The following is a 57144-nucleotide window of genomic DNA, read 5'->3' as shown; positions in this document are numbered from 1 at the left end:
ACCTGGCCCGGCTGAGCGCGGAGCAGTCCTATCACGATCCTTCGGAAGTCGCCCATCTGATCCGCGACCTGCTGTTTCTCGTGCGGCGGGAGCAGGCTTCCGCCGTCGCCTCGCGGCGTGAGACGACCGAGCCGCTCATGCATCACGCCGCCGCGCTGATGGAGCGCGGCGCCTGCGAGCGGGACTTCTCGCTGCAGGACATCGCCGGGCAATGCGGACTGCGTGCTTCGCAGCTCAGCACGCGGTTCCAGGCCGCCTACGGCATGTCTCCGATCCGTTTCGCCACCTCCGTCCGCCTGGCCCGGGCCGCCAAGCTGCTCGTCGAGACCGACCTGACGCTGGACGACGTCGCCGAGCGCTGCGGCTACCAGAACGCGTTTTACTTTAGCCGCGTCTTCTCCAAACAAATGAAAATAAGCCCTTCCTTGTTCAGAAGGGCCAATCGGGTGTGAGCTTGGGCGTTTTTAGGGCTCAACCATAAATAGGTGTCAGAAGACAGTTATTTGGGCGATTTTTTGCAATAGCAAACAAATAGCTGTTAAAAGGCAGTTAATCGGCTTTATTTCTTGCAATTCCGGCCCGGAACCTGCAAATAGATGCCTATTGACACTTATTCAAAGAACTTGTCCGTGTGTCGGGCAAAATAGTTGCCTTTTAGCAGTTATTCGCGCATGGGGTGAGATGAGCAAGAGAGCTTGGCGAGCCCGTACGGAGATCCGCGGCGGCACTAATATGCTCGCGCCGCCGCCGGGCCCGTCGTCTCTCGCACGATGAGCTGCGTCGGCATAATGACCGCCGGCGGCGGCGCCTCGGGCTCGACGATCAGCCGGTCGAGCAGCTCGATCGCGCGGCGGCCGAGCGTCGGCATGTCCTGCCGCACCGTCGTCAGCGACGGGTGCACGACCCGCGCCTCGTCGATATCGTCGAAACCGACGATCGACAGCTCGGCCGGCACCTCGACACCAGCCTCGCGGGCTGCCTGGAGGGCGCCGATTGCCCCCTTGTCGGAGCCGCAGACGACGGCGGTCGGCCGCCGCGGCAGCGCAAGCAGCTGCTGCATCCCGCGATAGCCCGTCTCCTGCGCGAAGTCGCCGACAACGACATCGTCCTGCCCCACAGTTAAGCCCGCTGCACGCATCGCCTCATGGTAACCCGCGAGCCGCCGCTCGCCGACATACGAACCCGGCAGGCCGGCAATATAAGCGATACGGCGATGCCCGAGCTCGTGCAGGTAACGCACGGTGCCCTCCACCGCCGCCTTGTTGTCCGAGGAGATATAGCCGGCCCGCTTGCCCGTCAGGTTCAGGTCGATGAACAACGTCGGGATGCCCGACGCTACCAGCTTGTCCGCATCCAGCTCGCCCAGCTGGAAGCCGAAGGCGAGCACGCCTTCGACGTTGCGGCTGCGGCAGTGCTGCACGAAGTTGTACTCGGGATGCGCGGACAGCTGCGCGAGATAGATCAGATCGTAGCCCCGCTCCTTGAGCGCCTCGTCGATGCCGCCGAGCAGATGCACGAAAAAGGGATTGGACAAGCCGGCCGTCAGCAGGATGCCGATCGTCATCGACCGCCTGCCGACGAGCGAGCGGGCCGCCTCGTTCGGGCGAAACTGCATCTCTGCGACGAGCGCGAGCACCTTTTCCCGCGTCGCACGGCTGACCGTCGTGTAGCCGTTGAGCACCTTGGACACGGTTGCGACCGACACGCCGGCCGCCTTTGCGATATCGCGTATTGTAGCTGTCATCGCGTGTTCCCGCCTCCGTCTGCCCGGACTTGGATTCCGGTGCTATGTTGTTCCTACCATAACGCGAAGCGAGGCCGGAATGCAATCCGAGAGAAGAAGGACCACCGCAGGAGCCTTTCTTCGCATCGCCCTGATTGATGCCCTACACCAAGAAACTTTATATTCGTCCGTCCCCTTTTTCGCCGCCCGCGTTGCTCCCTCGCCGTAATAACCGCAAAATCAGTCTGTTAAGAAAATTCCATTTTCTGAGCGTGATTTGTTTTAAAGGTTGCCTAATCTGATAAAATGCCGTTTAGTCGGACCCCTCACAACCTGAAAGCTCCGACTCTCCGAACGCGCGTGCTTACCTCTCGTGAATTGCCTCGCGAATCGCCGCCGCAAGAGCGAATAGCCGAAACCTAATTTGTGCGAAACCGCCTAACGATGTTCATCCGACATCCGTTCCAATGAGCCTGCCTGTCGTCGCCGCGTCGTTTTTTCGCCGCAATGCCTGCAAATATACATCTAATTTCGCCGATGTCTATCCTTTCGAGAAGAAAAGATGCAGATGCGCAGGTATTTTCCTCCATCAGCCCCATTTCCGGCTTGTGTTTTGAATTTACCTGCACATTTGCAGGTATTTCATCAAACGCCGCGCGTCGGCAGAAAATACATGTACAAATGCAGGCTTTTCAGCCCGCCAACCCTCCGAAAAGCGTCCGCACGCCGAAAGCGCGCTTGCCTGTCACGAGTCGCCCCCAAATTGATGCTGCCTGCCCTGCACAAAAAGGCACAGACCGCGGCGTCCGCGTTCTATGCCTCTTGTGACATCTCTATCAACCCTTCAGCGCGCCATCCGCAAGCCCCTGCAAAATAAAGCGCTGGAATGCGATGAAGAAGGCGACGACCGGCAGGGCCGTCAGGACGAGCGAGGCGAGGATGCTGCCCCAGTCCTTGGTGTACTGGCCGAAAAAGCTGTTGGTCGTCAGGATCAGCGTGTACTTTTTCACGTCCGTCAGCACGAGGAGCGGCAGCAGGAAATCGTTCCACATCCACAGGATATTAATGATGGCGAGCGTGACCGTGATCGGCTTGAGCAGCGGCAGAATGATGCGGAAGAACGTATGCATCTCCCCCGCTCCGTCGATCGTCGCAGCCTCCTCCATCTCTCTCGGAATGCCTTTGACGAAGCCGTGGTAGAAAAAGACGACCATGTTCAGCCCCATGCCGACGTAAATCAGGCCGAGACCCAGCGTCGAGCCCTGCAGCGACAGATGCTTGACCAGCTGCGTCAAGGTGATCATGATGACGTTGAACGGAATCATCATCGAAGCGAGGAACAAGAAGAACAGACCCCCGCTGAGCTTGCCCGGCGTCCTCGACAGCTTGTAGCCGGCCATGGCGCCGAGCAGCAGCATCCCCGCCAGCCCTACGGCCGTCACGACAAGCGAGTTGAAGAAGCTCTGGACGATGTCGACGTTGTGGATCACGTAGTCGTAGTTCTTGAAGCTGAAGCTCGTCGGCCACGAAAGCACGGAGTGGAAGATTTCCTTCTGGCTTTTGAACGAGTTGACGACGGCCATATAGATCGGCAGGGCGAAAAAAACCGCCATGACGAGCAGGACGAGATTGGACAGGACGGTCCGGGGAACGGATCTGCGCGCGATCATGCTTCGATCTCCCTCCTCTTCATGACCTTGACCTGAATCAGCGTGAAGATCAGCACGATCAGGAACAGGATCATGGCCTTCGCGTTGGCGAAGCCGAAGCGGTAGTTATAGTTGAACGCTTCCTGGAAAATATGCATCGCCACGACCTCGGTCTTGCGTCCCGGGCCGCCGCCGGTGAGTCCGTAGACGACGTCGAACGTGTTAAACGCCGCATTCAGCGTCAGGAAAATGCAAATCGTCAGCGCTTGCGTGATCATCGGCAGCGTGATCGAGCGGAACATCTGCCAGCCGTTCGCCCCGTCGATGCGGGCGGCTTCCTTCAGATCCTGGGGGACGCCCTGGAGAGCGGCGACATAGATGATCATCATGTAGCCGGCGCCCTGCCAGAGCGAGACAATGACGATGGAGAAAAAGGAGATCTTCGGATCGCTCGTCCATGCCTGGTCGAGGAAGGGCAGCGAGACCTTCTCGGCGAGCTCCGGGAGCAGCTTCGTGAAGATAAACGTCCACATGAAGGCGCCGATGATCATGCTCATAAGATTGGGCATGAAGAAGACCGTCCGGTAGGCGCCCTTCGCCCGTCTGCGCGACTCGATGAGCAGCGCCAGCCCGAGGGCGATGGCGTTCTGGATCACGACCATGATTATCACGTACTTGAGCGTGAACAATATGGCCTGCATGAACGCATGGTCCCGGAAAGCTTCCGTATAGTTGGAGAAGCCGATAAACGAATAGGTGCGGGCGAGCCCGTTCCAGTTCGTGAAGCTGTAAGCCGCGCCCCCGACCATCGGCAGCAGGGTGAACACGGCGAAGAACAGCAGCGCCGGGGCGACGAAGATCGTGAACATGGTGTAACGGCGAAGCGCGCGCGGCATCTGAATCACCCTCCCTTCCATTCGAAGGCAGCTTCGGATCGAAGCTGCCTCCTGTCGTGCTGCGGACTATTGCTTGTTGAGCGCGTTCGCGTCGGTCCAAGCCTTGTCCATCGCTTTGATGACGTCTTCCTTGGACGAGTCCTTGGCATAGTAGCCCTGGAACAGCGTCTCGGATACGTTCTTGACGCCCGAAGGGATGCGGGGATCGTCGTAAGCCTTGCCCGCCTTCACGTATTCCGTCACGTCCGAGACCCACGGATAGGGGGTGAAGGTATGGCTTTTGGCGACGGGGTTAAACATCATGCTTTCGTAAAATGCGCTCGAATCCTTGGCGTCCAGCATATAGTTGACGAGATCGAGGGACACTTCCTTCTGCTTGGAATCCGGAGAGACCGCGATCGACGTCGAGGTCGACAGATTGAGCAGCGTAGAAGCCGGGTCGTCGTTGATCGGCATGGCCGCGACGCCGAGCTCGAATTCCGGGTCGTTCTTCAGGATCGCCTCCGCGAACCACGGGCCCTGAGCCGGCCACATGGCGATATTGCCCTCCGCGAACTGCGCGGTCGACTGATCGCCATCCAGCTCGAACACCTTCTTGTCCCCGAACTCGCGCAGCATGTCCATCGCGTCCGTCAGGCCGTTCAGCTCCGCGTAGGAAGCCTTGCCTTCGTCCATTCTTTCGACGAAGCCTTTGTTGGCCGAGCTGTTCAGGGCGCCCACGGCGAGCGTCGGGAAGCTCTCGGCCATCCACGATTCCTTGAGCGCGATCATGAACGGCTGGATGTTTTTCGCCTTCAGCGTTTCTCCCAGCTGCTTCATTTCCGACACCGTCTCCGGCAGCTTCAGGTTGTTTTCGCGGAAAATCTTCTTGTTGTACAGCATGCCCCACCCGAGGCTCTCGAGCGGCACCGCGAGAATCTTGTCGTCGTAGGTAACGCCCGACTTGACGCCGTCCAGCAGCTCCGAGACGAACGGCTGGTCGCTGAGATCAGTCAAGTAGCCGGCGCGGTAAAAGCTCGGGATGTCGTTGACGGCATGCAGCGTGAAGACATCGGGGCTGTCTCCGCTGGCCATGCGCGACTTGAGAATCTGATCGGCCGTATCGGAGCTCGGCATCTCCAGACTGATGTTCACCTTGATGTTTTTTTCCGCCAGCTCTTTCTTTTTGAACTGCTCGAAGTAGCTCTCGAACTGGGTCTTGAAGCGGGGCAGGCTGACGAACACTTTGAGGTTGACGGTTCTCGCGGCCGCGCCGGAGGCGTTCCCGTTCCCGGTCGCGCCGGATGTATCGTTATCGGACCCGCAGGCGGCGAGCGTGCCGCCCAGCAGCGTCAAGGTCAACAATGCAGGAATTTTCTTATTCATAAGGGCCAATCCTCTCCTGGTGGATGTCGATCGATCGTCTGCAATCAGTATAGCAAGCGCTGTCGCGACCGGGATCAGACGATATTGGCTCCACGAATAGGACAATATTAAGGTGCCCGGCCCTCCCGCATTCGCCCGGGCGTCTCGCCGAACTGGCTCTTGAACAGGCGGTTGAAGTACGTCACGTCCTCGTACCCGACGGACAAAGCGATATCCTTGATCTTCAGCTCGCTGTCGCACACCAGGCTTCGGGCTTTGTCCATACGCAGCCGGATGACGTATTCGGTCAGATTGACGCCGGTCTGCGCCTTGAACGCCTTGCTGAGGTATTCCTTGGTTACGTAAAAAGCTTCCGCCACGGATTCCAGGCTGATCTGGCGCTCGTAGTTGCGGCCGATATAGCTTTTGATCTCGCCCATGTCGAGCCTGTCCTTTTTCTTGCGCTTGGCGGCGATATGGCCGATGGCCGCCCCGTAAAGCCCGGACAGGCCTTCGACCAGCGCTTCTGGAGATGCCGTCCCGCGCGGACGCGGGGACGGCTCGGGGAGGTCGCCGCGCGCCGCAATCTCCTGCATGGAACCGTCCGACCGGACGACGAAGTCCTCAAGCAGCAGATATAACTCCATGTACAATTTACGCAGGCCCGCTTCGTTCGCATATGCCCGCTTCGCCAGTTCCGCGTCCAGGCGGCCGAATGCCTGCCGGGTCCCCTGAAGGTCAAGACCGTTCAAGTACCGGGCCAGCTCGCGCTTGGTCTCCGACGTCAGCGCCTGCAGCGCCTCGTCCGTGTAATGGACGGAGCTGAGCTCCCGTTCGCGCTGCGCCTCCGCCTGACGGAGCTCGCGCACGCATTTCCCCAGCGCGCCGTTCAGCTCGTCCTCGTCGATCGGCTTCAAAATGTAAGCCGACGCCTTGTAGTCGATCGCATGCTTCGTATATTGAAAGTCCGCGTGCCCGCTGATGACGATAACCTTGGCCTCGTTGCCCTGCTCGTTCAGCTTGCGGATGAGCTCGGTCCCTTCCATCCCCGGCATCCGCATATCGAGCAATACGATATCCGGATGCGTCTTGGCGATCAGCGACAGGCCATCGTAGCCATTCTCCGCTTCCCCCGCGACTTCGATGCCAAGAGATTCCCAGCGGCCCAGGCTTCGGATCATCCGCCGGCTCCAGACTTCATCGTCGATGATGACAGCCTTCATCCGTCTTTCTCCTCCCTCTCTCCCGCCATCCCCGGATCGGCCGGGAGATGAATCTCGATCGCGGTGCCGGCCCCTTCCACGCTGTCGATGCGAAGGCCGTATGCCGCGCCGAAGCGCAGCTTGATCCGCGCGTCTACATTGCGCAGGCCCAGGCTCTCCGATTCTCTGTATAGCGCCCCATTGGCATCCAGCGCCCGGCGAAGCTCGGCCAGCCGCTGCGGCTCGATGCCCTCCCCGTTGTCCGCGATGCGGATGACGGCGACGTCGCCCTGCAGCTCGGCGCCGATCGCGATCTGCCAGTCGTCCAGCTTGCGCCGGAAGCCGTGCTCGAAGGCATTCTCCACGATAGGCTGCAGTGTCAGCAGCGGGATCGGCAGCTTCTCGAATGCCTCCGGCAGCCGCTCGTCCACTTTCACCTTGTTCGGGAATCGCATTTCCTGGATATACAGGTAGTTCCGCATATGCTGCCAATCCTCGCGGAGCGTCGCGGCGTCGGGCAGGCTGCGGATGCTGTAGCGGAACATGCCTCCGATCGCCTTGACGATCTTGTGGATCTCCGGCACGTTCTTCTCCAACGCCATGCCGCTGATGAGCTGCAGCGTATTATGAAGGAAATGCGGGTTAATCTGTGCCTGCAGCGCCTTGACCTCCGCGGTGCGCTTCGCGATCGTCGCCTCGTACTCGAACTGGATCAAGCCTTTAATATTGTTCACCATGAGTTCGAAGCTGTTCTCCAGCAGCCCGATCTCATCCTGGCGGTTGCGGCTCGCGACAAAGTCCGTCTTGATCCAATCGAGCTTGCGCATGTAGCGCACCAGATTGGTGATCGGCTTGGTCATCATGTAGGCAAACAGGACGGACAGCGCGATGCAGACACAGACGACGCCCGCCCCGATCCAGAAGCTGCTGCGGATGATGTCCTCGCTGCTGCGTGCGATCAGGTCGCCCGGCACGAGCTTCACGACGGAGAAGAACGTATAAGGCACCTCGCTGCGAAAAAGGTACGTGTCCCCGATCTTTTCGAAAGAAGCCAGGCTGCCAGGTTGCGACTTCAAAGCGAGCAAGAGCCCTTCCGACTCGGACGCCGGCGCTTCGGCCTGCGGCGAATACAGGATGTTGCCGTCGCCATCCACGAGATAGACGCGGGCGCCCTCGTCCTTGCGCAGCGCGCTCAGCATGCGATCCATCAGGCTCCACTTCACGTCGAGCGCCGCCGCGCCGAGCGGCTTGCGATCCTCGAAGCGGTTGATGGGACGCATGAGCATGAAGCTTTTCTTGTCCGTATCGTTCGCGTAGTTCAGCTTGCTATGTTCCAGGTCGAAGGCCATCCAGCGAACCGAGGCCAGCGGTGAGGCGTTCCTGATGCTCTCCTCGTAGCCGCTGACGACATAGGTCTTGCCGATATTGTCCACGTCGAGCATGACCCTGTTCAGCACGCTCTGATTGGCATAGTAGATCGAGGAGAGCTTGTTGTTGATATAATCGTTGGCCCGGTAAAATTGCGTGATGTCGTCGTTGTCCAGCTTGCCCATACGATCCGAGATCTTGTCGTCGATAATGATGGCGTTCAGCAGCTCGTCGAGCTGGCTGAGCTTCTCCGACATGTACTCGCTGACGGTAGAGAGCTGGGAGCCATTGAATTGGATCATCTCCCGCTCCATCGCATGAGACGACCTCGCGATCGCCATCGCGGTGACCGCAGTAATGGGCAGGATCGAGAGCAGCAGCATGAACAGAAGCAGCTTGTTGCGGAGCCGGCTGCGAAACGGATCGAATACGCGGGAACGCCAGCCGCCGCGGCCGACCGGCGGACGGTTCTCCGGGGGCTGACGGCGGCGCGCGCCGGCAGCGGAAGATGAGGCAGCCATACGGCGATCAAGCCTCCTTGTCGTCGAGAATGACGAGAGGCATCCCCCGGTCTCGCGATCGGAGGATGCCTGTCGAACTTAATATAAGTGCGCGAGTGGAATTCTCTTGTTAGCTCTCGTCCCCCGGCCATGCCGCCTTGTCGGCGATGACCGTCACATCGGCGTGCTCCTGGAGATAGCTTGACGGCACGAGCGCCGTCACCTCGCCGCGGAGCGTCCGGCGCAGGATGTCGCGCTTGCCTTCGCCGGAGGCGAGCAGCAGCACTTTTTTGGAGCCGAGCAGCACGTCCATGCCTGCCGTGAGGCTGTGGCGCGGGACCCGGTCGAGACCGCCCCAGTAGACGGCGTTGCTGTGCAGGCTCTTTTCGGTCAGCGGCACGGCGCGGGTCGGCGCGTCCGCCGGCGATGGCGGCTCGTTGAAGCCGAGGTGCCCGTTCGGTCCTAGACCCAGAATCGTTGCGTCGAAGCCGCCCGCCTCGCGTACCTTGGCGTCGTATTCCCTCGCGGTCGCCTCCGGATCGGACGTATTCTCGTCGAGCAGCACGAGCTGGTCCTCGCGCAGCGCCCACGGCTCGGCGACCGAGCGGCGCAGCCAGCCTTCGAGGGAGCGGGGATCCTCGCGGGTAATGCCGAGGTAGCCGTCCAACTGGAACGCCCGGATATCGGAGAAGCCGACTTCGCCCCGCTCCTGCATCGCCGACAGCTCCTCGTACATGCCCATGGGCGTATTGCCCATGGCCAGCACGACGGCGGCGTCGGGCTTGTCCTTCACGATGGCCTGCAGCCACTTGGCCGCTTCGCGGCTCATCTCTTCATAGTTTTCGGCAACGATTAAGTTTATCATGAACGCGCCCTCCTTATTTCAGCAGGCGCTCGGGCAGGTAAGCCCGGTGCGCATGCGCCATTTCGTCGTACAGCTTTTCCGCGCGGTCGATCGAATAGACGAGCGGATGGCTCGCCAGCGCCCGGATGCCGTCGATCCGCGAGCCGCTCCAGCCGGCTTCGGCCGTCAGCGCCTGGTATTCGCCGAGCATCTTCACGAGGCCGGATACTTGCTTCGGCATGAAGCCCTGCGCGATCGGGGCGATGCCGTTGCGGTCGACGAAGCAAGGTACCTCGACGACGCGGTCCGCCGGGAAATCGGAGATGGCGCCGTTGTTGCGAACGTTGCAATGCCATACTTCCTTGCGGTCGTTGAAGACGGCGTCCATGACGTCGAAGGCCAGCTCCAGCTCGTGGATGCCCCCGCGGCTGCGGTTCGGATCGAGCACGGGGTCGGCGCTCTCGGCTTGCTCCGTATAATGTTTCCAATAATCCGGCACCTTAGCAAGAATATCCTGCGCGCGGGTCGTCGACTTCGCCTGCAGCTGCTCCAGCACTTCTTCCTTGTAGTAGAAGTATTGGAAGTAATCCGCCGGGAGGGCGCCCATCGTCACCGCGAGCTTCAGCATGCGAAGCTGGTGGCGGCTGACGGAAGGGTCGTCCTTCAGGCGCTCGTAAGCTTCCGCGAGCAGCGGCATCATGTCCTGCCCTTTGTACAGATGGCGGTTGGACCAGCAGTTGTGGTTAAGTCCGATCATCGTGACGTCGATCTCGCTCGGGTCGAGCCCTGCTGTCTCTGCAATCCACTGCGGGAAAATGATCGGACCTTCGCACAGCGACACGACCTTGATCGGGCTGTGATGCGTGATCGCTTCGGATACGATGTTGACAGGGTTCGTGTAATTGAACAGCCACGCGTTCGGGCAGATCTCCTCCATGTCGCGCACGATCTCTTTGATGACATGAAGGGAGCGCATCGCCATGAAGAAACCGCCGGGCCCTTGCGTCTCCTGTCCGATGAAGCCGTGCTTCAGCGGGATGCTCTCGTCGAGGTAACGAGCCTCGAAGCCGCCCGGACGGAAGCTCGTCAGCACGGCGTCCGCCCCTTGCAGCGCGGCACGGCGGTCCGTCGTCGTCGTAACCTTGATGTCGGCACCGAGGTTGTCCGACATCTGCTGCGACATCTTGCGCACGATCTCGAGCCGCTCCTCGTTCAGGTCGACGAGCACGACCTCCGAGCCTTTGAAGTTGGCGCCCTCGCCTTGATGAATGAAGCTCGCTACCGTTCCTGCGGCGCGAGTGCTGCCGCCGCCGATATATACCATTTTGATCGCTGCCATAGCTGATCTCTCCTTAGAGGTTGCGTGTTATTCGAGGCTGTGTATTATTCGAGGTTGCGTGCTATTCGGCCGTGCGAAATAAGCCCAGCTCGGCGACGGACGCCGTCAGCGTCGGCTCATCCATCGGGAAAGGCTGTGCCGAATCGCGGTCGAGCGCCATCAGCACCGCGCCGATGACCGGCTCGTATGCGGCTTCCGCGATGCGAAGGCCGGGATACGCAGCCGTCAGGCTGTCCGTCACCGCTTCGGTCAAGATCGCAGGACGCGCCTTGAACAAGCTGCCCGACAGAATGACGACCGCCTCGCTCGCCTGGATGCCGAACTTGGCGAGACCCGCCTCGACGTAGCGCGCGTTGCGCCGTCCGAACGCCCGGACGAGCTGAACGGCCGCATCGTCTCCAGCGCCTGCCGCTTCAAAGACAAGCGGCGCCAGGTACTTCTTGGAGCCGAGCTTGCCTTGGATCCAATGCTCCATCAGCGTATCCGCGTCCGCCAGCCCGTAGTGGGCGAGGATGCGCGGCTTCAGCTGCGTCGCCGGGCCGAGCCCGACGTCCGAATCGAGCGCCGCCCGCAGCGCGAGGCTGCCGAGCGACTCGCCGCCCGAATCGTCGTCGCGGACATGATAGCCGTATATGAACGGCGACTCGCCGGGTCGCAGGATGGCGGCGTTCGTACCGGTCCCGATGCAGAGCACCGCACCGGCGGACGACGACGTGCCGCCGCGGTAGGCGATGATGCAATCGTTCACGACCGTCACGTCCGCAACGCCCGTCGCGCCCTTGAGCGCTTCGCGCAGCAAGGCGTATTCATAGGGAAAATCCGCGCCCGTCATGCCGGCGTGAACGCTCTCAATGTCACAAGCCTCTGCCTCCGCCCGGCGCAGGGCGTCGGTCACGGCTTCTTTTACGCGATCCATGCTGTGATCCATGCCTTGTATGCTGTGACAGCTCCCGCCCGCGTACCCTGCGGCTACGATGCGTCCGGATCGGTCGGCGAGCGCGGCGATCGTCTTCGTGCCTCCTTGGTCGAGTCCCAGCTTGTATTTCATGTCTGACACCTACTAAGTCGTATTGGCTTGCCGTGTACCTATCGTACACCGCCCGCTTGCCGCGCTCTCCCTCAATACGACTGAGGACTAATGCAATCTTACTGCTGGCCGCGCACCTGACTCGGCGTCTTGCCGACGTGCTGAACGAATACGCGGTTAAAATTCGACAGGTTGCGGAACCCGCACTCCGCCGCGATATCGATAATCTTGCGGTCGGTCGTCTCCAGGAGATGGACGGCTTGTCCCAGCCGGATCTCAATGCAATAGTTCAGAGGCGACATGCCCACGATCTGCTTAAAAATTGCGCTGAAGCGCGAGGGGCTCAGATGAATGAGATCGGCCATCTCCCGCAGCGACCACGGCCGGGCCGGATCCTGGTGGACGGCCTCGAGCACGCTGCGCACGAGCGGCTGCTTGCTGCGGGTTTCGATCGAAGCCGGGGATGCCGATCGGGAAAAGTGACGGTTCACGTAAGCGAGGAAACGGGCCATCTGCGCCCGGATGATCGTTCGATAAGAGGAGGACTGCGTCTCATGCTCCTCCTGCATGTCCATCAGGATGGCGCGCAGCTCGTTCATCCTGGGATGGTCGCGATCGAGTACGTTGCCGAAGCGAAGGCCCATCTCCACAAACGGCGCTAGCAGCTCGGGATCGTACCGCTGATCCGCGGCCAGGAGCGCGGAGTCGAATACCGTCACCTGCAGGACCAAGTCCCGCGTCTCGAATGCCCGGTGCAGATCGCTCGGGCTGAGCAGGACGATATCGCCCTGCCGGATCGGGTAGGTCGTGCCGTTGATGAGATACATGCCCTCGCCGTGCTTCACATAGTTGATCTCCAGGCTATCGTGCCAATGCAGTCGGTTAAAGTCCGGGAAAACACCCTTCGTATCGCCGATGTCGAAGGGAAAGGCTTTGGCCAAATCCAGCAAGTCGCGGGCTACCGTCCCCATCGCGATGACCTCCGTATGCGTATGTGTTCGATCCGGGATCGTCTTTGGGATCATCATAGCACTATCGTTTCGCAAAATCGAAACTTCCTGAGGCCCGTGCGGACCCAATCGCCGCTTACCGCTTTTTTTTGCGAATCAATATGTGTTATACTATTGATCACTGTGGCCCCGTAGCTCAGCGGATAGAGCACACGTTTCCTAAACGTGGTGTCGGATGTTCGATTCATCTCGGGGCCGCCAGTTCCTACCTTCAATCGCCAAGAAGCCTCCTAAGTCGCATTGCGACGCATGGAATGGCTTCTTTTTTGTTATTGACGAACGTCCAATTTAAAAATATTATCCAGATATATGCACCAAAAGGAGACTCTGTATGTACGGAACGCGTATCGGCGCCGGAAGAACGGCCGAAATCTACGAGCATGGCGAGCAGCGCGTCCTCAAGCTGTATCTTCCGGGATTGGCCGAGGAGCAGGTTGAGGCGGAATATCACGTCAGTCAGGCCGCCTGCCGGGCAGGTATCCGGACGCCTAGGCCATTGGAGCGCGTACGGCATGCCGACCGGCATGGCATCGTCTTTGAGAAAGTCGCCGGCGTTACGATGCTCTCGTCGCTGGTGCGCCGCGAAGGTACGCTAGCGCGGGAAGCCGGGCGAATGGCACAACTTCACAGCCAGGTTCACCGCATATCGGTGCCGGGACTGCCCAGCCAGAGAAGCAGCCTCCAGGCGCGGATCGCTTGCGCCCCCCTGCTGACCGATGAGGAAAAGAAACGTCTGGGCCTGCTGCTGCGGGACCTGCCCGACGGCGATCGTCTCTGCCATGGAGATTTTCACCCGGACAACGTCATGCTGGGCGAACTAGAATGGATCATCGACTGGATGACGGGAACGAGCGGCCATCCGGCGGGCGATGCGGCCCGGACCGCGCTGCTGCTGCAATACGGCAGCGTCCCGGACGAGGCGCCGGACGAGGTGGTCGCATGGCTGGCCGACATGCGCGCCGAATTGCTCGACGGGTACCTGCTCGCTTATACGAAGCAGACCGGCACGACGCGCGAGCAGATCGAGCGCTGGATGCCTCCCGTCGCCGCGGCGCGTCTATGCGACTGGATCCCCGAGGCGGAGAAGGAAGCGTTGGCGGCATCTATCCGGCGGTCGATCGGACAGGAAGAGCTCGAATGACTCGACGCGCATGGCTCTTTGGCGCAGGAATGAGATTAAATCACACGACCCTATGGAGGGAAGCACTCTCTATGCCGAAGTCTTTAAGAGTTATCCTGTCCCTGACGCTCATGCTCCTCTTGCTCGCACAGCCCATGTATGCCGCGGAGAAGTCCGTCAAGATCAAGATTACGGTCACGAGCATCGAGCTGGTGGAAAACAATCACGTGGGAAACGAGTGGTATACGGAAGCTTCGGTCAACGGCAAGACGGTCACCGAAGGCTCGTCCGTAACGCTGACGCTCAAACCGTCCGCAGCGGTTAAATTACAGGCATATGCGCAAGAACAAGACAAAATCCCCGATGAAGGCGAGGCCACCGTCTCTGTCAAAGCCTCGTCGATCGCAAAGACGACGAACAAGGCGCTGAGCGTCACTGTCACGGAAAATAGGGGGCGCTACTCCGGCAATACGGCAACCTGGAAATTTACTTTCAAGATGCAGAAGGTTGCCTAGTATAGCTTGCACCAGAAAGGGAGATCCGGCATGACGACCGCAGCTACCGCGCTATACTTTGTCCGGCATGCGGATTCTCCCTACATCCCCGGCAAGGAACGCGCAAGAGGGCTGTCCGAACGCGGACAATCGGATGCGCTGCGTGTGAGCCTGACGCTAGAGGATATTCGGTTCGATGCCTTCCTATCCAGCCCTTATGAGAGAGCGATCCAGACCATCCGGCCGATCGCCGGGGGCCAGCCTATTTTGATGTTCGAAGATTTAAGGGAACGCGACATCGGCGAGATCGCCGGTACGCCGTTTTATGCGGCCAAACAGCAGGTTTATCAAGACTTCGGCCTGTCTTTTCCAAAAGGAGAGTCCTCGCAGGCGGCGCAGCAGCGGGCGGTCGCCGTCATTCTCGATATGCTTCGCGCCAGACAAGGCCAGAACCTGCTGATCGGCACCCACGGCGATATCATGACGCTCATTTTTAACTACTTCGACCCCGCTCATCGCTTTGAATTCTGGCAGTCCACGTCGATGCCCGATATTTACAGGCTTGCGTTCCAGGGCGAGCGTTTCATCCAAATAAACCGGCTTTGGCACGTCGAATAAGGGCGCGCAGCCCAGCCGGCCAGCAAGATTCAACGATTTATCACCATGCGAAGGTAGAGCCGTTCCGCTTGCTCGAATATGATTTTGCCCGCCGATATCGCGAGCCCGAACGCCAAGCCCCGCCATGCGCTGTCCCAACCATCCAATACTCCGTACAGCAATCCGAGGGCGACGGGCATTAGCGTCACTTCCAGCACCAGTCGTCTCTTCCAATAAGGACCGGAGATTTTTCGTGTGGCGAAGCCCTCTATTTTCATCTCCCGATTGTACCGGACCAGCGAACCGGCCATCGTCACGATGACCACGACGATCAAGTAGAGCTCGCCCCGGATCCCATACAGCGCACCCGACAAGACACCGACGAAGAATGCAACGAACAGCACGTTCAAGACGATTCGATCCAGGCGCCGCACCGTTTGCTTCTCTTCTTCATGCCCGCCAACCTCTCTCTGCATGCCGACACTCCCCTCTGCTTAGATCAGATACCGGAGATACACGTAAACGCTCGAGATGACGACGGACAGCAGCATCAGCGGCAAGCCGATCTTTAAGTATTGGACGAACCGGATCGGATGTCCCTCCTTGCCGGCCATGCCGGCGACGATCAGGTTGGCGCTCGCGCCGATGAGCGTGCCGTTGCCGCCGAGACACGCGCCAAGCGCCAAGCTCCACCAGAGCGGCTCAAGGTTGCTCACGCCCATGCTGCCCATCTCCTGAATCATCGGGATCATGGTAGCCACGAACGGGATGTTGTCGATAAAGGCGGACGCGATCGCGCTCAGCCACAGGATAAGCATCGAAGTCGCGACCAGGTCTCCCCCGGTGAGATCGATCGCCCGCTTCGCCAGCTCGGCGATGACGCCCGTCTCGACGAGCCCAGATACAAGCACGAACAAGCCGACGAAGAAGAAAATCGTCATCCACTCGACCTTGGTGAGGGCCTGCTCCAGCTTATGCTCGCCTGTTAACAGCAGCAGCAAGAAGGCGCCGGCCAAAGCGACGGTCGCGGACTCGAGATGAAGCATTTGATGGGTGAAAAAGCCCAGCAGCGTCAGCCCGAGGATGGCGAGGCATTTGCGCAGCAGCTTCGGGTCGGTCAGGAGCTCCTTCTCGCTCATCTCCATAATTCCCCGCTTCAGCTCGTCGGTCGTCCGGATCTTTTTGCGGAACATCCAAATGAAGAGCGGTACGTATGCGGCCATGACCAGGGTGGCGATCGGCGCCAGATTCGCGATAAAGGCCATGAACGTAAGCTCCGGCACTGCGCTGCCGATCATAATGTTCGGCGGGTCGCCGATCAGGGTCGCCGTCCCCCCGACGTTGGATGCGATAATCTGCGTGAGCAGGAACGGCACCGGATTGACGCGCAACTGCCGCGTGATGCTGAAGGTCACCGGCACGATGAGCAGCACCGTCGTCACGTTGTCCAGAAACGCCGAGCAGGCTGCCGTGATTAGAGACAGCAGGATCAAAATGCGGATCGGCTCGCCTTTCGCTTTTTTGGCAGCCAGCACGGCGATATATTTGAACATCCCCGTCTCGGCCGTCGTGCTCACGATGATCATCATGCCGATCAATAGGCCCAGCGTGTTGAAGTCGATATGATGGATCGCCGTCTCTTGGTCGACGATGCCGAGGACGACCATGAGCAGGCCCCCGATCATCGCGACAATGGTCCGGTGGATCTTCTCCGAGATAATAATGGCGTAGATGACTAGAAAAATGCCGATCGCCCAAATCGCTTGCTGTTCCATCCAGAACCTCCATTAATTATGCGGGGACTGTTCTCTTCACAAGAATAGCTTTGCAGTAAAATAAGGCTCCTGGCGCGGTTTTCCGCGCCATAGACCTGTAATATCTATTAGCCGCTCGTCCATGCCACGCTCTGCAGCAACCGCTGCTTCATGAGCTCAAGCACAAAATCCGTATAGTAATCCTTGCGAACGATGACCTTGTATTCGTGGTCCGGATAGTGGTAGAAGAGCACATCCGTGTACACGCGATTTTCGTCAAACGCTTGGCGCACCCGCTCTACGCCCGCCAGCACCGACGGTTCCTCGGTCGCGAGGATAATGCGGAACTCTACGTCGTTCTCGTTAGCGGATTCGCTTATGCGCAATATGGATTCATCGAATCGATAGCTGAGCATGCGGCTTCCTCCCTTGCATCAGATGAGATATCGAAAATAAACGTACACGCTGGACACGACGATGGACAGCAGCATGAGCGGAAAGCCGATCTTAAGGAATTGGACGAACCGTATCGGATATCCTTCCTTCCCCGACATGCCGGCGACGATGAGATTCGCGCTCGCGCCGATGAGCGATCCGTTGCCGCCCAGGCAAGCGCCCAGCGCAAGGCTCCACCAGAGCGGCTCAAGGTTGCTGACGCCCATATTGCCCATTTCTTGAATCATCGGAATCATCGTTGCGACGAACGGGATGTTATCGAGAAACGCGGAGGCAATCGCGCTCAGCCACAAAATAAGCAGGGAAGTCGCGACCAGATCGCCCCCTGTCAGGTCAATCGCTTTCTTCGCGAGCTCGGCGATGACGCCCGTCTCGATCAAGCCCGATACGAGGACGAACAGGCCGACGAAGAAGAAGATCGTCATCCATTCTACTTTTGTGAAGGCCTGCTCCATCATATGCTCGCCGGTGAGAAGCAGCAAGATGAAGGCGCCGGCCAGCGCGACTGTTGCCGATTCGAGATGGAGTAGCTGATGGGTGAAAAAACCGACCAGCGTCAGTCCCAAAACGGCCACACACTTGCGAAGCAGCTTCGGATCGGTGAGTAGCTCCTTCTCGTTCATCTCCATGATGCTGCGCTTCTGCTCTTCGCTCGTCTGGATTTTTTTGCGGAACATCCAAATAAAGAGCGGTACGTAGACGGCCATGACAATAATGGCGACGGGTGCCAGATTGTTGATGAACGCCATAAACGTCAGCTCCTTGACGGCGCTGCCGATCATGATATTCGGCGGATCGCCGATCAGGGTCGCCGTCCCCCCGACGTTGGAGGCGATAATCTGCGTGAGCAGGAAAGGCACCGGATTGACGCGCAGCTGCCGCGTGATGCTGAACGTCACGGGAACCATGAGCAATACCGTCGTCACATTGTCGAGGAAGGCGGAGCCGACCGCGGTTATGAGCGCCAACAGCACGAGGATGCGCACAGGCTCGCCCTTTGCCTTTTTCGCCGCCAGCACCGCAATATACTTGAATACCCCCGTCTCGGCCGTCGTGCTCACGATAATCATCATGCCGATCAATAGGCCCAGCGTGTTGAAGTCGATATGATGGATCGCCGTCTCCTGATCGACGATGCCAAGGGCGACCATGAGCAGTCCTCCGATCATGGCCACGATGGTCCGGTGTATCTTTTCCGAGATAATAAGTGCGTAGATGACCAGAAAAATGCCGATTGCCCAAATAGCTTGCTGCTCCATAAGGCCCTCCCTTATACAATTGATGGAAATAGGATGTCCGCAACCGTCCGGCATATGCCCTTTTATCCATTTGGAGAACCCGAAAAAAGCAAAGAGAAGCCCACCAAATGGCAGGCTCCTCCGGTAAATCCCGATATGCGGTTACTGTTTATGATATATGACGGAGCGGCGGTTGTAAACCTGATCGTCTAAGCCAGCCGGTTTACGCCTCCGGGTAAACGATCCTTGCGTCGCCCCAATCCGCGTGATCCCAGTCGCCGCCGGCGACGCCGTTCGTAACGACAAGCTTCAGCTCGCTTGCGCCGCCGATGTCGAGGTCGATCAGCTGCGTCTCGGAGGTCGCCGTCATGACGCCGCTGTCGAACGCCTTCACGCCGTCCAGCCAGACCTCGAAGCTGACGTCGCCGTTGCCGTAGGTCTCGTCGTCGACGCCGACTGCGACCTGGAACCGGGCGTAGGCACCGCCGAGCGTATAGACGATCTCGGAGGCAGCATGCGTGCCGAGTCCCTTGGCGTAGACGATGTCGTTCAGCGTGATCGGCTTGCCGTCCGAGGACTTGTCGCGCTGGATATTGCCCCAGCCCGCCGTGCCGGAATCCCAGGCGTAGTCGCTGAGATAGACGGTCGAAGACGCAGGCGGCGTCAGCGTGGCGACGACCGGATCGCTGGCGGCCGAGCGGTTGCCCGCCGCGTCCTTCGCCTTGACGGTGAAGGCTTGCGACGTCCCCGGGAGAAGGCCTTCGGCGTTGTATGAGGTAGCCGCCGCGCCCGTCGTCGTGCCGACCAGCGCGCTGCCGCGGTAGATCTCATAGCCCGTGACGGCTTTATTGTCCGTGGACGCGGTCCAGAAAAGGCTCGCGCTCGTGCCGGTGACCGCGGTCACCGCGAGGCTTGTCGGCGCCGTCGGCGGTTCGGCGTCCGGCAGCTCCGTCGTCACGGCGAGCGACGCACTCGCGTCGGAGACGTTGCCCGCGGCATCGCGCGCGCGGATCGTGAAGCTGTACGCCGTGGCCGGTGCTAGACCGGTCACGGTGTAGGCAATCTCGCCGGGCGCCGTCGAGCCGGCCAGCGTGCCGTCGCGGTAGACATCGTAAGCGACAACGCCGACATTGTCATAGGCGGCGCTCCAGGTCAGGCTGACCGCTTCATCGGTTTTGGATGCAACCGCCAGGTTGGCGGGTGCGTTAGGCCTCTTGGTATCGGGCAGGCCCGGCCGGACGAGGATGATTTTCTCCTTCAGGTTAGCGCGTCCTTCGTTGTCCCAGACGACGAGCGTCACCCGGTATGCGCCGGGCTGATCGTAGACGAAGGTCGGGCGGGTCGAGGCGCTCGGCAATCCCGTGCCGAAGTCCCACAGATAGGTCGCGATCGACCCGTTGTCGGTCGACCTGCTGACGAACGTCGCCGGCTCGCCTACCCGCACCAGAAGCGGGCTGTCAAAGTCGGCCGTCGGCTTGGGATTGGCAAACCCGCGCGAGGCCGGCTGCGCATTGCTCTTGTTGCCGTACACCACATTGCTCGTCCACTCCAGATGCTGGGCTGCCGCAGGATACGGATCGATCGCCACGTCTTTGTTGCCATAGATGATATTTTTCGTGAAGCTAAGGCGATCGACGCCGGGCGCGTCCGTGATCTCGATCGCTTTGCGACCGTTGTTCGCGATCAGATTGCTGTCGAACGTCAGATTTTGCGCATTGCCGTGAATCCGGACGCCGTTGCCCTCATAGCCGGGGTAGGCGGCCTTCGGATTGCCGAGCTGAGTGTCGATGAAGCTGTTGCGGTAAAAGTATTGATACTGCTCGGTCTCGCTCGAGCCCGCACCCTGCAGCTGCATGCCCCACATGACCATATTCTTGACCATGTTGTAGCCCCACAGCTGATGTCCCGTGCTTGGCGACTGCTGAATGCCGACCTGCTGGCCGCCTTCAACCACGTTGTCCGTCGTCACCGCGTTATCGGCCATGATCTCCAGGCCGATGGAGCCGACCCGACCGTCCGTCGGGTGCACGACGTTGCGCCGGACGGCGATCGTCTTGGAGCGGACGGCGCTGATCCAGAAGTCTACCTGGTTGTCCTCAATGATCGAATTGTCCACGTTCGTATGCAGCTCGATGGACAGGCCGTGCTCCTTGAGCCCCGATCCCGCGATCTTGTTGCCTCGGACGACCGCGCCAGGGCTGCCGTCGTTCACGAAGATGCCGCCGCGGCCGGTATTGGAGATTACGTTACGTTCGATGAGGGCGTCAGACGAACCCCAGCCCGCGCGCACGCCGGCGCCCCAGATGGAGCCGGTGCCGATGTTCGAGATCTTGTTGTCCGCGATGCGGACCTTCGGCGAGCCGACCGCATATAGCGCATGCGGCCCAAAGCCGTCGGTCGCCGCGAAGTCCTTGACGATCAGACCGCTCAGCTCGTTGCCGCTCCCCCCCTCGGACACCGCCGCCGACATCGCGACCGTGCTGCTATTGCCGTCGAGTGTCATATTTTTCACCGATGCGCCCGTCACATTGTTCAGATAAAACATATAAGTATCCGCGCTGTCCACGTACTTCACGACCGTGCCGCCCTGGGACTGGCCGCGGATCGTCACGCCAGACTTGCCCCGCACCGTGCCGCCGAGATAATAAGTCCCGTTCGGGATCAGCACCGTATCCCCGGGCGAGGCCGCGTCGACCGCCGCCTGAATGCCGGCACGGTCGTCAAGCGTGTCCACGCCGCTTGCCCCGTAGGTCGCGACGGACAGCGTCGCAGGACCTGCCGCGCTCGCAGACAGCGGTAACGCCGTCCATGCCAGTATCAACGACAAGCCGAGTCCGATTGCCGTTCTCTTGGATGTCTTTCTTGACGCGTATGTGGTTGAAGGATGAAGCTTCATTTCTTAATTCCTCTCCTTCGCGCGATATGTACGGCTCCACGGGAGCCGTCGTCTCTATCATGCGGGAAGGTCGCAAGCGCCGTTACTGCAAAATATTCGAAACACCCGCTCGTACGACTGTTTCTTTTGGGAATTGTTGTGATTTAATTGAATCCAATCCGTTCCCATGCGCAAGGTAATGCGATATGCTAGGTTTACATTTGTATAAAACAGGTAAATTTATGCTGACATAATTTATACCATGAGCGATTCCGTCGGCCGGCTGGCGATCGTCCGGAACGGGGATGACTTCATCGCCCTCGATTCTTTTGTGGACAAGGCAAGATACACCGCGGCGAATATGAAGAAGTTCGACAAGATTATGGACAGCTTCAATATCCAGTAGGCTGCTGAGAGGAGCTTGGATATGAAAAAGCGGTTGTATCTCCTGGTACTGGTGTTGGTGTCGGTGCTCACGGCGGCTGTTGGCGGGTGTACCTCGCCGCTATCCCTGAAGTCCTACGTGGCGGACGGCAACTCCATGTCCCCCACCGTAAACGATAGGGACAAGATGCTCGTCAGCACGGATATATCCAAGGAGATCCACGTGGACGATCTTCTCATTATCAATGTCAACGGGAAGGAATATTGCAAACGCGTAATCGGCGTGGCGGGCGACCGGATCGAAGCCAAAGAGGGCGGCGTATACGTCAACGATCGGTTGCTTTATAAAACGGAATTTATGCCGGACGATATCGTCAAGCCGGAGATCGCGCTCGGCGAGAACGAGTTGTACATGCTAGGCGATAATATCGACAACAGTCTGGATAGTAGAATGTACGGGCCGATCGAAAGAGATCAGGTCATCGGGCGCGTAACGAAGATTAAGCCGAAAAAATAACGGCGAGGAGCATTTGATGAAGCTACTGTTTGTATGCAGCCGCAACAAGTGGAGGAGCCTGACGGCCGAGCATATATTTAATGAGCTGGCGGACCATCAGGTTCGGTCGGCAGGTACGGAGGACGCCGCGCGGATTAAAGTGAACGAGGGCCACATCGGTTGGGCGGACCTGATCTTCGCGATGGAGAAGAAGCATGTACGGCGGCTGCAGGAAAAGTTTCCGCACATGCTTCAAGGCAAAAGGGTTGTCTGTCTCGGCATTCCCGACGATTACGGATATATGGATGAGGAACTGATCGAGACACTGCGGTCAAGCGTATCTGAATATATCGGGCTGCCTTGAAATCAATAAAAGTAGGAGGGCGTCCTGTGGCTCAGGAGATCAAAGATCTAACGGGATCAAACATAAAATAACGCGATTTTCGTCACGTCGACGGTACAATCAATCCCTTGCGGATCAGATTAGCCGACACCGGCGCGCGGCCGATCTCCCTGGCCCACACGGACAGTTGACCGATATGGTGAATCTCGTGTGCAATCACGTGGCGCATCACTTCGCCCCAGGCATGGACCTCCGACGTGCCGTCCGGACGTACGTCGCGCAGCGGCCGCGTCTCCATGGACGGCTCCCAAGCCGCTACGAACGCCTCGACTTCGGGCCGCAGCCTGCGGTCCAGCGCCCGGACTTGATCGAGCGAGTCGTACTTTTCAAACGGATCCTGGAAGTCCGGCCCGCCCAGCATGAGTTGAATCCAGCTGTATTCGACGTCCGCGATGTGGAACAAGGTCTTCAAAATGCTGCCGACGCCGCCCGTTCGTCCCTTCAACAGCTCCTCATGGAGCACGCCTTCGCACCATTGGTACCATTGCTCGCGAACGATCCAGTTGTATCGGAAAAAGGTTTGCATCGCTTACCTCCTGCAGGTGTGATTGTCTCTGCCATTGAGCATTGTTCTTCTATTTAGCAACGATCTTATTCTATTATATTCATTCTAGTCGGGGTGTCTCATGGATCAAAACGTCATTCACCAAGCGAGAACACTGGCAGAGCAGCTCATCCGGCAAGCGGGAGCCATCGCGCTGGAGCGATTCGACGATATCGCGGAACTGACGGACAAGGACGAACACGGGGACGTCGTCACCGAAGTCGATCATATGGCGGAAGCGGTCATCCTTGCGGGGGTTCAAGCGGTATTCCCGGACCATGCCATCCATAGCGAGGAAGCGGGGCGTCTTGGCGGAGAGAGCGATTGGCTATGGCTTATCGACCCGCTGGACGGCACGAATAACTTCGCGATCGGCTTACCGGTCTTCACGACGTCGATCACGCTCATGTACAAGCGCGAGCCCGTGCTCGGCGTCGTTTACGAGCCGCTCACCGACAGGCTGTTCGTCTCCGCCGCCGGCGAAGGCGCCTCCGTTAACGGGAAGCCGATGCAGGTCAAACCATCCGCCCGGCTCGCCAAGGCCAACATCGGATGGATCCAGGGCCATGTCGTGCGCAACGACCCAAGCGCGGTCCGGTTGCGCCATCATCTCGACATCAGCTTCAAGCGCATGATGCGGCTGTGGGCGCCGACGCTGCAGTGGTGCATGCTCGCGAAAGGCGATATCGACGGCATCGTACTGTACAACTCCGAAGGCGACGACCTCTATTCGGGCATTTTGATGGTAAAAGAGGCCGGGGGCGTCGTCGTAGACTTCGAGGGACGGCCGTTTACGGGCATGCGGGCCGAGCCGTACCTGATCGCCTGCCATCCGGACAATCAGGATGAGCTGCTGCGGATGGTCCGGGCGGGATTGGCCGAAACGGAGGGGACGGCATGACGCCCGAGCAGCTGCCGCAAGACCTCCTTGAACGGATCGGACCCGTCGCGTGGCACCGCATCGCCATCGGACAATCCGGCGCGCGGACGTACCGGCTTGAGTGCGCGGAGGGGCCGAGCACCTATATGAAAATCGCGGATGTCGGTTGTCCCGATACGCTCCGGGCGGAAGCCGATCGGTTGGCATGGCTCCGGGGTAAGCTGCCCGTACCGGCGCTGCTCGATTACCGGCAGTTAGCCGACCGTGAGATGCTATGGATGTCCGAGGTTCCGGGCATCCATGCTGCCGACGCAAGTTGGTCGGATCGACCGCACGACGTAGCGCGTGCTATGGCTGCCGGTCTGAGGCATGTGCATGCCTTGGATATCCAGGATTGTCCGTTCGACCAACGCGTCCAAGTCCGCATTCGGGAAGCTGGGAGGCGCCTTGCGGCGGGATTCGTCGATGCAGACGACTTCGATTCCGAACGCGCAGGCTGCAGCGCGGATGAGCTGTTCGCACAGCTGCTGGCGACCGTGCCGCCCGATGAAGACCTGGTGTTCACGCATGGCGACTATACGCTGCCCAACGTTATGCTGGATGAGGAGCTAAGGACTGGATTCATCGATTGGGGACGTTCAGGCATCGGCGACCGCTATCAGGATATCGCGCTGGCCGCGAGGAGTCTCGCCGGCGATTACGGTCCTTCTTCCGCGGAGGTCTTTTTAAGCGCCTACGGCCTCTCTGAGCCTGATCGGGACAAGCTCGAATTTTATCGATTGCTGGACGAGTTTTTCTGAATAAAATGTCGGACTGCCGTGCGCGCTTAGCTCATATACTTCTGCGATGCGATTCGAATCGCCTATGCAGGAGGTATGAAAGATGTCTTATGCAGAATCGACCGTGCTCCAAACATCGGCGCTTCAGACGCCGGTGCTTCAATCGCCGTCTCTGAACCTGTCAGCCGACTCGACCCAGAAGGTCAATTATGCCAAGAACGATCAAAACGTCATCACGCAGCTGTTCGCCGATCAACTGCCCGCCGTCAGAACCGGATTCTTCAATATTTATATGAGCCAGGGCGTCGTGGTCTCGCCGCACTGGCACACCAACGCTACCGAGCTCGTCTTCTTGATCAGCGGCGAGATCCAGACGTCTGTCTTTAATCCGTTCACTCAGCAGCTTATGACCTATCGGCTCAAGCCGGGCCAAGTCTCGCAGTTCCCGCTGGGGTGGTTCCACTGGCTTGTTGCCTTGACCGACCACACGCACCTGCTGACGATCTTCGACGTCCCGACGCCCGACATCGTGTATGCGGGAGATTTCTTACGGATGCTGCCGCCGGAAGTAGCGGCCCGCGCTTACTGCGTAAATCCCGCTGCCTACGCCCAAGCCGTCGCCCCCATCCAGAAGCCGGTCATCCTCGGCCCGCCTCCGGGCTGCTCGCCGGTGCAGGGTGTGTCCGCCCAGGGAGCGGGGTACCCGCATGGTGCGGCGCAAGGCGCGGCTTCGCCCGGCCCGATGTATCCGGGCACGATGCCGGGCGTGATGCCGCAGAGCGTCATGCCACAACAGGGAGCGGCGGCGGTGCCCTATCCCCCCGGGTCAGGTTGGAGATAGGGCTTGAGCGGAGCATAGGAATCATAGCAACAGAACGAAGCCTGCGGCGGATGCCGCAGGCTTTTTTAATCTATAGTGTGAACGGCCGGTACGGATCTTGGAAGCGGGCGAGGTAAAATACGGGTCGAAGGTGATGGAAACCACGAAAGTACTGTCGTAGGAAAGCACATGGACGAGACCGCACGCGGAACCGTGAAAGTACTGTCGTGGGAAAGCACATGGGCGAGATCATCCAGGGAACCTCGAAAGTACTGTCGTTGGAAAGCACATACGCGAGATCATCCAGGGAACCGCGAAAGTACTGCTGTGGGAAAGCACATGCGCGAGATCATCCAGGGAACCTCGAAAGTACTGTCGTTGGAAAGCACATACGCGAGACTGCGCGCGGAACCGCGAAAGTACTGTCGTGGGAAAGCACATGCGCGAGATCATCCAGGGAACCGCGAAAGTACTGCCGTGGGAAAGCACATGCGCGAGGCCGCACGCGAAACCGCAAAAGTACTGTCGCAGAGAAGCACATCGACAAGATCTCTCGTGGAAGCCGCGCATATGCCGGTACGCTCATGTCTTGATAACGTCCCCCCAGCGGCATACTACCAAGACGCCCCGCGATTCGCGAACGGCTTCACGAGGTACGCTTATAGAAAAGGGGGGAATGCTTCATGAATAGGCGCAGCCCGCACAGCCGACATACATACCCGCATATCTACGCTATGATTGCCGCATGGATTGTCCTAGCGTTGATATCGGCGCTGTCCCTGGTTCCCGCCCATGCTGCCGCCGCCAGCTTTATGGCCTCCTGGCCCTACAAGGCAGGCCTGCTCGGCGCGGAGCAAGTCGTCGTCGTCGAGGCCAAGTCTCTCCGAGCGCAGACCGGCGTCCTGTCGCTGCGCGAGAAGCGGACGGACGGCGGATGGACCGTCGTCCTGTCGGGCATTCCCGTCGCGCTCGGCAAGAACGGCATCGCGAAGACGAAGGAAGGCGACGGCCGTACGCCCTCCGGCGTTTACCCGCTGGGCGAGGCGTTCGGCACCGCGAGCGAGCCGAAGGGGCTCAAGCTCCAGTACAAGCAGACGTCCCGGCAGGACTATTGGGTCGACGATCCGACGTCGGCCGATTACAATCACTGGGTTACATACAGCGGCAACCCGGACCGCAAATGGCACTCCTACGAGCGCCTCTACCAGCCGCTCTACAAGTACGCGGTCGTCGTGCGCTACAACGACGATCCGATCGTCTCCGGCCGCGGCAGCGCCATCTTTCTTCATCTGTGGCGGGGAGCGGACAAGCCGACAGCCGGCTGCATCGCCATGTCCGAGCCGAGCCTGCTCAAGCTGATGGCCGCGCTCGACCCAGCAAAATCGCCGGCCATCGCCATCGGTCTGGCCGGCTAGCTGGAGCCGGGCTTTCGTCCGGTGAAGTTCATCGTCAGGCGAAGATCGCCGCCAGCACGACGATCGCGATCGGCACAAGCAGCAGCCCCGCAAAAATGAGGATGCCGAGCGGGTGGGCGAAGTTGATCGTCCAGCCGACGCCGTATCTTTTTTCCACCATAAGGGCCGGGTCCGCCTTGTTGTAATAGAAAATACCGCCGCGCCACGCTTCGTCCTCCTGAACGTGCGGGTCACCCGCCGACTCGTCGAGGCCGTGTCTTGTCACGTACCAGACGAAGCCGAACACCGCCAGTATCATAAGTGCGGGCAGTCCCAACAATGCGGGACTTAGGCGGCTGACCGGCCAGCCGTATAGCGTCACGGATTGGCCCAGGCCTAGCATCACGACGACGAACAGCGAAAACGCGTAAATGAATATCGAGTTTGCCTTTCTAAATTGCAATTGCTTCTCTCTCGAAGCTTCCGGGCGCGCGGGATCAAGCTGCTGCCGCGCTTGGCGAATGGTCATATTAACCAGCATGAGTAAGCCGGTCAAGCCGAGCTGGACGATATTCAGCATAAACACGGCGCCAAAGCCCTTGGGAGAATATTCATCTGCCTCTCCGGTAATTCCGAAGTGCGTCGGCACCGGGTCCGGGATGACATCCCAATGCAGAATGGCCGAAACGACGCATGCGACGACGATCGCCAGCTGGACCAGAAACCAGCCGTTGCCCACAAGCCGCTGACGCTGGCGGAACAGCAGGTCGATGACGATCTTGGACGGCTTTTCCGCGCTCCAGTTCCTCACTTGCTTCAAGCGCAACGCTTGCCGCCGCCCCGAGCGCCAGACCGGGATCAGCCCGCCGATCTGGATGATCAGCGCCGTCCCGATTGCCGTCTCCGGTCTCCCGCCCATCCCGCTCCCTAGACCCGCGACTGCGCCGACCGCGGCCCCCAACGCCCAGACCGCGATCATCGCGGCGTAGTGCCTGCCCCGGATCCGCCCGACCTCCGCGCTGCCGCGATCCGCCTCGGGTACGTACAGGCCGAACAGCAAATGCTTCGGCGACAGAAACACAGTCCCGATCATCGTCAATGAGATCAAGACGTCCAGGACGCCCATAACCAGCCATTCCGTCTGAATCGCGTTCACTTCGCATCCTCTCCCTTCGTCGTTAACTGCCTGTAGACGGCAGCGCTCTGCTCGGCGAACTCCGTCTCCGACATCCCGCGTACAGCCGCTTCCGCGGCGAGCGACCGAATGCCTCTCGCCAGCTTGGCGCGGAATGCCGCATCCGTACCCGGCATCCCGCCCGGCTGTACGACAACCCCCTGCTTGCGGTGCACCTGGAGAAACCCGTCCTGCTTAAGGATTTGATAAGCCTTGTTCACGGTGTGCAAATTAATGCCCAAGTCTGCCGCCAGGCTTCGTACGGACGGCAGCGGATCCCCTGGCTTCAACTGTTCCGAGGCGATGCCTTCGATCAGTTGATCGACGAGCTGCGTGTATATGGGTACTTCCGATTGCAGATCGATCTCCATCCACACGGCGCATCCTCCTCCGCCTTATTGTTATACTCATTATATAACAGATAAATAAACAGTAACAGATCATATACCGTTCTTAAACCTAAAATAAGCCTAAATCCGTTCTTTGCTTTTAAGCCAGGCTGTGCTATACTTTCTCTTGCCGCTAAAATTCGGCATTTTCGAGACGTGGCTCAGCTTGGTAGAGCGCTTGCTTCGGGAGCAAGAGGTCGCAGGTTCAAATCCTGTCGTCTCGACCATCCAATACAATGACAGAAGCCCTGATTTCAGGGCTTCTTTTTATTTTCCGCCCAACTTGTAATCCCCCGTACATATACGGTACAAATGGAAACGATACGATAAAAGGACGAACGCAGCAGCCGCAGACGGAAAGGAGCTTGCCTGATGACAACCGTGATGGTCGTGGACGACGAAGCGCATATCCGGGAGCTGGTCCGGCTGTACCTGGAGGACGAGGGTATGGAGGTCGTGGAGCAATCGAACGGCGCGGCGGCTTGGGCGTACATGCTGAAGCAATCGGTCGACCTCGTCGTGCTCGATGTCATGATGCCGCAGATGGACGGCTGGGAGCTGTGCCAGTTGATCAGAGAGAATGGCGATACGCCGATCCTGATGGTGACGGCCAAGGGCGAGCCTGCCGAGCGGATCAAGGGCTTCCGGTTAGGAACGGACGATTATCTGGTCAAGCCCTTCGATCCCATGGAGATGGTGATGCGGGTAAAAGCCTTGCTGAAGCGCTATCGCATATCCACGTCGCAGACCATACGTCTCGGAAGCGTCCTGCTCGATAAGAAAAGTTACCTGGTGGCGTTTGAAAATACCGGACAGTCCGCTACGCTCCCCATGAAGGAGTTCGAGCTATTGTATATGCTGGCCAGCTACCCCGGACAGCTGTTCACCCGGGATATGCTGATTCAGAAAATATGGGGGATGGATTACGACGGAGACGAGCGGACGGTGGACACGCATATCAAGCGGCTTCGGGAACGATTCAACGAGTACGCCGCGGACTTCAAGATCGTGACGCTTCGCGGACTGGGCTACCGGCTCGAGGCCTATCATGATTAAGTCGCTTTACGTCCGGATCGTTCTCACCTTTCTGGCCGCGGTGATCGTGAGTTTATTCCTCTCGCTGTTGTTAATCGTGCGTCTATTCGAGACCCGAGCCACAAGCTACGTTCAAGACGAGATGATTGCAAACGGCAAAGACATCATCGAATCGTATGTCGGATCCTATCCCGAGCATTCGGAGATGCTGGCAAAAGGGATCGCCGTCACGTCCGCCGTCAATTTTTACGGATCCAACGGTCAGCTGCTGCATGGCGACGTATTGCCGAAGGACAAGCGGATCGCGGTCGACGCCGGGACGGTCCGCTTCGTACTCGAAGGAGGCGTCTATCGCGGCGAGTCGCCCGATGCGGACCCCTTCGTCGTAGGGCTTCCCTTTCAAATCGGCAGCGAACGGTTTGCCTTGTTCACCAAGCCGGCCATCGGCCCGTTCATGCGCTTGATCGGCAACTTCTTCCGGTTCGAATTGTTGTTCGTCCTGCTGATCGGCAGCGTCCTGATCCTTATCGCGGCGCGGTTCATCGTCAGACCGCTCAAGCGATTGACCGATGCGACCCGCCGGATGAGCAAAGGCGACTTCGGCGTCGTCATCCGGTCGAAGCGCAAGGACGAGATCGGACAATTGACGCGCAGCTTCAACCTGATGGCGCAGGAGCTCGGGGCGCTGGAGAAGACCCGGCAGCGGTTCGTGTCCAACGTTTCGCATGAGATCCAATCTCCCCTCACATCGATCAAGGGCTTCACGAAGGCGCTCAAGCACAAAAAGATGGACGAGGAAAAGCGGCTGCAGCTGCTGTCGGTCATCGAAGAGGAGACCGAGCGTCTCTCTCGTCTTGGCGAGGATCTGCTCCAGCTGTCTTCGCTGGAATACGAGCATCTGGAGCTTAACCTCCGCGCTTACCGGCTGGACGAGCAATTGCGCAAGGCCGTCATCGCCCTGGAGCCCCAATGGACGCAGAAGAGTCTTCGAATCGAGCTGGATCTGGTCTCGCTGGACATCGTCGCCGACGAAGACCGCATTTACCAGCTGTGGATCAACCTGCTCGGCAACGCGATCAAATTCACAGGCCCGGACGGAGAAATCCGATTGAGCGCGGGGCAGCAAGGCGAGACTGCAATCGTATCGGTTCAAGATACCGGCGCCGGGATCCCCGAAGGTCAGCTGGACGCGATCTTTCAGCCGTTCTATAAGGTGGATCCGTCGCGCACGAGAGCTGTCCCGGGCAACGGCATCGGCCTGTCGATCGTGAAGCGGATCGTCGGTCTTCATCAAGGAGACATTCAAGTGACGAGTACGCTGGGAGAAGGAACGACGTTCAGCATTACGCTCCCGCTGGATCCGCCTTCCAGAAAAATGTAACCGGTGCTTCACATAGGCGACAAATTAGGCCGGTATACTCCTCTCAGATAGGGAGAGGAGAGAAATAGAGATGAATTTTCTTAGCCGGATCAGTCTCAAAAACGGGGCTGCCGTCATTATCCTGTGCATACTCGTACTGGGGTACGGCTTCTATTCCACGACGCAAATCAAGCAGCAGACGTTCCCGGACCTCGAGCTGCCGGCCGTGTCCATCCAGGCGATCAATCCCGGCGCTTCGTCGGAAGAGATCGAATCGGAGATCACCAAGCCGATCGAAGATACGTTAAAGGGCTTCAAGGGTTACGATTCCCTTACGAGCTCCACGGGAGAGAACGCGGCAAGTCTCTTCATCCAATTCCCGTTCGGAACGGATATGGAAAAGATGGCCGCGGACGTCGAGACGGCGCTGGCCAAGCTGTCGCTGCCGAGCAGCGCCAACGTCACGGTCCAGCGGCTGTCCGCGGGCGCCGCGCCGGTCTATCAGGCGGCCGTCTTCTCTGACGGAGAAGGCGCCGCGTCCGACGCGCTGGCGGCCAAGCTGGCGACCGAGGTCGTGCCGAAGCTTCAGAAGCTGGACGGCGTCAACTCGGTCACGCTGACCGGAACCAAGACGGAAAAGCTCAATATCGTCGTCGACAAAGACAAGGCGGGCCAACACGTTATTACGCTCGGCGCCGTACAGAGCGCGCTCCAGTCGCTTCAATACGCGCTCCCGCTCGGGAACGTGAGCGAAGACGAGCAGACGATCCCGGTCCGGCTCGTGGGCGGCGTCGATTCGCTCGAGCAGATCCGCTCTTTGGAGCTCGGCGGCGGCGCTGCGGCTGGACAAGCGGCGCCAGGCGGTGCCGGTGCCGATGCCGGTGCCGGTGCATCCGCCAAGGTCAAGCTGTCGGATATCGCGACGATCTCCACGGACGCTTCCCAGGATTCAATCACCAGATATAACGGCAAACCGAGCTTCGTGATCGGCGTCGTGAAGAGCCAGGAAGCGAACACGGCTGACGTAGCGAACGAAGTCAAAGACGTTTTGAAGACTTATCAGGACAAGGGCGAGCTGGACATCCATGTCATTGAGGACCAGGGCAAGGCGATTGAGGAGTCCGTATCGTCGCTCGTTCGCGAAGGCGCGTTCGGCGCGCTGTTCTGCGTCATCATCATCTTCCTGTTCCTGCGCAACATCAGGGCGACGCTGATCTCTATCGTATCCCTGCCGATCTCGATTTTCGCCACCATCGCGATTCTGAACCAGATGGATTATACCCTGAACATCATGACGCTGGGCGGCATTGCCGTCTCTATCGGGCGGATCGTGGACGACAGCATCGTCGTTATCGAGAACATATTCAGGTGGCGGCAGGAAAAAGGCAGCGAGCTGAAAGGCAAGGAGCTTGCCTACAAAGCGACTAAAGAAGTCATCGGCGCGGTCGGATCCTCGACCATCGCGACCGTCGTCGTCTTCGCGCCGCTGGCCTTCGTGAGCGGGATCATCGGCGAGTTCTTCCGTCCGTTCTCCATTGCGGTCGTCGTCTCGATTTTGTCGTCCTTGCTCGTAGCGGTCATGCTGATCCCGGTACTGGGCGCGAAGTTTTTCAAGAACGTCAAACCGCACAAGGAAGGCAAGGGCGCGCTGGCGCGCCGGTACGAAAAGCTGATTCAAGGCGCGCTGAAGCGCAAAGCGCTCGTCCTGGGCGCATCCGTGCTGCTGCTCGCCGCATCGCTCGGCACGATTCCGATTCTCGGCGTCGCCTTCCTGCCGGCCGATTCGCTGCCTACCGCCTCGATCGAAGTGTCGTTGCCGGCGAAGAGCCAGCTGGAGCAGACCAACAAAGCGGCGGAGAAGGTCGAATCCTACATTCAAAGCTTGAAGGATGTGGAGAACTACCAGGTAAGTATCGGCGGCGGTTCCGGCAATCCGTTCGGCGGCGGCCTCTCGCAGAACAATAAAGCCACGGTAACCGTTCAATTCGCCAAAAAAGCAAACGTAGAGAAGATTGTGGAGCAAGCAAACGTCGAACTGCCCGCATTGGTGGCCGCAGAGGTTAAGGGCGCATCCACCAAAGTTCAGGAAGGCCAACAGCAAGGCTTGCCCGACGGCAGCGGCATCGATGTCACGCTTTATTCCGACAATGTCGACCATCTGTCTCAAGCGGCCAAGCAAGTGGAGCAGTTGATGCTCGCGAACCCGGACCTGAAGGACACCGGAAACAATATGAACGATGTCTCGCCGAAGTGGGTGCTGACGTTAAACCAAAAAGGCCTCGATGCAGGCGTCAGCGCAATGGCCGTGATGCAGGCCGTGAACGAGCAGTTGAAGCCGATCGACGCCGGCACTTACCAGCTCGACGGCCAGAGCAGGGACGTCGTGCTATCGTACGACCGGCAGATTGGATCCCGCGAGCAGCTCGAACAAATCGCGATTCCAACCCTGTCCGGCGCCATGAAGCTCCAGGATGTCGCCAATGTCGACGTTCAAAATGCGCTGGCGACGATCAATCACGACGACGGCAAAACGTACGCGACGATCAGCGCGAGCATCAAGGACGGCGGCGACACCGCATCCATCACCAAGAAAGTGGAGGATGATGTCCGCAGCCTGGCCCTGCCTTCCGATGTAGAGCTCAGCTTCGGCGGCGGGCTCGCCATGATCAGCGAAGGCTTCACCAGCATCGGCATTGCCATGATCGCGGCGGTAGGGCTCGTCTTCCTCGTCATGAGTATGACGTTCGGCGGGATTGTCACGCCCCTGATCATCCTGTCGTCGCTGATCTTCATTCCGGTCGGCTCGCTCGGCGCCCTGCTGGTGACCGGCCAGGCCCTGTCCATGAGCGCGATGATCGGGATGCTCATGCTCGTCGGCATCGTCGTGACGAACGCCGTCGTGCTCCTCGACCGCGTCGAGAAAAACCGCAAGTCGGGCATGGCCGTCACCGAATCGATCGTCGAAGCGTGCAAGACCCGCCTCAGACCGATTCTGATGACTGCGTTCGCGACGATGCTGGCGCTCTTGCCGCTCGCCTTGTCCGGCTCCTCGACCAGTCTCATATCCGGCGGCTTGGCCGTGACCGTCATCGGCGGATTGTTCACGTCCACCCTGCTCACGCTCATCGTCGTTCCGGTCATTTACGAGCTGGCTTGGAAAAAACGGAAGGTGCGCGAGGCAGAAAATTTCTGAAATAACGGCTGGCATAAAGCCTGCAATAACGATGCGTAAAGCCCGGACTGTCGAGAAATCTCATCTCGGCAGTCTTTCTTTATGCCGATGTACTTGTTACGCGCCCCCCCTTTCTTGTTGCCATACATCCGCCCTGTTCATGCATCCCGTTTTCTGGGAAAATCGGTTTAGCCTATTTACGATCATAGCGAGGTATAAAATGAAAAATATGAACTTCCAAGTCAATCTGCAAGGCGTCATCGATCTGTTGTCCAACCACTTGTACTCGGACCCCGGCGTATTCGTGCGCGAGCTGCTCCAGAACGGCGTGGACGCGGTCACGGCGCGCAAGCGCCTGGGACATGCGTTCGAGGAATCCGTGAAGGTCGAGTTGTTCCCGGCTTCGTCCACGCTGTCCTTCTCCGACAACGGCTGCGGCCTTACGGAAGCGGAGATCGAGCAATTCCTGGCGCGCATCGGCAGCTCGACCAAGCGGGAGGATCAGGATGCAGCGGACGACTTCATCGGCCAATTCGGCGTCGGCTTGCTGGCCTGCTTCGTCGTGAGCGCGGAGATCGTGCTGATCACACGGTCCGCACTTGATGGAGATCCGCTGGAGTGGCGGGGCAAGCCGGACGGCACCTACACGATCAAGAAACTGAAGCGGCAGGTGCCCGTGGGAACCACGGTGTATCTCCAGGCGAAACCGGATTACGAGGAGTTTTTCGAGTACTATCGGGTAAGCGAGCTGCTGGAGAAGTACGGCGCGTATCTGCCGACGCCGGTCCTGCTGCGGGAAGACAAGTACGAGCGCAGAATCAACGACGCGGTTCAGCCATGGAAGCTGAGCAAGCCGGAAGCGATGGACTATATCGAGCAGACCACTTTCACCAAGCCTATGGATATCATCCCGCTGCATTCGGCCATCGGCGGCGTCACCGGCATCGCGCATGTGCTTCCTTATGCGGTCAGCCTGCAGGACGAGAAGAAGCATCGGGTTTATCTGAAAAACATGCTGCTGTCGGACAAAATGAGCAATATCCTGCCGGCATGGGCGTTTTTCGTGAACGGCATCATCAACACGGACAACTTGCGACCCACGGCTTCCCGCGAAGCTTTTCAGGAGAACGACCTGTTCTTCGCCGTCCGGGACGAACTTGGCGCGTGCATCAAGCAATATCTGATCGAGCTGAGCGAGCGCGATCCGGAGCTGTTCCAGCGCATCGTCCTCATCCACCGCGCTTCGATCAAGACGATGGCCGTCGAGGACGAGGAGCTGTACGCGCTTTTTATCCGGCACCTCACCTTCGAGACCTCGTATGGCGACATGAAGATGGCGCAGATTCTCGAGGAACGCGCGAGCATCGCGGTTGCCGCCTCGGTGGACGAGTTCCGCCAGGTGTCCCGCGTGGCCCGAGCGCAAGAGCTGATGGTTGTGAACGGCGGCTACGTGCACGACATGGACCTGATCCGGCGACTGCCGGCGGTAGCGGAAGACGTCACCGTCAGCATCCTCGACAGTCTAATCTTCGCCGAGCGGTTTGAGCAGCTGGACGCGGAGGACAAGCGCGCCGTGCAGCCTATGCTGGAGCATAGCGACCGACTCCTCGAACGCTTCAACTGCCGTTCTCTCGTCCGATGGTTCGAGCCTGCCGACATTCCGGTGCTCTACAATACGAACCAGGAGGCCAACTTCTTCAAGCTGGTCGAAGAGAGCGAGAAGGAAGCGAATCCGCTCTTCGGCGAAGTCGTGCGGGTGGTCAAGAACGATATGTACGAGCAGCCTTACGCAAGGCTCTGCTACAACTACAACAATCCGATGGTTCGCAAAGCGGCACAGACGCGCGATCCGGCGCTGCGGAAGGCGAGCATCGAGCTTTTCTACACGCAGGCCCTGCTGCTGGGCAACCATCCGATGAGTGCGGACGAGCTGAGGATGATGAACGATTCCCTGCTGCAATTCATGAACAAGGGCCTCGACGGGGAGACGGAGGCGAGCCGATGAAAAACCGATACGACGAGTTGAGGCGGGCAACCTGGAGTCTGCCGGACGGCAAGCAGAAGCTGGCGGTCATGGAGGAAATGATCCTCATCGCGGACCGGTACATGACCGAAGAAGATGCGTACGACATCCGGATGGATTACCTGTCCGCGGCGATCGAGGCCGGCCGGCCGGAAAAGTTGCTCGTCGTCTTTTCCTGGTGCGTCTCCAAGTTTGAGAAGAACCCCGGCGCCTACGGCCATCATATGCTGATCTGGTGTTACAAATGGGTGCTGAACGAGCTCTGGCAGATGCCGGAGTTCAGCCTGGCGCAGATCGAGCGGATCTATGCCGATTTTAAAGCGAAGTGCCTGCAGTTCGGCTACAGCCTGCGTCCTTATTATCAGCAAAAGATCAACCTGCTGCTGTCCCAGGGACGCCTCGAGGAGGCTGCGGCTTATTATAAGAAATGGCGCGCTGCGCCGCGGGATTCGCTGGCGGACTGCAAGGCTTGCGAACAGAACCTGTTCGGCAAGTATCACTTTCAGGTCGGCTATCCCAAAAAAGGGCTGCAGGCGCTGAAGCCGGTCCTCGACGGCCGGATGCAATGCAGGTCGATTCCGCAAAATACGTACGCGCAGATCATTTTGCCGCTCCTGAAGGTCAAGGAATACGAGCAGGCGATTGCTGCCGCAAAGAAGTCCGTTCACCTGTTGGAGGGGCCGATGTATCTGGAGGAGTTCGGCCAGTTCCTGGCCTTTTACACGGTGACGGATCTGGCCAAGGCCGAGAAGCTGTACAACCGCACAGTGCATCTCGCCCTGGAGAGCAAAAACGGCTGGATTCGGCTCCATTATTGGATGGCGGCCCGGCAGTTCTTGCGCGAGTGGCACCGGAAGCGGCGCAGAAAAAAGTTGGCTGCGTCCGACATCGTGACGCCCGAGTGGCTGGACGGCGAGATCGCCTCGCTAGCCGAAGCCTTCAATCGCAGAAACGGCAATGACTATGCGGACCGTGTCGTCGCTTCGAACGACAAGATGGCGGGCAAGCTCCTTCGCGAATATGCGGCGGCGTATTAGCGCTCGTATGTACGAAAAAAGCGGCCCGTCGGCCGCTTTTTTGTTGTACAAGTTATTCATTTTCCTTTAACGCGATGATCTCCTGTGCCGACAACCTTGTTGCTTGTACGATGATGGACATATCCAGGTTCATCCGCAGCATGTTCTTGGCAACTTCCTTGATAATTGCCTCCATACCTGCACGCTTCGCGCCTTCAATCATCGACGCTTGATCATGCAGATACTTCTGACGGGCTTCATACAAGCGGCGGGCCTCCGAGTCTGGTTTGTTCATCTTCAGCACCTCTACCTGCAATAACTGTATATCTAGTTATTATATTTCAATGCAAGGATCTCCTGCTCAGACAATCCAGTCGCTTGAGTAATGGTGGGGATATCCACATTCAACCGCAGCATATTCCTGGCGACTTCTTTCATGCCTTCCTCCCTGCCTGCCTTCATGCCTTCCTTGATGCCTGCCTCCATGCCCGCCTTCATGCCCGCCTGCTTCGCGCCTTCAAGCATCGACGCCTCATCATGCAGATACTTCTGGCGAGCTTCGTACAAACGGCGGGCCTCCGAGTCTTGACTCAAGTATTGCAGTGTGTCCATCGCTTTTTCCAAGCCTGGTTCATTCATCTTCAGCACCTCCCAGTAGGTCGTATCCACGCCTTTCAGAAAAAGCAGCCAGTTTTCCAAGCCGCCTTGCGTCGGTATCACGTCTTCCAGCTTGGTTAGTTCCAGAAAATGCACTTCGATGTCGTCGCTTAGCGTGATCGATGTCCGGTCTTCGCGAAGATGGAACACATTATGATACTCGCCGTTCGGCAAAAAGGTATAGTTTAAAATATTGATGGTGACGCACTTCTTCAGCTCCTGATATCTCTCGCCTTCCTGAAGCTGGCTGGCATAACGCTTGCTCCAATAGAACAACGTCCGCTTTTCAATATCGTATTTGTTAAAAAGCTGCATTTCAATGTCAATCAGCTTGCCCTCCGCCGTCTTGGCGTAAACGTCGAAGATGGATTGCTTGTCGAGCGGATCATCCTTGTCGGTATAAGGATTCATCAGGATAATCTCCGTCAATGGCGGCTCCCCGGCTTTGGTAAATATCTGGTTGAGGAACGCCAACAGCACGTCTTTGTTATTCTCGCTGCCGAAAATGCGCTTGAATACAAAATCCACCCGGGGATCGAGCAGCTCCATATCGACCAACTCCAACTCAGTATGTTAGTCTCATTATAACAAAGTTTTCTGCCTTTTCTTTGCTAAAAGCGGCGATGAACCCCTACTCGTCACAAAAGCGTGAGCGGCGCCCATACATAATAAACCGTCAGGGGAGAATGTCCTGACGGTCTCTTTTATCTCTTTTATAGGTAGGCGGATATCCGAAAGTGGATTGGCGAGGAACGCCTGTCGATGGCTCATCCGGCAGCCATTCCGACAGGTTGAGCTATCGTAATATGAGTATCGCCTTGCGTCGTTCTTTCGTCGTAATACCTGCAAATATACATCTATTTCCGCCAATGTCGGCCCTTTTAAACAGGATTGATGCAAAAATGCATCTATTTTCCTCCATTTATCCCGATTCCGACTCGTGCTTTGAATTTACATGTATATTTGCAGGCATTTTATTAAGTGTCGTTCGTCGATAGAAAATTCATGTACGGATGCAGGTATTTTTGAACGGCAAAGCGTCCGACAAGCTCCGCATGCCGAAAGCGCACTTACCTGTTACGATACGCCGTCAAATTTAGACTGCTTGCTATAGCAAGAAACCGTCAGGCAAGCCTGCCTTGACGGTCCTCTTTCGTGTCGCGTACAGCGTACTTCTGCTGCCCTGCAACCTTCGCCTGCAGTGGCAGCTTTCTCCTGTGTTACCCTGTAACCGCGCTTCAAGACAACGCCCAGTCGCCCGCCTCACACGTCGTAATTCACCACATAATGCTGCAGCGCCGTATTATAGTACCCCTCGCTGTACTCAACCACGCCGCCAGCCTCGTCGTAGGCGTAGCGCAGCCGCTTCAGCAGCGGCGTGCCCTCCGCCAAGTTCAACTGCTCGGCGATACCGGCAGGCGCCGAAGTTACTGCGAAAGCATCCCGGAACCGCGCCAGCACGATGCCGTTCTCCTCCAGAAACCCGTACAACGACTGCTCCGCCAGCCCCGACAAGTCCGCTTTTTCCAGCCTCGCCGGCAGATAGTGCGCATAATGGATATAAGGCGCCCCATCCAACAGGTAGAGTCGTTCGACCCGCAGGCCCTCGTCCCCCAATAGACGCTGCTGCTCGGACCCCGGATCATGCCGGACCATTGCGGCGCCCAACAGCCGTTTTTGCATCGCATGGCCTTCCTCGACGAGCAGCTCGGTGAAGCTCTTCCACGTCGATCGCTTGGCCGCCTTCGTGTTGCGGATGACCCGCGTCCCCCGGCCGCTGCTCGGCTCCAGGTAACCCTCCTGCACGAGCTCCTTGATGGCGCCCCGAATCGTGATCTTGCTCACGCCGAACTCCTCCTCGAGCCGCGGCTCGGGAGGAATGTTGGTGTCGAGCGGATACTGCCCGTGCAGAATCCGGTCCTTCAATATATTTTTGATCTGCATGTACAACGGCCGCTTGTTGCGGGACAGATTCACGGTCTCGATCTCTACCTTTCTATGTCGCCTGCCGCCTCCGTCATCGCGCGGACGATCTCCGCCTCCGACGACATCGGCGTATCGCCCTGTACCGTATGGGCCAGCATCGCCGCGGCAGCCGCAAACTCGACGGTTCGCCCGGACGGCATCCCCGTCAGCGCGCCGTGCAGGATACCGCTCGCATACGCATCTCCTGCTCCAATTCTATCATAGACAGCGAACGTTAGCGTTTTAGAAAAAGAAAATTGCCGGTTTTTGTATTGAAAACCTTGCAGGGTGTGCGTCCCGTCTCCGATGATGGCCCGATGGGTACCCGCGATCGCGGCGATGCCGTAGGTGTCGGCAACGGCCGGGATGAGATCCGTAAGCTGGTCCCTGCGGACCGTCCGATCCGTCTCCATGCCGAGGATATGAATGGCGTCCTTCTCGTTCATCAGCACGAGGTCCGCAAGCTTCAGCATCTCGATATAGTGCGGCTTCGCCTTCGCATAGCCGTCCTCCCCCCAGAGCGTCGGGCGATAGTTGCAGTCAAATACGACGAGACCGCCCTTGCGCTTGACCGCACGCGCCAGCTCCGCCATATGGCCGCGCACCGTATCGTTCATGGCGAGCGTGATGCCGCAGAAGTGTACGACGTCCAGCCCCTCCGCGATTGTGTCCCAATCGTAGACGCCCGCAGGCGCCATGTTGAAGCTGCTCTCCAGCCGGTTCGTGTACGTGACGCGGCTCGGCCTCGCGCCGAAGCCATTCTCGAGAAAGTAGAGACCGACATATTTCCCGTCCCGCCTGATGAAGTCCTGCCCTACGCCCAGCCTGCGCAGATATGCGACCGCGGCGTCGCCGAGCGGGTTGGCCGGCAGCGTCGTGACGAGATAGCCGGCATGACCGAACCGCGAGAGCGCCGAGACAATGTTGACCCCGGTGCCGGAAAAGGAATATTTCAGCGTATCCGCCTGGGTGAGCAGCTCGTAGCCCGGCACCTGCAGGCGCATCATCACCTCGCCGAAGGCGGCGATCTTCTTAGGCATACCGGTCGACCAGTTCCTTCATCGTTGCCAGCAGACGGCGCACGTCGCCGGTCTTCGTCTTGCCCGTGGCCTTGTCGACGATCGAGGAGTAGACGTGCGGGATTACCTGCGGCACGCCCGCTTCGAACGCCATGCGGACGATCGGTTCGAAGTTGTCCAGGTCGATGCCGCCTGTCGGCTCGAGCGCGAAGCCTTCCGCGGCGCAAGCTTCCACGACCGCCTTGTACTCGTCTTCGCGGCTCAGCCCGTTCATCGGAAAATACTTCAGCGCGTTGCCGCCCATGTCGCGCACGAGCGCGATCGCCGCGCGGACGGGCAGAATCGCGTGCTCGGCCGCAGCCGCGCTGACAGGTCCCGTCGACACGTTGACATAGCCGGCCCGGCCCGTCGGGGAGACCAGGCTGTTGATCCAGCTGTCCTCACCGCCGAGGTTCGCGCGCGTCGCGCCGACTGCTGGGAACACCTGATTGATGTGGCTGCCGGGATAATGCCTGACGATCTGCGCCACGACGGCTGCCTGCCGATTGTCGCCGGCACCGAGCCCGATCGATACCGCGTCGTCGATCGCGCGTCCGTATTCCTTCATCGCCTCCACTGCGGCCTCGACGGTTGAATAATCCTTGGATAGCACGCCGACCAGCACATGCCCTTCAGCCGCGTCGAATACTTCCTTCGCGTTGTCCACGCTGTTCGCCAGGACGTTTAACGCCGCCCGTTCCTTGTACAGTCTCTTCGTCAAACCGCTCGTCATCTCATTGTCCTCCTGCCAGCTCGCGAATGCGCGACGCAATAATGTGAATGTCGTCGCCCTGGAGGGGGCGCGGATCAATATCAAAGTAGCCTTGGCGGACGCCGTAATCCCGGGTGTAGATGGCGATGTCGCCTTCCTGCAGCGCCTTCGCGAGGCGCACGGCCGTCGTCTTCGTCAACTCGGGATCGATCCGGACACGTCCGCGGTAGATGGCGCGGCCCGCTTCGTCCTGCACGATCGACACCTGTACGCCCGCCAGATCGTTCAGGGGCGCGAGCGCCTGCAGCGATTCCTTTTCCCGCTCGCTCGTATCTTCCTTGACCATATACTCGTCCAGCGCCTGAAGCAAGCCGAACGTCGTCTCCTTGCCCACCTTCATGCTGCGCCCGATGCCGTGCAGCTGTACCTTGAGCCACTCGACATACTGGCGCTTGCCGCCGACGATGCCCGAGGTGGGGCCTTCGATCGCCTTGGAGCCGCTGTAGATCGCCAGGTCCGCGCACTTCACGTACTTCCGGATATCCTCCTCCGCCGCTGCATCCACGATGAGCGGCACCCCGCGCCGCTGCGCGATTTCCCACGCTTCCTCGACGGAGATCATGTTCTTTTGAACCGCATGATGCGACTTCACGTATAAAATGGCCGCCGTCCGCTCGCCGATCGCGTCCTCGATATGCGCCGCCTTGCCTTCGTTGGCATAACCGGCCTCCACGACCTTGCCGCCCCCCAGATATACCATCGTCTCCACGGGCGCGCCGTACTGCACGTTGTGCCCTTTCAGCATGATGATCTCGTTCCGCACGATCGGCTCCTGATGCAGACGCTCGCTGAGACGCCGGTTGCCCCGCGTGACGATGGCTGCCACCGACAGCGCGATGCCGCTCGACGCGGAGTTGACCACGACTGCCGCCTCCGAACCGAGAATGCCCGCGATCCGGTCGCCAGCCTTGTCGACGAGATCCGCGATCTCCACGTACTGCTGCCCGCCCTGCTTCATCGCCTCCATGACGGTGTCCGTCGGCGCGGACACGCCGAGGATGCTCATCCTTCCGCTTGCATTGATGACGCGCTTAAGCCCGTACTTCGCATGCCATGAATTCGCCATTCGCCACGACTCCCCTCGGTACGATCCGTTGATTGGCCTTGCGTTCGATGCCTTCTGAATCCAAGAGCGACACCGGCTCCTCCCGGACTTCAAATATCGTTAGATGCGCGCGATCCCCCGCCAGCAACCGTCCGAGCTCAGGTCGCCCCAGCCACTGCGCCGCACTGGACGTGACCGCCGCGACGACCTCCTGCAAGGGATAGCCTAGATAAAGGAACTTGCTCATCACGTCCGCCAGGCTGTACACCGGACCGTTCAGGCGATTGCCCCGATAGATGTCGGAGCTGATCGTGTGCAGCCCGATGCCGTGCCGCTTCGCCGCTTCGGCGACCCTGAACGAGAAGCTCGCCGTACCATGCCCGACGTCCAGCCGCACGCCGCGGTCTAACGCGTCCAGCAGGGCGGGGATCGGTCGGCCGTCGGCGTCGAACAGATTGTTCGGCTTGCCGTTGAGATAGTGCGTGACGATATCCCCTTCCCTCAGGTGGGAAAGCACGTCCTCAATGGCCGGCGGCGCGGAGCCGATATGGACCATGAGCGGCAATCCGGTCGCGTTCGACAGCTCCCGGGCGATGCGCAGCGGCGCGATGCCGCTGTCGCCAACCACGCTGCGGCTGATGCGCGCCTTCAGTCCGACGATCAAGTCGGGGTAACGGGCAACGGCCTCGTCCACCCGCTCCCCGTCGAGCCATCCGAGCTGCGACAGCTCGTCGACCCGGCTCAGTCCGATGCGCGAGATGTTCAGAAACGCCAGCAAGTTCGTCTTTGCGCTCCCGGCGCTCGCCGCCAGCTCCCCGATCCGGTCCGCCCCGCAGCTGCCCGCGTCGACGATGGTCGCCACGCCCTGCTTGACGCCGATCTCGTCGATCTCGTCCCCATAGGGATCGAATGCCGGGAAGGCATGCACGTGCATGTCGATCCAGCCGCTCGATACATAGGCTCCACCGCATTCAATCGTGCGGATGTGCGTGTCCGAACCGGGGGCTCTAGCCTGCGCACCCGATATCGTACCAGCTTCCGCATCATTCACGCGAACGATGCAGCCAGATGCGATCTCAATGTTCACCGGCTTCCCATCCAACAGCTTCAGATTGCGCAGCAAAAAGCGATTGTCCATACTTTCACCCGCTTATTGTGGAATTACGATTTTTTTAACCTCTACTCTTTAAAGATAGCATAGAAAACGATAAATACAATATATCGTTATAATGTTTATTGGCGGGCGGCGTTGAAGTTGGGTTTCTTGGCCTCGCAATGGTCCAACGCAAATAGGATGAAGCAGGAGTTACCCCCGCTTCATCCCGTTCCGTGTATTAGCCGCTTATGGGCCGGCTCCTTCTGCTGCTTTTCAACGCTCCGTAGCCTTATCGCTGGACCACAGCACCTTGCCGGCGCGATCGACGAGCCCGTAGACGTAGTCGTTGCCGCCCTTCCAATTGGAGAAATTCGCGACGCCCTGTGCGAACGTCCAAGCCGACGTGAATTGCGGCGCAATGACCGTCTCGCCTTTAAGGTTCTTGAAGCCGACCAGCTCACCTGCGTAAAAAGACACCAATCCGTCCCCGACGTCGCCGATATCCCGTACTGCGCCCAAGCTGACGGCCTTGCCGGTCTTGTCGATCAAAAAGCTCCGGTAGCCGCCGTTCTCCTGCACCATCACGCGCGCGTATCCCTCGTGGAAATCGCCCGTCCAGCCTGGCGCATAAGTCGGCTTGATGACCCATTTGCCCTGACGGTCGATATAGCCGGTCTTGCCATTTTGAACGGCGATCGCGAGCCCTTCGGAAAAGGCCGTAGCCGTCTCGAACTGCGGTGCGATCGCGAACTTGCCCGTGCGGTCGATATACCCCGTCCGCTCGACGCTCTTGCCGCCGACCTTGACCCATTTGCTGACCGGCGCCAGCCCCTCCGAGAACGAACCCGTATGCAGCGAGCCCGCGATCGGCGGGATGACGGTGCGGCCCGTATGATCGATATAGTAGGTTTTGTCGTCCTTCACCACTTTGGCCAGACCTTCGGAGAACGCGTAAAGCCTGTCATAAACCGCAGGCAGCACCTCGCGTCCTTGGCGGTTCAGCGCGCCCATCTTGACGATATAATCTTTGGTCAGCGTCGTAAAAGTCGCGAGCCCTTCATTAAAGCCGTCCACTCTGTAATACTTGGCGTTCACTTTCATAACCGTCTTGCCTGAACGGTCGATGAGCCCATACCCGCCGTAAGGACCCTTCACCGGCGCCACGTCCTCGTAGCCGAAGCCCATGCCGGAGAGGCCCGGTTTGCGCAGCCGTTCCTTGCCTTGATTGTCGACGTAGACCACCCCGTCCGATGTATTGAACGCATGCCAGTATTGCGCGTCGAGCACGCTCTCCGTGCTGCCGCTCGCCTGGACCTCCGCCGGACGCAGTTGAATCAGGTTCGTGCCCGGCACGACGGTATAACCAATATCCGTGAGCTCGCCCGCGAAGCTTAAAGGAATAAACAACGTCCCGTTGATCGTGCGCGGTGCAGGCTGTATCGTCCTTGCGACGGTCCCGTTCAGCACCGCCTTTGTGCTGCCTGGCTTCAGGCTGACCTGCCCGATAACGCCGCCCTTCAGCACGACTTCGGACGCCGTCGACTTGGCGATCGTATAGCCGAACCGCTCCGCGATCGGTCGCAGCGGGACCATCAGTACGCCGTTCTCGTCGATCGGTCCTTCGGGCAGCAGCAGATGCTGGCCTTGATCGTAGATCTCCCAGTTCGCTGCGCTCGCGCGGGCCACAGGTCCGGCCGTCCAAGCAGTTCCCGACAGCAGGGAGGAGAGCAATGCCACCGTTGCGGCCTGCTTGGCGATACGGGTATATTGCAGCTTCATAGTTGGCATCTCCTTAATAGGACGTTAAGTAAATATTTCCTATAATAGGACGATGATCCTGCGAAAAAGTTGCTGCGACGCGCCCTATACCCCCGGCGAGCGCCGATCCCATGCATACAAGAGCAACGTCAGGCCGAGTCCGATCAGCGACATGACGAGGCTCATTATATCAGGGAACGCTGCCGATTCAACCGTCCTTGAATAAATAAACGCGCCGAAGCAACGCAAAAGGCGGCCCAAGGGCCGCCTGCATGTATAATTATCCATTTGCTCGTATGCGATTAGAGGCTGCCGCCGCCAAGTCCCGGGAGACCCAACTGGCTCAGTTGATCGTCTGTCAGCACGTCTTCGGCCTTCGGCTCGCCCGACAGCTTCACGTCGCCGTTAATATCGGTCAGCTCCTGGACGATCTTGATCGTGCCGCTGGCGGACTGGCCGTCCTCCGTGCCTGCGAACGCGATCTTGGCGTCGGTGTAGCTGGCATAGCCCTTGCCGTTGATACCGATGTTGGAGAGGATGTCGAGCGTCTGCACGCTCTTTTTAAATTCCTCAAGGTCCTTCGAAATGTCGTTTTCCTTGGTTTCGGCCAGGCTCTTCTTGGCTTCGTCCAGGTCGGATTGCTCGATTTTCAGCATCTTGCGATACGCTTCGTTCTTGGAGAGCAGGTCAATGACTTCCGGACCGATATCGTTCGTGATGGTCTGGATGAGCGGCTCTACCTGGTCCTTCGTCACGTGCGTCTGCACGACCTTATCTATGCCGTCCGTCGTAATACCTGCATCCTTGGCAGAAACATCCTTCAGGTAGGTGTCCTCGTCGATATGCTTAAATACGATTGCGGACACGTCGTTCAAGAGCTTCTGCGTCGTGCCGATATCGAGCGACTGGATATCTTGGCCCTCCTGCTCGGCCAGCTTCTTCAGGTCGACTTCGATATACTTGCCGACGATCTCTGCGGGCAGGCCCAGCATCGGGATGTTCGGCACCTTGACCCACAGCTTTTCTTTGCTCATGAGGATCGGCACAGTGATGGTCATCGCGAGGTCGCCTTTAATCTCGATCTGCAGATTGATCTCTGCGAGCATCGGATCCTTGCGATAGCCGCCTGTCCATGACAGCTGCGCGTTGCTCAGGAAGCCGCCGGCCATGCTCGCGTACCCTTCGTCATCGGCGGACTCGGGCAGCTTCAGATCGGAGATCTGAAGGCTTCCTTTCATGCTATAGGAAGTGATTTGAGATGATTTCTTCAGCGCATCTTGAAGTGTCTCTTGTGCCGACTTGGAACCCGTGCAGCCTGCTAACAGGATGAGCACGAGGAGCGCTGCGATGGCGGCCAGTACTCTCTTTTGGTTAAGCAAAATAACGAAATCCCCCTTCAAATTCTGGATGATAGCTTCTAGAAATAGAAGCAGCCTCCATTTTAGTCCATTAGGGACCAAGATGGAAGCTCTTTTTGTTAAAGAGTCGATTAACCCGGATTGTAACCGGTTCCTTTTAATGGATGTCCTTTTTGCGGAAACGACCGCCCTTGACGTCATGGATATTGCCGACGGCGAGGAAGGCGACGGGGTCGAGCTCGTTGACGATGAGTTTGAGCTTTGCTTCCTCCAGACGGGAGATGACGCAGAAGATGACTTGCTTGGCATTGCCCGAATAGCCGCCTTCTCCGTTGAGATAAGTAACGCCCCGGCCGAGACGGCTCACGATGGCATCGCCGATATCGCGATAGTTATCGCTGATGATCCAGACGGATTTGGACTCGTCGAAGCCTTCGATCGTCAGATCGATGACCTTGAACGCTATATAATAGGCGATCAGGGAGAACATGGCGTTGTCCCACCCGAATACCAGGCCTGCGCTTCCTAAAATGAATACGTTGATGAACATGACCATTTGGCCGACTGAAAAAGGACTGCGCTTGCTGAACAGGATCGCGACGATCTCCGTCCCGTCCGTCGTGCCGCCGAAGCGGATGACGATGCCGACGCCGACGCCGAGGAAGATGCCTCCGAAGATAGCGGCTAGCAAAGTTTGATCTGTAAAAGGTTCTACGTGGTGAAGCGCCTGAGTCGTGATAGCCAGCGTGACGACGCCGAGCAAAGTAGACAGCGCAAAGGTTTTGCCGATTTGCTTGTAACCGATGATGAGGAAAGGCAGGTTGAAGAGGAACAGAAAAATGCCGATGGGCCAATGTGTTAGATAGGCCACCATAATGGATATGCCGGTGATGCCGCCGTCGATGATGGAGTTCGGAACCAAAAATACTTCAAGCGCTGCGCCGACGAGCACCGCGCCGACGATAATGGCAATGACGCGCTTGGCAACCTCAAACAATGAAAGACCGCTATGCTGCGTTTTCTTGGTGGGCGCTTGGACCGCCGCTTGGCCTTGAGCTTGGGGAGACTTGGAATTGAATTTCTTCGAACTGGTCATAAGCACCTCCTGATAGGCAATTTCTGATTATATTATAACAGCTTAAAGTATGCGGAGAAAAGACACAGTATTAAAGAATTTGGGCATTTTTCAGCGAAAACAGCCGAATTCGACGCAAATAAGCGATTCAGGCCGCCTGACGGCGGCTTAAATCGCTTAATGTGCGCATGAGAAGCCTTTACGTCCGCGTTCAGGGGAATGGCGTCACCAATTTGCCCCCATCCCTGAGCAGCGCCTGACCCCGGCCGTTACAGAATCTCTCAGCCTTGCGGATTATTGTGGCTTACATGATTGCGGTTTTTGACCTTTTTGGAGCCGGACAACGGCTCCTGGCCCCCGCGGTGTCCCGGACTGCGCTCGTCCCGCTCTTGTTGCGGATTTGCTTCAGGCACCGGCTGCGACTTGGGCTTGCTCATGGGGACGATCCCTCCGCTCGTTAGTCGTGATGCTTCAGCGTCTTGTCGTTGACCGGCTCGTCGTGATTCATCGAATCCTGATGGCGACGATCGTTATGCTGCTGATTGAGCTGCTGGGCGTGGTGCGCGTTTACTTTTACCTCGGCGAGGTCCTCCGCCACATTGCTCAGGTTTTTATCCGCCATTTTATTGTCATTGGCCACTTCGTTCACCCCTAAGCATGCGTGTATGGCTGCAGCGTCTGCGCGCATTCATGCAGATGCCTGCGGTAGTCGACGATGAGCTCTTGCAGCACGTCGCTGCGCTCGTCCACGGCTTGGCCGTCGCGTTCGACATCGGAAAGGCCAACCTCGATCTCGCGGCTGTCCATGTATCGAACGGAGAAGTCGAATTCAAGATTCTGCCGTCCGGCGCTGCGAATCTGGACGATCAGTCCGTCCGGGTTCGCTTCGTCCGCGCGCACCTCGGCCTGGTCGCCGCCGTGCAGATGCTGTTGGAGCTCGCTCTGCCACCTTTGCACAAGCTCGGATTGAGGAATTGTCAGTTTATCTTCAGTTGACATGGCTATTGCACCTCCGCCCCGTTAGATTGGCCTGTGACGGCTTAGTTCATGCAAGGAAGGAAAGACGGGTATATTTGGAGACCGGGCGAAAATGGAAGCGTTGCGTAAGAAAAATCGTCAGGGGAGTTCGCGATTCGCCTTGCCATTTTCTTTTTCTGCGGATATCCGAAACTTGATGGTGCGGAACGCCTAGCGATGGATGGCTCATCCGACAGCCATTCCGATGGGGCTGCTGATCGTCGCCCGTATCGTTTCACCGCCTCAATGCCTGCAGAGTGGGATTCGCTCCGTCGCAGCCGTGGGCACACCTATCGGTGCCGCCACGGTTAAGCGACTATCACGCCGGGGCCTACGAACATGCCTTAAGGCATGTTCGCTTAACGGCCCGTTCGAATCCCACTTCGCCACATGCAAAAAACCGATCCCCTCTCGGGAATCGGCCCTGTTTTTTACTTGTGGCGGAGAGAGTGGGATTCGAACCCACGTGGGCTTGCACCCTAACGGTTTTCAAGACCGCCCCGTTATGACCGCTTCGGTATCTCTCCATGCGTAGAGCGCATTGGTCTCCTCGCGTGAGGTCGGCCAACCCGCTCCGTAATCATATCATACGCCGGAGAGCGCGATCAACCCCTACGAGGCGTAATGACTTCGAGGCCGCCCATATATGGACGCAGCGCCTCCGGCACGACGACCGTGCCGTCAGCCTGTTGGTAGTTCTCGAGGATCGCCGCGACCGTACGGCCGAGCGCAAGACCCGAGCCGTTCAGCGTATGGACGTACTCCGGCTTCGCGCCGGTCTCCCGGCGGAAGCGGATACCCGCGCGCCGAGCCTGGAAGTCCTCAAAGTTTGTGCAGGACGAGATCTCGCGGTAGGTCGCCATGCTTGGCAGCCACACCTCGAGGTCGTACGTCTTGGCAGAAGCAAAACCCATGTCGCCCGTGCACAGTGCAAGCACGCGGTACGGCAAGCCCAGCAGCGCCAGGACGCGCTCGGCTTCACCCGTAAGCGATTCGAGCGCCTCGTACGAAGTCTCAGGGTCGACGAGCTGAACGAGCTCGACCTTGTTGAACTGGTGCTGGCGGATGAGGCCGCGCGTATCGCGTCCGGAAGCGCCTGCCTCGGAGCGGAAGCATGCGCTGAACGCCACGAGCTTGCGCGGCAATTGATCCTTGGCCAGAATCTCCTCGCGATGCAGATTCGTGACCGGCACCTCGGCCGTCGGAATCAGGTAATACTCGGTGTCCGCGATTTTAAACAAATCTTCTTCAAACTTGGGCAGTTGGCCCGTGCCAATGAGGCTGTCGCGATTAACGATGTAGGGCGGCAGAATCTCTTCATAGCCATGCTGATCCGCATGCAGATCCATCATCAGGTTAATCAGCGCACGCTCGAGGCGGGCGCCCAGGCCCTTGTAGAACACGAAGCGCGAACCCGTCACCTTGGCCGCCGCCTCGAAGTCGAGAATGCCGAGTCCCTCGGCGATCTCCCAGTGCGCCTTAGGCTCGAAACCAAGGCTCGCCGGCTCGCCTACGCGGCGAACCTCGACGTTGTCCGCTTCGCTTGCGCCGACCGGTACGCTCTCATTCGGAATATTCGGCACGGCAAGCAAGAGCGCCTCGGACTCGGATTCGATACCGCGAAGCTCCTCGTCGATTTGCTTGATCCGGTCGCCGACTTCCTTCATCTCGGCAATCAGCCCGTCGGCGTCGCCACCGCTCTTCTTAAGCTTCGCGACCTCTTGGGAGACGACGTTGCGTCGGTTTTTCAGGTTGTCGCTCTCGGTCTGCAGCTCGCGGCGTTTGGCATCGATTGACGGAAACGCAGCGATCAGCTCTTCCGAAGCGCCCCGCTTCTTGAGCGCGTCCGCTACTTTGCCGTAGTCGGCACGCAGCAACTTGATATCGATCATCGGTAGGTGATCCTCCTGACCCTGCGAAGGGTAATGTATGTCGGTGCAGGCTCGTGTCCATGCCTTCTTTTGTACGGTTAGGATTGGCCTTGGCCAGCCGCCTCGCGTGCCATGTCGATAAACAGGCCGTGCAAGCGGAAATCGTCCGTCAGCTCCGGATGATAGGAAGCAGCGAGCAGATGTCCCTGTCTTGCGGTGACGATCTCGTCCTTGTAAACGGACAGCACCTCGACGTCCGGTCCGACCTCGGTGATGAGGGGAGCGCGGATGAAAACGGCGCGTAGCGGAGACTCGATGCCCTTGACGGGCAGATCGGTCTCGAAGCTCTCGCGCTGGCGTCCGAACGCATTGCGCGCGACCGTCATGTCCATCAGCTGCAGGTGCGGTTCCTCGTCGCCCGTCAGACGCTCCGCCAGCACGATGAGGCCGGCGCAAGTGCCGAATACCGGCTTGCCGGCGGCAGCATAGCCGCGTACTGCTTCGATGAACCCGTATTTACGCATCAGCTTGCCGATCGTCGTGCTCTCTCCGCCGGGGATGATGAGACCGTCGATCTCCTCCAGCTGCTCAGTGCGCTTGACTGCGACGCCTTCGCCGCCGGCAAGCTCGATGCTTCGGATATGTTCCGCTACTGCGCCTTGAAGCGCCAGAACTCCGATTCTCATGGATGTACGACCTTCCTTCGTGTTCAGCCTTCTAAACCAATCGGGGCGGCCTCGCGGCCGGCGGAATGCCGGGGCGAGACCGCCCGAATCTGTGGCTTGCCGCAGCGACTCGCGTCCGCCGGTTCAAGCGATGAGCCGCCCGAAGGCGGCGGCGGCAATTAGATGCCGCGGTCCTGCATGCGCTGGGACTGCTCTAGCTTGGAGATCTCGATCCCCTTCATCGGCGTACCGAGGTTCTTGGAGACGCGGGCGATCAGCTCGTAGTCCTCGTAGTGCGTCGTCGCTTCGACGATCGCGCGGGCGAACTTCTCGGGGCTGTCCGACTTGAAAATACCGGAGCCGACGAATACGCCGTCGGAGCCCAGGTGCATCATCAGCGCGGCGTCCGAAGGCGTCGCGATGCCGCCGGCTGCGAAGTTGACGACCGGCAGGCGGCCCGTCTCATGCACGCCCAGCAGCAGCTCGTACGGTACGCCCAGCGTCTTGGCTTCGTGGTACAGCTCGTCCTTCGCCAGGTTCTGAACCTTGCGAATCTGGCCCGAAATGAGGCGCATATGACGCACGGCTTCGACGATGTTGCCCGTGCCCGGCTCGCCCTTCGTACGAAGCATGGACGCGCCCTCTTGGATGCGGCGCAGCGCTTCGCCCAGGTCCTTGGCGCCGCATACGAACGGCACCGTGAAGTCCGCCTTGCTGATATGGAACACGTCGTCCGCAGGCGTCAATACTTCGCTCTCGTCGATGTAGTCGACGCCGAGGGATTCAAGCACTTTGGCTTCGACGTAGTGGCCGATCCGTGCCTTAGCCATAACCGGGATGCTGACGACCTTCATGACTTCCTCAACGATCGTCGGATCCGCCATGCGGGCTACGCCGCCTGCCGCCCGGATATCGGACGGTACGCGCTCAAGCGCCATGACTGCCGTAGCGCCGGCCGCTTCGGCGACCTTTGCCTGCTCGGCGTTCATGACGTCCATGATGACGCCGCCCTTTTGCATCTCTGCCATGCCGCGCTTAACTCTCGATGTGCCTGTCTCCATTTTTACCCACGCCTCCAATACATTCTAAGCATTTATTTTACAGGAATGGCCAAGGATAGACAACCCGTGCGGTCGGGATTCCGACCGATCAGAACAGATTGACAATCCCCTTGAACAGACCGCTGAAGAAGGCGCCGATCGCCCTCAACATCAGCTTGAACCAGCCCGCCTTGTTCACGTCCTCCGTCGCCACCAGATCGACGGTGACCGACTTGTCCTCCTGCGTGACGGGATCCTTGTATGTGTAGGTGGCTTTGCCGACCTTATCCCCTTGCTTAAGCGGCGCGACAAGCGGGTCGCTCGTCGGTACGACTTCCTTGAGCTGCGCTTCGACCTTACTCGTCTTAGGCAGCATGATGGTGACGTCTTGACCAGTGACGACCTGTACCGATTTTTTGCCGCCCTTCTTAACCTTCAGCGTCTCGTGCTCAGCAATCGCGGTCTTGGGCTGCACGAGCGTCTTTTTCTCGAAGCTGCCGAAGCCGTAGTCGAACAGCTTGGCCGTCTCGAGGAACCGCTTGCCGTCGTTCGCATTGCCTGGGACGCCCATAACCACCGCAATCAGCCGCGTTCCGTTTTGCAAGGAGGTACCGGTAAAGCAATTGCCTGCCTTGGAAGTATGTCCCGTCTTCAGTCCGTCGACGCCGGGATACGCGAACTTTTTAAAGTTCGTGACGTTTTTGTTAGACTCCAACATCCAGTCCCAATTGTACATCGGTTCCTTGTCGCGCTCGCGGAACTTGTAAGACTGAATCTTGGAATACTCCAGAAACTCCGGATAGTCCTTCAATATATGGTAAGCCAGCAGCGCCGAATCGTGAGCGGACATCACTGTCTCGCCTTCGATCGAAGCCGGGCGATAAGCCTCTGGCATATCAGCGCGATCGAGTCCCGTCGAGTTGATGAAGTGGGAGTCGTTCATGCCCAGCTCCTTGGCCGTCTCGTTCATGAGTTTGGCAAACGCTTCCTCTGACCCTGCAACGGTCTCCGCAAGCTGCGTTGTCGCATCGTTGGCGGAGCCGACCGCCATCGCGATATACAGCTCCCTGACCGTGTGCTTGTCGCCTACGGCGAGCAGTACGCGACTGCCGATTTGCTTGGCCGCATTCTCTTGTATGGTGATCTCTTGGTCCCAGCTGATCTTGCCGTCCTGGATAGCCTTAAATACGAGATATTCCGTCATCATCTTGGTCATGCTGGCAGGCGGCAGCGCGACATCCGCGTTGTTCTGGTACAGCACCTGGCCGGTATCCGCATCCATGAGGAAGGCGGATTTTACATTTAATTGAAGACCGCTGATATCGTTCGTCGCGGCCGAAGAGCGCGGCAGCAGCATCGCTTGCAGCAAGGCGGCTAGAAGTAGGATGGCTAGTAGCTTGAACATGACAGCACGGGATTGCTTGGCATAGCGAACATAAGCTTGATTCAACACGCGACTCTCCTTTTAACCTAGCATTTTAATGAGTCTGACAAGGCCGTGGACTCCGTCTGTTATTGTAACATACCGCATCCAAAGGCAAAAGCCGCAAGGCGACGTTTGCTCGCTCTGCGGCTCTTCATTTAAACCGATGCAAAATGTAGGTTTACATAGAGTAGTTAGGCGCTTCCTTCGTGATCTGAACGTCGTGCGGATGGCTCTCGCGCAGACCGGCACCGGTGATGCGGACGAACTCGGTATCATTCTTCAGCTCATCCAGCGTCGCCGTACCGCAGTAGCCCATGCCGGAGCGCAGGCCGCCGAGCAGCTGGTGCAACGTGTCGCGCAGCGGCCCCTTGTACGGCAATCGGCCTTCGATGCCTTCCGGTACCAGCTTGGAATCGTCCTCTTGGAAATAACGGTCCTTGGACCCTTCCTTCATCGCGCCGATCGAGCCCATGCCGCGATAAGACTTGTATCGGCGTCCTTGGTAGATCTCCGACTCGCCCGGGCTCTCCTCGGTACCGGCGAACAGGCTGCCGAGCATGACCGCGCTCGCGCCGGCCGCGATCGCCTTGGTGATCTCGCCCGAGTACTTGATGCCGCCGTCCGCAATGATCGGGACATTGTACTCGCGCGCGACAGTCGCGCAATCGTAGATCGCCGTGATCTGCGGCACCCCGATACCTGCGATGACACGCGTCGTGCAGATCGAGCCCGGTCCGATGCCGACCTTGACGACCGAAGCGCCGGCTTCGATCAGATCGCGCGTCGCTTCGCCGGTCGCCACGTTGCCGGCCACAATCGTCAGGTCGGGGAACCGCTCGCGCAGCTTGCGGACCATGGTGACGATGTCGATGTGGTGACCGTGCGCCGAATCGACGACGAGCACGTCGACGCCGGATTTGACCAGCGCGTCCGATCGTTCGAACGTATCCTTGGATACACCTACGGCTGCCCCCGCGAGCAGACGGCCGTGCTGGTCCTTTGCCGCGTTCGGGAACTGGATCGCCTTCTCGATATCTTTAATGGTGATGAGACCCTTCAGCGTATTGGAGTCGTCCACGAGCGGCAGCTTTTCGATCTTGTGCTTTTGAAGCAACAGCTCCGCCTCTTGAAGGGTTGTTCCTACCGGGGCAGTCACCAGATTTTCGCTGGTCATCACATCTTTGATCTTAATGGAGTAATCGTGAACGAAACGCAGGTCGCGGTTCGTCAGGATGCCGACCAACTTGCCGCCTTCGTCCGTAATCGGCACGCCGGAGATCCGGTACTTGCCCATCAGCTCCTCGGCATCGTAGACATGGTGCTCAGGGGTCAGCGAGAACGGATTCGTGATGACGCCGCTCTCCGAACGCTTGACGCGGTCTACTTCCTCTGCCTGCTGGGCGACCGACATGTTCTTATGGATGATGCCGATGCCGCCTTCGCGCGCGATGGCGATCGCCAGAGCCGATTCCGTGACCGTGTCCATCCCGGCGCTGATCAACGGAATATTCAGCTTCACGGAAGGACTGAGCGCCGTCTGGACGCTGACGTCCCTCGGCAGGATCGACGACTTGCGCGGGACAAGCAGGACATCGTCGAACGTCAAGCCTTCCTTGGCGAATTTATTTTGCCACACGAACATTTTCCTCCTTTGGAAATGCAAATTTTTAGTTTTTCCGAATTGAATTATAGGCAATCTTAGCAGAGGCACTAGGGGCTGTCAAGGCGCATTGGACGCCGTATTCGCATTCTCCGGATGCGGGCGGACATTCACTCTCCACATGATTCCGATACAGCCAAATGCTTTCTAAGCCGAGGTTCAAATATGTCGGCCGAACAGTTTGTGAGCGCACCTAAAAATTCTTTCTCAAAGGGAGAATGAATTCCATAGGCGACAGGATCCTTTAGAAAAGCTTTTATTTTAAAACCATATGTCTTCTGGGAAGAGAAAGGGAGAAGCTTCAATTGGTGTCACAAACAATAAGGAGGATGGTCGCTGTTTACGTTAGGGGGCGTTCACTTGTATGAGGACTTGCATTTACACGTGTTATCTTGAGAACATTCGCAGAATTTTGTGTCGGAGACGGCCTTTAACGCAAAAAGAACGATGATGATCATCGGTCAACTTGCAGTTGTTGCATCATTCAACGCTGTATCAGCCTAATTCAACGTTATTTCAGCCTGATGAAGCAGCTCCCTGTCTAATTTGCCTGGAACGAATGACCGCTTCCTAGTAAAGCGGCAAGGCAGGGAGCTCGTAAGCGTCATAAGCCTCGAATGTGCAGCGGTTCTGATGGAGCAAGGGCGCTTAGATCTTGTATACTGGTTCTTTTACTTCGCTACCTCTGCCGAACGATCATTTGATACATCCTCGCTATGGTCAATCGTAGGGTCTTCCGAATTGCCGTTGTCCGCTAACGCTGCGATGCTCCACATCCACTGTTCCGTTTGTAGCTTGGCGCTGGACGTCGAGGCCTGCGCACCATTACCCCAAAAAGCGCCTCCGATGCTAATAGCAAGCGCCAACGTACTAGCCGCAATAATCTTGGACATATCGTGCTCCGCCTTCCGATGGGTCTATTTTTTTACTGGTATGCCCTTATCTTAAACCAGGTTTTTGAACTGAATATGAAATCCGGCTTAAGGGTTACTGAATAATAACGATAAATGCCTATATTCTTTTACCCGAGGCTAAGAGAATTACAACCAAATGAAGCTGTTAGAAACCAACAAAAAAACCACCTTCCGAAGAAGGTGGTTCTCTCTTGCTGCTCTTAGCCTGGCGACGTCCTACTCTCCCAGGACCCTGCGGTCCAAGTACCATTGGCGCTGGAGGGCTTAACGGTCGTGTTCGAGATGGGTACGCGTGGGACCCCTCCGCCATTACCACCAGACCTACTGTTTGGCTGTTGCCAACCAGCTTTGCAGCTTCACAGAGCTTGCGCCCTGAAAACCGGATGCGAAACGAATATGCGCTTAGAAATGCTCTTGCCTGTGCGGCTTGCCGTTTGTTCCCCGTAAGGAACAGTAGGATAA

Annotated in this window: 53 protein-coding genes, 3 tRNA genes and 1 rRNA gene (1 of these 57 only partly in view); 18 read left to right on the top strand and 39 right to left on the bottom strand. The window is 58.6% G+C overall.

Annotated features, from left to right (window positions below; genetic code table 11):
• On the top strand, window positions 1-452 hold the 3' portion of the coding sequence (locus tag ACFSR7_RS06550; RefSeq protein WP_378159818.1) for a helix-turn-helix transcriptional regulator. It extends 223 nt beyond the left edge of the window; only the last 452 of its 675 coding nucleotides appear in the window; its start codon lies beyond the left edge, outside the window; its stop codon occupies window positions 450-452.
• A gap of 275 nt (window positions 453-727) precedes the next feature.
• Here ACFSR7_RS06550 and ACFSR7_RS06545 read toward each other — a convergent pair whose 3' ends face one another.
• From ACFSR7_RS06545 to ACFSR7_RS06500, 10 genes are all read right to left on the bottom strand, one after another.
• Window positions 728-1744 carry a LacI family DNA-binding transcriptional regulator gene (locus tag ACFSR7_RS06545; RefSeq protein ID WP_378159816.1) on the bottom strand — a complete coding sequence of 339 codons (1017 nt, stop codon included), beginning with the start codon at window positions 1742-1744 and terminating at the stop codon, window positions 728-730.
• Window positions 1745-2559: 815 nt separating this feature from the next.
• On the bottom strand, window positions 2560-3393 hold the full coding sequence (locus tag ACFSR7_RS06540) for a carbohydrate ABC transporter permease (protein WP_378159814.1): 834 nt from the start codon (window positions 3391-3393) through the stop codon (window positions 2560-2562).
• Window positions 3390-4268, bottom strand: a complete 879-nt coding sequence (locus tag ACFSR7_RS06535; protein WP_378159812.1) for a carbohydrate ABC transporter permease — start codon at window positions 4266-4268, stop codon at window positions 3390-3392. Before ACFSR7_RS06535 ends, ACFSR7_RS06540 begins: the two co-directional genes overlap by 4 nt.
• Window positions 4269-4334: 66 nt before the next feature.
• Window positions 4335-5633, bottom strand: coding sequence for an ABC transporter substrate-binding protein (locus ACFSR7_RS06530; RefSeq protein ID WP_378159810.1), 1299 nt, complete (start codon window positions 5631-5633; stop codon window positions 4335-4337).
• Between the two features lie 107 nt (window positions 5634-5740).
• Window positions 5741-6835, bottom strand: coding sequence for a response regulator transcription factor (locus tag ACFSR7_RS06525; RefSeq protein WP_378159808.1), 1095 nt, complete (start codon window positions 6833-6835; stop codon window positions 5741-5743).
• A complete protein-coding gene (locus ACFSR7_RS06520; protein WP_378159806.1) occupies window positions 6832-8703 on the bottom strand; it encodes a sensor histidine kinase in 1872 nt (623 codons plus the stop codon). Before ACFSR7_RS06520 ends, ACFSR7_RS06525 begins: the two co-directional genes overlap by 4 nt.
• Before the next feature lie 109 nt (window positions 8704-8812).
• Window positions 8813-9547 carry a 6-phosphogluconolactonase gene (locus ACFSR7_RS06515; RefSeq protein ID WP_378159804.1) on the bottom strand — a complete coding sequence of 245 codons (735 nt, stop codon included), beginning with the start codon at window positions 9545-9547 and terminating at the stop codon, window positions 8813-8815.
• 13 nt (window positions 9548-9560) lie between these two features.
• On the bottom strand, window positions 9561-10865 hold the full coding sequence (locus ACFSR7_RS06510) for a family 4 glycosyl hydrolase (protein ID WP_378159802.1): 1305 nt from the start codon (window positions 10863-10865) through the stop codon (window positions 9561-9563).
• 61 nt (window positions 10866-10926) lie between these two features.
• Window positions 10927-11913, bottom strand: coding sequence for an N-acetylglucosamine kinase (locus tag ACFSR7_RS06505; protein WP_378159800.1), 987 nt, complete (start codon window positions 11911-11913; stop codon window positions 10927-10929).
• 98 nt (window positions 11914-12011) lie between these two features.
• On the bottom strand, window positions 12012-12863 hold the full coding sequence (locus tag ACFSR7_RS06500) for a helix-turn-helix domain-containing protein (protein ID WP_378159798.1): 852 nt from the start codon (window positions 12861-12863) through the stop codon (window positions 12012-12014).
• 164 nt (window positions 12864-13027) lie between these two features.
• Between ACFSR7_RS06500 and ACFSR7_RS06495 the strand changes: the two genes are divergently transcribed.
• The 4 genes from ACFSR7_RS06495 to ACFSR7_RS06480 all read left to right on the top strand — a co-directional run bounded on the left by ACFSR7_RS06495 (window position 13028) and on the right by ACFSR7_RS06480 (window position 15134).
• Window positions 13028-13103, top strand: a tRNA-Arg gene (locus tag ACFSR7_RS06495).
• Between the two features lie 130 nt (window positions 13104-13233).
• Complete coding sequence (locus tag ACFSR7_RS06490) at window positions 13234-14043, top strand: phosphotransferase family protein (RefSeq protein ID WP_378159797.1); 810 nt, start codon at window positions 13234-13236, stop codon at window positions 14041-14043.
• Window positions 14044-14114: 71 nt separating this feature from the next.
• Window positions 14115-14537, top strand: coding sequence for a hypothetical protein (locus tag ACFSR7_RS06485; RefSeq protein WP_378159795.1), 423 nt, complete (start codon window positions 14115-14117; stop codon window positions 14535-14537).
• Between the two features lie 30 nt (window positions 14538-14567).
• Window positions 14568-15134: a histidine phosphatase family protein gene (locus ACFSR7_RS06480; protein WP_378159794.1), complete on the top strand. Its 567-nt coding sequence runs from the start codon at window positions 14568-14570 to the stop codon at window positions 15132-15134.
• A gap of 29 nt (window positions 15135-15163) precedes the next feature.
• Here the strand turns inward: ACFSR7_RS06480 and ACFSR7_RS06475 are convergent, their stop codons facing one another.
• From ACFSR7_RS06475 to ACFSR7_RS06455, 5 genes are all read right to left on the bottom strand, one after another.
• Complete coding sequence (locus ACFSR7_RS06475) at window positions 15164-15589, bottom strand: hypothetical protein (protein WP_378159792.1); 426 nt, start codon at window positions 15587-15589, stop codon at window positions 15164-15166.
• Between the two features lie 18 nt (window positions 15590-15607).
• On the bottom strand, window positions 15608-16888 hold the full coding sequence (locus ACFSR7_RS06470) for an ArsB/NhaD family transporter (RefSeq protein WP_378159790.1): 1281 nt from the start codon (window positions 16886-16888) through the stop codon (window positions 15608-15610).
• A gap of 107 nt (window positions 16889-16995) precedes the next feature.
• Entirely contained in the window at window positions 16996-17283 is a 288-nt protein-coding gene (locus ACFSR7_RS06465; RefSeq protein WP_378159788.1) for a hypothetical protein, read from the bottom strand.
• An 18-nt stretch (window positions 17284-17301) separates the two neighbouring features.
• Window positions 17302-18582 (bottom strand): ArsB/NhaD family transporter, encoded by a 1281-nt coding sequence (locus ACFSR7_RS06460; protein WP_378159786.1) that lies wholly within the window; start codon window positions 18580-18582, stop codon window positions 17302-17304.
• Window positions 18583-18784: 202 nt separating this feature from the next.
• On the bottom strand, window positions 18785-21457 hold the full coding sequence (locus ACFSR7_RS06455) for an NPCBM/NEW2 domain-containing protein (RefSeq protein ID WP_378159785.1): 2673 nt from the start codon (window positions 21455-21457) through the stop codon (window positions 18785-18787).
• A gap of 241 nt (window positions 21458-21698) precedes the next feature.
• Here ACFSR7_RS06455 and ACFSR7_RS06450 point away from each other — a divergent pair, with 241 nt between their 5' ends.
• Genes ACFSR7_RS06450 through ACFSR7_RS06440 form a run of 3 tightly spaced genes read left to right on the top strand, consistent with a single transcriptional unit; the run spans window position 21699 to window position 22680 of the window.
• Entirely contained in the window at window positions 21699-21842 is a 144-nt protein-coding gene (locus tag ACFSR7_RS06450) for a hypothetical protein (protein WP_378159783.1), read from the top strand.
• Between the two features lie 21 nt (window positions 21843-21863).
• Window positions 21864-22337 carry a signal peptidase I gene (lepB, locus tag ACFSR7_RS06445; protein ID WP_378159781.1) on the top strand — a complete coding sequence of 158 codons (474 nt, stop codon included), beginning with the start codon at window positions 21864-21866 and terminating at the stop codon, window positions 22335-22337.
• A 16-nt stretch (window positions 22338-22353) separates the two neighbouring features.
• Window positions 22354-22680, top strand: a complete 327-nt coding sequence (locus tag ACFSR7_RS06440) for a low molecular weight protein tyrosine phosphatase family protein (RefSeq protein WP_378159779.1) — start codon at window positions 22354-22356, stop codon at window positions 22678-22680.
• Between the two features lie 82 nt (window positions 22681-22762).
• Here the strand turns inward: ACFSR7_RS06440 and ACFSR7_RS06435 are convergent, their stop codons facing one another.
• The gene (locus tag ACFSR7_RS06435) at window positions 22763-23245 is read right to left on the bottom strand and encodes a DinB family protein (RefSeq protein ID WP_378159777.1); all 483 of its coding nucleotides are present in this window, start codon (window positions 23243-23245) and stop codon (window positions 22763-22765) included.
• Window positions 23246-23345: 100 nt separating this feature from the next.
• Here ACFSR7_RS06435 and ACFSR7_RS06430 point away from each other — a divergent pair, with 100 nt between their 5' ends.
• The 4 genes from ACFSR7_RS06430 (at window position 23346) to ACFSR7_RS06415 (ending at window position 27157) form a co-directional block, all read left to right on the top strand.
• Entirely contained in the window at window positions 23346-24164 is an 819-nt protein-coding gene (locus ACFSR7_RS06430) for an inositol monophosphatase family protein (RefSeq protein ID WP_378159775.1), read from the top strand.
• On the top strand, window positions 24161-24943 hold the full coding sequence (locus ACFSR7_RS06425; protein WP_378159773.1) for an APH(3') family aminoglycoside O-phosphotransferase: 783 nt from the start codon (window positions 24161-24163) through the stop codon (window positions 24941-24943). Before ACFSR7_RS06430 ends, ACFSR7_RS06425 begins: the two co-directional genes overlap by 4 nt.
• A gap of 82 nt (window positions 24944-25025) precedes the next feature.
• Window positions 25026-25763: a cupin domain-containing protein gene (locus tag ACFSR7_RS06420; protein WP_378159771.1), complete on the top strand. Its 738-nt coding sequence runs from the start codon at window positions 25026-25028 to the stop codon at window positions 25761-25763.
• Window positions 25764-26425: 662 nt separating this feature from the next.
• Window positions 26426-27157 carry a L,D-transpeptidase family protein gene (locus ACFSR7_RS06415; protein WP_378159769.1) on the top strand — a complete coding sequence of 244 codons (732 nt, stop codon included), beginning with the start codon at window positions 26426-26428 and terminating at the stop codon, window positions 27155-27157.
• A gap of 34 nt (window positions 27158-27191) precedes the next feature.
• On the opposite strand, the gene ACFSR7_RS06410 is transcribed toward ACFSR7_RS06415, so the two are convergent.
• The gene (locus ACFSR7_RS06410; RefSeq protein ID WP_378159767.1) at window positions 27192-28292 is read right to left on the bottom strand and encodes a DUF1648 domain-containing protein; all 1101 of its coding nucleotides are present in this window, start codon (window positions 28290-28292) and stop codon (window positions 27192-27194) included.
• Window positions 28289-28681, bottom strand: coding sequence for a GntR family transcriptional regulator (locus ACFSR7_RS06405; protein WP_378160542.1), 393 nt, complete (start codon window positions 28679-28681; stop codon window positions 28289-28291). Before ACFSR7_RS06405 ends, ACFSR7_RS06410 begins: the two co-directional genes overlap by 4 nt.
• A 168-nt stretch (window positions 28682-28849) precedes the next feature.
• On the opposite strand from ACFSR7_RS06405, the gene ACFSR7_RS06400 reads away from it, so the two are divergent.
• From ACFSR7_RS06400 to ACFSR7_RS06375, 6 genes are all read left to right on the top strand, one after another.
• Window positions 28850-28926 (top strand) — tRNA-Pro (locus ACFSR7_RS06400).
• Between the two features lie 145 nt (window positions 28927-29071).
• Window positions 29072-29755, top strand: coding sequence for a response regulator transcription factor (locus tag ACFSR7_RS06395; RefSeq protein ID WP_378159765.1), 684 nt, complete (start codon window positions 29072-29074; stop codon window positions 29753-29755).
• Entirely contained in the window at window positions 29748-31115 is a 1368-nt protein-coding gene (locus ACFSR7_RS06390) for a sensor histidine kinase (RefSeq protein ID WP_378159763.1), read from the top strand. The genes ACFSR7_RS06395 and ACFSR7_RS06390 overlap by 8 nt, the downstream gene beginning before the upstream one ends.
• Before the next feature lie 70 nt (window positions 31116-31185).
• Window positions 31186-34287 carry an efflux RND transporter permease subunit gene (locus ACFSR7_RS06385; RefSeq protein ID WP_378159761.1) on the top strand — a complete coding sequence of 1034 codons (3102 nt, stop codon included), beginning with the start codon at window positions 31186-31188 and terminating at the stop codon, window positions 34285-34287.
• Window positions 34288-34486: 199 nt separating this feature from the next.
• Window positions 34487-36271 carry an HSP90 family protein gene (locus ACFSR7_RS06380; RefSeq protein WP_378159759.1) on the top strand — a complete coding sequence of 595 codons (1785 nt, stop codon included), beginning with the start codon at window positions 34487-34489 and terminating at the stop codon, window positions 36269-36271.
• On the top strand, window positions 36268-37326 hold the full coding sequence (locus tag ACFSR7_RS06375) for a tetratricopeptide repeat protein (protein ID WP_378159758.1): 1059 nt from the start codon (window positions 36268-36270) through the stop codon (window positions 37324-37326). Before ACFSR7_RS06380 ends, ACFSR7_RS06375 begins: the two co-directional genes overlap by 4 nt.
• Window positions 37327-37378: 52 nt before the next feature.
• Here the strand turns inward: ACFSR7_RS06375 and ACFSR7_RS06370 are convergent, their stop codons facing one another.
• The 21 genes from ACFSR7_RS06370 to rrf form a co-directional block, all read right to left on the bottom strand.
• On the bottom strand, window positions 37379-37600 hold the full coding sequence (locus ACFSR7_RS06370) for a hypothetical protein (protein WP_378159756.1): 222 nt from the start codon (window positions 37598-37600) through the stop codon (window positions 37379-37381).
• Window positions 37601-37632: 32 nt separating this feature from the next.
• The gene (locus tag ACFSR7_RS06365) at window positions 37633-38511 is read right to left on the bottom strand and encodes an Rpn family recombination-promoting nuclease/putative transposase (RefSeq protein WP_378159754.1); all 879 of its coding nucleotides are present in this window, start codon (window positions 38509-38511) and stop codon (window positions 37633-37635) included.
• A gap of 714 nt (window positions 38512-39225) precedes the next feature.
• Complete coding sequence (locus ACFSR7_RS06360; protein WP_378160540.1) at window positions 39226-39906, bottom strand: GntR family transcriptional regulator; 681 nt, start codon at window positions 39904-39906, stop codon at window positions 39226-39228.
• Window positions 39907-39950: 44 nt separating this feature from the next.
• On the bottom strand, window positions 39951-40967 hold the full coding sequence (locus tag ACFSR7_RS06355; protein ID WP_378159752.1) for a sugar kinase: 1017 nt from the start codon (window positions 40965-40967) through the stop codon (window positions 39951-39953).
• Entirely contained in the window at window positions 40960-41718 is a 759-nt protein-coding gene (gene dagF / locus ACFSR7_RS06350) for a 2-dehydro-3-deoxy-phosphogluconate aldolase (protein ID WP_378159750.1), read from the bottom strand. The genes ACFSR7_RS06355 and dagF overlap by 8 nt, the downstream gene beginning before the upstream one ends.
• A gap of 1 nt (window position 41719) precedes the next feature.
• Complete coding sequence (locus tag ACFSR7_RS06345; protein WP_378159748.1) at window positions 41720-42823, bottom strand: DgaE family pyridoxal phosphate-dependent ammonia lyase; 1104 nt, start codon at window positions 42821-42823, stop codon at window positions 41720-41722.
• Window positions 42789-43940, bottom strand: coding sequence for an amidohydrolase/deacetylase family metallohydrolase (locus tag ACFSR7_RS06340; RefSeq protein WP_378159746.1), 1152 nt, complete (start codon window positions 43938-43940; stop codon window positions 42789-42791). Before ACFSR7_RS06340 ends, ACFSR7_RS06345 begins: the two co-directional genes overlap by 35 nt.
• 231 nt (window positions 43941-44171) lie before the next feature.
• Window positions 44172-45677 (bottom strand): WG repeat-containing protein, encoded by a 1506-nt coding sequence (locus ACFSR7_RS06335; RefSeq protein ID WP_378159744.1) that lies wholly within the window; start codon window positions 45675-45677, stop codon window positions 44172-44174.
• Window positions 45678-45958: 281 nt separating this feature from the next.
• Window positions 45959-47035, bottom strand: a complete 1077-nt coding sequence (locus tag ACFSR7_RS06330) for a hypothetical protein (RefSeq protein WP_378159742.1) — start codon at window positions 47033-47035, stop codon at window positions 45959-45961.
• Window positions 47036-47171: 136 nt separating this feature from the next.
• The gene (locus tag ACFSR7_RS06325) at window positions 47172-48110 is read right to left on the bottom strand and encodes a YitT family protein (protein ID WP_378159740.1); all 939 of its coding nucleotides are present in this window, start codon (window positions 48108-48110) and stop codon (window positions 47172-47174) included.
• 260 nt (window positions 48111-48370) lie between these two features.
• Entirely contained in the window at window positions 48371-48526 is a 156-nt protein-coding gene (locus tag ACFSR7_RS06320; protein ID WP_378159739.1) for a small acid-soluble spore protein P, read from the bottom strand.
• Between the two features lie 20 nt (window positions 48527-48546).
• Complete coding sequence (locus ACFSR7_RS06315; RefSeq protein ID WP_378160574.1) at window positions 48547-48729, bottom strand: hypothetical protein; 183 nt, start codon at window positions 48727-48729, stop codon at window positions 48547-48549.
• 11 nt (window positions 48730-48740) lie between these two features.
• Window positions 48741-49088 carry a hypothetical protein gene (locus ACFSR7_RS06310; protein ID WP_378159737.1) on the bottom strand — a complete coding sequence of 116 codons (348 nt, stop codon included), beginning with the start codon at window positions 49086-49088 and terminating at the stop codon, window positions 48741-48743.
• A 456-nt stretch (window positions 49089-49544) separates the two neighbouring features.
• Window positions 49545-49633 (bottom strand) — tRNA-Ser (locus tag ACFSR7_RS06305).
• 78 nt (window positions 49634-49711) lie between these two features.
• Window positions 49712-50998: a serine--tRNA ligase gene (gene serS, locus ACFSR7_RS06300; RefSeq protein ID WP_378159735.1), complete on the bottom strand. Its 1287-nt coding sequence runs from the start codon at window positions 50996-50998 to the stop codon at window positions 49712-49714.
• A gap of 77 nt (window positions 50999-51075) precedes the next feature.
• On the bottom strand, window positions 51076-51663 hold the full coding sequence (gene pdxT / locus ACFSR7_RS06295) for a pyridoxal 5'-phosphate synthase glutaminase subunit PdxT (protein WP_378159733.1): 588 nt from the start codon (window positions 51661-51663) through the stop codon (window positions 51076-51078).
• Window positions 51664-51821: 158 nt separating this feature from the next.
• Window positions 51822-52703 (bottom strand): pyridoxal 5'-phosphate synthase lyase subunit PdxS, encoded by an 882-nt coding sequence (pdxS, locus tag ACFSR7_RS06290; RefSeq protein ID WP_378124516.1) that lies wholly within the window; start codon window positions 52701-52703, stop codon window positions 51822-51824.
• Between the two features lie 88 nt (window positions 52704-52791).
• A complete protein-coding gene (locus ACFSR7_RS06285) occupies window positions 52792-54135 on the bottom strand; it encodes a D-alanyl-D-alanine carboxypeptidase family protein (protein WP_378159732.1) in 1344 nt (447 codons plus the stop codon).
• Between the two features lie 151 nt (window positions 54136-54286).
• Window positions 54287-55744, bottom strand: a complete 1458-nt coding sequence (gene guaB, locus ACFSR7_RS06280; RefSeq protein ID WP_378159730.1) for an IMP dehydrogenase — start codon at window positions 55742-55744, stop codon at window positions 54287-54289.
• A gap of 695 nt (window positions 55745-56439) precedes the next feature.
• On the bottom strand, window positions 56440-56661 hold the full coding sequence (locus ACFSR7_RS06275) for a hypothetical protein (RefSeq protein WP_378159728.1): 222 nt from the start codon (window positions 56659-56661) through the stop codon (window positions 56440-56442).
• Between the two features lie 224 nt (window positions 56662-56885).
• A 5S ribosomal RNA gene (rrf, locus tag ACFSR7_RS06270) occupies window positions 56886-57002 on the bottom strand.
• Between the last annotated feature and the right edge of the window lie 142 nt (window positions 57003-57144).

Origin of the sequence: Cohnella sp. GCM10020058, assembly GCF_042683485.1 — a bacterium.
Taxonomy (GTDB): domain Bacteria; phylum Bacillota; class Bacilli; order Paenibacillales; family Paenibacillaceae; genus Cohnella.
Note: the sequence above shows the minus strand (reverse complement) of the source record. Positions and strands in the feature narration are given on the sequence as shown.

Bases quoted from the DNA above. Each gene is read 5' to 3' on its own strand.
- dagF (WP_378159750.1), bottom strand. From the start codon at position 41,718: ATGACGAGCGGTTTGACGAAGAGACTGTACAAGGAACGGGCGGCGTTA.
- ACFSR7_RS06530 (WP_378159810.1), bottom strand. From the start codon at position 5,633: ATGAATAAGAAAATTCCTGCATTGTTGACCTTGACGCTGCTGGGCGGC.
- ACFSR7_RS06425 (WP_378159773.1), top strand. From the start codon at position 24,161: ATGACGCCCGAGCAGCTGCCGCAAGACCTCCTTGAACGGATCGGACCC.
- ACFSR7_RS06355 (WP_378159752.1), bottom strand. From the start codon at position 40,967: ATGCCTAAGAAGATCGCCGCCTTCGGCGAGGTGATGATGCGCCTGCAG.
- ACFSR7_RS06545 (WP_378159816.1), bottom strand. From the start codon at position 1,744: ATGACAGCTACAATACGCGATATCGCAAAGGCGGCCGGCGTGTCGGTC.
- ACFSR7_RS06370 (WP_378159756.1), bottom strand. From the start codon at position 37,600: ATGAACAAACCAGACTCGGAGGCCCGCCGCTTGTATGAAGCCCGTCAG.
- ACFSR7_RS06380 (WP_378159759.1), top strand. From the start codon at position 34,487: ATGAAAAATATGAACTTCCAAGTCAATCTGCAAGGCGTCATCGATCTG.
- ACFSR7_RS06415 (WP_378159769.1), top strand. From the start codon at position 26,426: ATGAATAGGCGCAGCCCGCACAGCCGACATACATACCCGCATATCTAC.
- ACFSR7_RS06345 (WP_378159748.1), bottom strand. From the start codon at position 42,823: ATGGCGAATTCATGGCATGCGAAGTACGGGCTTAAGCGCGTCATCAAT.
- ACFSR7_RS06520 (WP_378159806.1), bottom strand. From the start codon at position 8,703: ATGGCTGCCTCATCTTCCGCTGCCGGCGCGCGCCGCCGTCAGCCCCCG.
- ACFSR7_RS06455 (WP_378159785.1), bottom strand. From the start codon at position 21,457: ATGAAGCTTCATCCTTCAACCACATACGCGTCAAGAAAGACATCCAAG.
- serS (WP_378159735.1), bottom strand. From the start codon at position 50,998: ATGATCGATATCAAGTTGCTGCGTGCCGACTACGGCAAAGTAGCGGAC.
- ACFSR7_RS06430 (WP_378159775.1), top strand. From the start codon at position 23,346: ATGGATCAAAACGTCATTCACCAAGCGAGAACACTGGCAGAGCAGCTC.
- ACFSR7_RS06500 (WP_378159798.1), bottom strand. From the start codon at position 12,863: ATGGGGACGGTAGCCCGCGACTTGCTGGATTTGGCCAAAGCCTTTCCC.
- lepB (WP_378159781.1), top strand. From the start codon at position 21,864: ATGAAAAAGCGGTTGTATCTCCTGGTACTGGTGTTGGTGTCGGTGCTC.
- ACFSR7_RS06375 (WP_378159758.1), top strand. From the start codon at position 36,268: ATGAAAAACCGATACGACGAGTTGAGGCGGGCAACCTGGAGTCTGCCG.
- ACFSR7_RS06450 (WP_378159783.1), top strand. From the start codon at position 21,699: ATGAGCGATTCCGTCGGCCGGCTGGCGATCGTCCGGAACGGGGATGAC.
- ACFSR7_RS06395 (WP_378159765.1), top strand. From the start codon at position 29,072: ATGACAACCGTGATGGTCGTGGACGACGAAGCGCATATCCGGGAGCTG.
- ACFSR7_RS06515 (WP_378159804.1), bottom strand. From the start codon at position 9,547: ATGATAAACTTAATCGTTGCCGAAAACTATGAAGAGATGAGCCGCGAA.
- ACFSR7_RS06510 (WP_378159802.1), bottom strand. From the start codon at position 10,865: ATGGCAGCGATCAAAATGGTATATATCGGCGGCGGCAGCACTCGCGCC.
- ACFSR7_RS06360 (WP_378160540.1), bottom strand. From the start codon at position 39,906: ATGCAGATCAAAAATATATTGAAGGACCGGATTCTGCACGGGCAGTAT.
- ACFSR7_RS06460 (WP_378159786.1), bottom strand. From the start codon at position 18,582: ATGGAGCAGCAAGCTATTTGGGCAATCGGCATTTTTCTGGTCATCTAC.
- ACFSR7_RS06440 (WP_378159779.1), top strand. From the start codon at position 22,354: ATGAAGCTACTGTTTGTATGCAGCCGCAACAAGTGGAGGAGCCTGACG.
- ACFSR7_RS06485 (WP_378159795.1), top strand. From the start codon at position 14,115: ATGCCGAAGTCTTTAAGAGTTATCCTGTCCCTGACGCTCATGCTCCTC.
- ACFSR7_RS06435 (WP_378159777.1), bottom strand. From the start codon at position 23,245: ATGCAAACCTTTTTCCGATACAACTGGATCGTTCGCGAGCAATGGTAC.
- ACFSR7_RS06480 (WP_378159794.1), top strand. From the start codon at position 14,568: ATGACGACCGCAGCTACCGCGCTATACTTTGTCCGGCATGCGGATTCT.
- ACFSR7_RS06390 (WP_378159763.1), top strand. From the start codon at position 29,748: ATGATTAAGTCGCTTTACGTCCGGATCGTTCTCACCTTTCTGGCCGCG.
- ACFSR7_RS06540 (WP_378159814.1), bottom strand. From the start codon at position 3,393: ATGATCGCGCGCAGATCCGTTCCCCGGACCGTCCTGTCCAATCTCGTC.
- ACFSR7_RS06420 (WP_378159771.1), top strand. From the start codon at position 25,026: ATGTCTTATGCAGAATCGACCGTGCTCCAAACATCGGCGCTTCAGACG.
- pdxS (WP_378124516.1), bottom strand. From the start codon at position 52,703: ATGGAGACAGGCACATCGAGAGTTAAGCGCGGCATGGCAGAGATGCAA.
- ACFSR7_RS06325 (WP_378159740.1), bottom strand. From the start codon at position 48,110: ATGACCAGTTCGAAGAAATTCAATTCCAAGTCTCCCCAAGCTCAAGGC.
- ACFSR7_RS06405 (WP_378160542.1), bottom strand. From the start codon at position 28,681: ATGGAGATCGATCTGCAATCGGAAGTACCCATATACACGCAGCTCGTC.
- ACFSR7_RS06365 (WP_378159754.1), bottom strand. From the start codon at position 38,511: ATGGAGCTGCTCGATCCCCGGGTGGATTTTGTATTCAAGCGCATTTTC.
- ACFSR7_RS06470 (WP_378159790.1), bottom strand. From the start codon at position 16,888: ATGGAACAGCAAGCGATTTGGGCGATCGGCATTTTTCTAGTCATCTAC.
- ACFSR7_RS06340 (WP_378159746.1), bottom strand. From the start codon at position 43,940: ATGGACAATCGCTTTTTGCTGCGCAATCTGAAGCTGTTGGATGGGAAG.
- ACFSR7_RS06465 (WP_378159788.1), bottom strand. From the start codon at position 17,283: ATGCTCAGCTATCGATTCGATGAATCCATATTGCGCATAAGCGAATCC.
- ACFSR7_RS06475 (WP_378159792.1), bottom strand. From the start codon at position 15,589: ATGCAGAGAGAGGTTGGCGGGCATGAAGAAGAGAAGCAAACGGTGCGG.
- ACFSR7_RS06335 (WP_378159744.1), bottom strand. From the start codon at position 45,677: ATGAAGCTGCAATATACCCGTATCGCCAAGCAGGCCGCAACGGTGGCA.
- ACFSR7_RS06320 (WP_378159739.1), bottom strand. From the start codon at position 48,526: ATGAGCAAGCCCAAGTCGCAGCCGGTGCCTGAAGCAAATCCGCAACAA.
- ACFSR7_RS06310 (WP_378159737.1), bottom strand. From the start codon at position 49,088: ATGTCAACTGAAGATAAACTGACAATTCCTCAATCCGAGCTTGTGCAA.
- ACFSR7_RS06490 (WP_378159797.1), top strand. From the start codon at position 13,234: ATGTACGGAACGCGTATCGGCGCCGGAAGAACGGCCGAAATCTACGAG.
- ACFSR7_RS06535 (WP_378159812.1), bottom strand. From the start codon at position 4,268: ATGCCGCGCGCGCTTCGCCGTTACACCATGTTCACGATCTTCGTCGCC.
- ACFSR7_RS06525 (WP_378159808.1), bottom strand. From the start codon at position 6,835: ATGAAGGCTGTCATCATCGACGATGAAGTCTGGAGCCGGCGGATGATC.
- ACFSR7_RS06275 (WP_378159728.1), bottom strand. From the start codon at position 56,661: ATGTCCAAGATTATTGCGGCTAGTACGTTGGCGCTTGCTATTAGCATC.
- ACFSR7_RS06385 (WP_378159761.1), top strand. From the start codon at position 31,186: ATGAATTTTCTTAGCCGGATCAGTCTCAAAAACGGGGCTGCCGTCATT.
- ACFSR7_RS06505 (WP_378159800.1), bottom strand. From the start codon at position 11,913: ATGAAATACAAGCTGGGACTCGACCAAGGAGGCACGAAGACGATCGCC.
- pdxT (WP_378159733.1), bottom strand. From the start codon at position 51,663: ATGAGAATCGGAGTTCTGGCGCTTCAAGGCGCAGTAGCGGAACATATC.